At 42.2% G+C, this 57,671-nt stretch carries 34 protein-coding genes (1 of these 34 only partly in view); 12 read left to right on the top strand and 22 right to left on the bottom strand.

Translation table 11 applies throughout. From position 1 onward, the window contains the following. Window positions 1-48: 48 nt before the first annotated feature. The 4 genes from M23134_RS22710 to M23134_RS22695 form a co-directional block, all read right to left on the bottom strand. Window positions 49-750 carry a hypothetical protein gene (locus M23134_RS22710; protein ID WP_004156447.1) on the bottom strand — a complete coding sequence of 234 codons (702 nt, stop codon included), beginning with the start codon at window positions 748-750 and terminating at the stop codon, window positions 49-51. Window positions 751-861: 111 nt separating this feature from the next. Next, a complete protein-coding gene (locus M23134_RS22705) occupies window positions 862-1,611 on the bottom strand; it encodes a head GIN domain-containing protein (protein ID WP_004156446.1) in 750 nt (249 codons plus the stop codon). Between the two features lie 1,211 nt (window positions 1,612-2,822). Further along, window positions 2,823-5,027 carry a fibronectin type III domain-containing protein gene (locus M23134_RS22700; protein WP_045114128.1) on the bottom strand — a complete coding sequence of 735 codons (2,205 nt, stop codon included), beginning with the start codon at window positions 5,025-5,027 and terminating at the stop codon, window positions 2,823-2,825. A gap of 2,369 nt (window positions 5,028-7,396) precedes the next feature. After that, window positions 7,397-8,212 carry an SDR family oxidoreductase gene (locus tag M23134_RS22695; protein ID WP_004156443.1) on the bottom strand — a complete coding sequence of 272 codons (816 nt, stop codon included), beginning with the start codon at window positions 8,210-8,212 and terminating at the stop codon, window positions 7,397-7,399. A gap of 613 nt (window positions 8,213-8,825) precedes the next feature. On the opposite strand from M23134_RS22695, the gene M23134_RS22690 reads away from it, so the two are divergent. After that, window positions 8,826-10,040 carry a bifunctional alpha/beta hydrolase/OsmC family protein gene (locus M23134_RS22690; RefSeq protein ID WP_004156442.1) on the top strand — a complete coding sequence of 405 codons (1,215 nt, stop codon included), beginning with the start codon at window positions 8,826-8,828 and terminating at the stop codon, window positions 10,038-10,040. A gap of 527 nt (window positions 10,041-10,567) precedes the next feature. Beyond that, on the top strand, window positions 10,568-10,912 hold the full coding sequence (locus M23134_RS22680) for a hypothetical protein (RefSeq protein ID WP_045114126.1): 345 nt from the start codon (window positions 10,568-10,570) through the stop codon (window positions 10,910-10,912). A gap of 66 nt (window positions 10,913-10,978) precedes the next feature. On the opposite strand, the gene M23134_RS22675 is transcribed toward M23134_RS22680, so the two are convergent. The 6 genes from M23134_RS22675 to M23134_RS22650 form a co-directional block, all read right to left on the bottom strand. Further along, window positions 10,979-12,079 (bottom strand): heparan-alpha-glucosaminide N-acetyltransferase domain-containing protein, encoded by a 1,101-nt coding sequence (locus M23134_RS22675; RefSeq protein WP_004156438.1) that lies wholly within the window; start codon window positions 12,077-12,079, stop codon window positions 10,979-10,981. A 274-nt stretch (window positions 12,080-12,353) separates the two neighbouring features. After that, the gene (locus tag M23134_RS22670) at window positions 12,354-14,729 is read right to left on the bottom strand and encodes a GNAT family N-acetyltransferase (protein ID WP_004156437.1); all 2,376 of its coding nucleotides are present in this window, start codon (window positions 14,727-14,729) and stop codon (window positions 12,354-12,356) included. Between the two features lie 504 nt (window positions 14,730-15,233). Next, a complete protein-coding gene (locus M23134_RS22665) occupies window positions 15,234-17,678 on the bottom strand; it encodes a GNAT family N-acetyltransferase (RefSeq protein WP_004156436.1) in 2,445 nt (814 codons plus the stop codon). Between the two features lie 290 nt (window positions 17,679-17,968). Then, entirely contained in the window at window positions 17,969-19,174 is a 1,206-nt protein-coding gene (locus tag M23134_RS22660; RefSeq protein WP_198145079.1) for an MFS transporter, read from the bottom strand. 306 nt (window positions 19,175-19,480) lie between these two features. Next, the gene (locus tag M23134_RS22655; protein WP_004156434.1) at window positions 19,481-20,791 is read right to left on the bottom strand and encodes a lysine N(6)-hydroxylase/L-ornithine N(5)-oxygenase family protein; all 1,311 of its coding nucleotides are present in this window, start codon (window positions 20,789-20,791) and stop codon (window positions 19,481-19,483) included. 487 nt (window positions 20,792-21,278) lie between these two features. Continuing rightward, on the bottom strand, window positions 21,279-22,781 hold the full coding sequence (locus tag M23134_RS22650; RefSeq protein WP_004156433.1) for a pyridoxal phosphate-dependent decarboxylase family protein: 1,503 nt from the start codon (window positions 22,779-22,781) through the stop codon (window positions 21,279-21,281). Window positions 22,782-23,378: 597 nt separating this feature from the next. On the opposite strand from M23134_RS22650, the gene M23134_RS22645 reads away from it, so the two are divergent. Next, window positions 23,379-24,578 (top strand): PepSY-associated TM helix domain-containing protein, encoded by a 1,200-nt coding sequence (locus tag M23134_RS22645; protein WP_004156430.1) that lies wholly within the window; start codon window positions 23,379-23,381, stop codon window positions 24,576-24,578. 396 nt (window positions 24,579-24,974) lie between these two features. Here the strand turns inward: M23134_RS22645 and M23134_RS22640 are convergent, their stop codons facing one another. Then, window positions 24,975-26,102, bottom strand: coding sequence for a hypothetical protein (locus M23134_RS22640; protein ID WP_004156428.1), 1,128 nt, complete (start codon window positions 26,100-26,102; stop codon window positions 24,975-24,977). Window positions 26,103-28,403: 2,301 nt separating this feature from the next. Between M23134_RS22640 and M23134_RS22635 the strand changes: the two genes are divergently transcribed. Then, window positions 28,404-29,612, top strand: a complete 1,209-nt coding sequence (locus M23134_RS22635; protein WP_004156424.1) for a CaiB/BaiF CoA transferase family protein — start codon at window positions 28,404-28,406, stop codon at window positions 29,610-29,612. A gap of 136 nt (window positions 29,613-29,748) precedes the next feature. Here the strand turns inward: M23134_RS22635 and M23134_RS22630 are convergent, their stop codons facing one another. Continuing rightward, the gene (locus tag M23134_RS22630) at window positions 29,749-30,951 is read right to left on the bottom strand and encodes an NRAMP family divalent metal transporter (protein WP_004156418.1); all 1,203 of its coding nucleotides are present in this window, start codon (window positions 30,949-30,951) and stop codon (window positions 29,749-29,751) included. Between the two features lie 308 nt (window positions 30,952-31,259). On the opposite strand from M23134_RS22630, the gene M23134_RS22625 reads away from it, so the two are divergent. Beyond that, complete coding sequence (locus M23134_RS22625) at window positions 31,260-31,748, top strand: hypothetical protein (RefSeq protein WP_004156417.1); 489 nt, start codon at window positions 31,260-31,262, stop codon at window positions 31,746-31,748. On the opposite strand, the gene M23134_RS38700 is transcribed toward M23134_RS22625, so the two are convergent. Then, entirely contained in the window at window positions 31,745-32,902 is a 1,158-nt protein-coding gene (locus M23134_RS38700; protein ID WP_004156416.1) for an FAD-dependent monooxygenase, read from the bottom strand. The genes M23134_RS22625 and M23134_RS38700 overlap by 4 nt on opposite strands. A 401-nt stretch (window positions 32,903-33,303) precedes the next feature. Between M23134_RS38700 and M23134_RS38695 the strand changes: the two genes are divergently transcribed. From M23134_RS38695 to M23134_RS22605, 3 genes are all read left to right on the top strand, one after another. After that, window positions 33,304-33,933 (top strand): TetR/AcrR family transcriptional regulator, encoded by a 630-nt coding sequence (locus M23134_RS38695; protein WP_004156415.1) that lies wholly within the window; start codon window positions 33,304-33,306, stop codon window positions 33,931-33,933. A gap of 342 nt (window positions 33,934-34,275) precedes the next feature. Beyond that, window positions 34,276-36,141, top strand: coding sequence for an N-acetylmuramoyl-L-alanine amidase (locus tag M23134_RS22610; protein WP_004156414.1), 1,866 nt, complete (start codon window positions 34,276-34,278; stop codon window positions 36,139-36,141). Between the two features lie 200 nt (window positions 36,142-36,341). After that, complete coding sequence (locus tag M23134_RS22605; protein ID WP_004156411.1) at window positions 36,342-36,974, top strand: hypothetical protein; 633 nt, start codon at window positions 36,342-36,344, stop codon at window positions 36,972-36,974. 253 nt (window positions 36,975-37,227) lie between these two features. Here M23134_RS22605 and M23134_RS22600 read toward each other — a convergent pair whose 3' ends face one another. After that, on the bottom strand, window positions 37,228-39,198 hold the full coding sequence (locus M23134_RS22600) for a SpoIIE family protein phosphatase (RefSeq protein ID WP_045114124.1): 1,971 nt from the start codon (window positions 39,196-39,198) through the stop codon (window positions 37,228-37,230). Between the two features lie 750 nt (window positions 39,199-39,948). On the opposite strand from M23134_RS22600, the gene M23134_RS22595 reads away from it, so the two are divergent. From M23134_RS22595 to M23134_RS22575, 4 genes are all read left to right on the top strand, one after another. Then, entirely contained in the window at window positions 39,949-40,815 is an 867-nt protein-coding gene (locus M23134_RS22595; RefSeq protein ID WP_004156407.1) for a phytanoyl-CoA dioxygenase family protein, read from the top strand. Window positions 40,816-41,375: 560 nt separating this feature from the next. Next, the gene (locus M23134_RS38690) at window positions 41,376-45,452 is read left to right on the top strand and encodes a PAS domain S-box protein (RefSeq protein WP_004156405.1); all 4,077 of its coding nucleotides are present in this window, start codon (window positions 41,376-41,378) and stop codon (window positions 45,450-45,452) included. Between the two features lie 31 nt (window positions 45,453-45,483). Further along, window positions 45,484-45,897, top strand: coding sequence for a BLUF domain-containing protein (locus tag M23134_RS22580; RefSeq protein ID WP_004156404.1), 414 nt, complete (start codon window positions 45,484-45,486; stop codon window positions 45,895-45,897). A 350-nt stretch (window positions 45,898-46,247) separates the two neighbouring features. Next, window positions 46,248-48,782: a SpoIIE family protein phosphatase gene (locus M23134_RS22575; RefSeq protein WP_004156403.1), complete on the top strand. Its 2,535-nt coding sequence runs from the start codon at window positions 46,248-46,250 to the stop codon at window positions 48,780-48,782. A gap of 33 nt (window positions 48,783-48,815) precedes the next feature. Here M23134_RS22575 and M23134_RS22570 read toward each other — a convergent pair whose 3' ends face one another. From M23134_RS22570 to M23134_RS40575, 8 genes are all read right to left on the bottom strand, one after another. Then, window positions 48,816-49,166 carry a hypothetical protein gene (locus M23134_RS22570; protein ID WP_004156402.1) on the bottom strand — a complete coding sequence of 117 codons (351 nt, stop codon included), beginning with the start codon at window positions 49,164-49,166 and terminating at the stop codon, window positions 48,816-48,818. 9 nt (window positions 49,167-49,175) lie between these two features. Further along, window positions 49,176-49,622 (bottom strand): response regulator, encoded by a 447-nt coding sequence (locus M23134_RS22565; RefSeq protein ID WP_045114123.1) that lies wholly within the window; start codon window positions 49,620-49,622, stop codon window positions 49,176-49,178. A gap of 279 nt (window positions 49,623-49,901) precedes the next feature. Next, on the bottom strand, window positions 49,902-50,267 hold the full coding sequence (locus M23134_RS22560; RefSeq protein WP_004156399.1) for a heavy-metal-associated domain-containing protein: 366 nt from the start codon (window positions 50,265-50,267) through the stop codon (window positions 49,902-49,904). Window positions 50,268-50,367: 100 nt separating this feature from the next. Next, on the bottom strand, window positions 50,368-50,880 hold the full coding sequence (locus tag M23134_RS22555) for a hypothetical protein (RefSeq protein WP_004156398.1): 513 nt from the start codon (window positions 50,878-50,880) through the stop codon (window positions 50,368-50,370). A 164-nt stretch (window positions 50,881-51,044) separates the two neighbouring features. Further along, the gene (locus M23134_RS22550; protein WP_004156397.1) at window positions 51,045-53,276 is read right to left on the bottom strand and encodes a TonB-dependent receptor; all 2,232 of its coding nucleotides are present in this window, start codon (window positions 53,274-53,276) and stop codon (window positions 51,045-51,047) included. Between the two features lie 232 nt (window positions 53,277-53,508). Next, a complete protein-coding gene (locus M23134_RS22545) occupies window positions 53,509-54,027 on the bottom strand; it encodes a hypothetical protein (protein WP_004156395.1) in 519 nt (172 codons plus the stop codon). Window positions 54,028-54,352: 325 nt separating this feature from the next. Further along, window positions 54,353-57,139, bottom strand: a complete 2,787-nt coding sequence (locus M23134_RS22540; RefSeq protein ID WP_004156394.1) for a DUF3352 domain-containing protein — start codon at window positions 57,137-57,139, stop codon at window positions 54,353-54,355. Window positions 57,140-57,341: 202 nt separating this feature from the next. Then, window positions 57,342-57,671, bottom strand: the 3' portion of a protein-coding gene (locus M23134_RS40575) for a leucine-rich repeat domain-containing protein (protein ID WP_449406413.1). It continues 255 nt past the right edge of the window; the window shows 330 of its 585 coding nt (coding positions 256-585); the start codon falls outside the window, past its right edge; its stop codon occupies window positions 57,342-57,344.

Genomic DNA, 57,671 nt, shown 5'->3' with positions numbered 1-57,671 from the left:
TTGATTAGTTCAAAGAGGGCTTTTGAATTTTCATATAGCAAGCAAACACTACTTCCCTAAGGTCTTGTAGGCAACCAGCCCACCTATTAGTAAGTTGACTCCAAACAAGCCTACAAAAGCAAGCATCCAAGGGTTAGAATCGGTATTTTCGTGGTGGCGATGATGGCGGTGTTTGTACCTACTATAATACGACTTGCCACAACTGCGATAGCGCCCCGACCTTGAATCATTGTTATGAGATATCAAACGTCTGGTTCTGCGCTCTAGGTGTCTTAACTTGCGTTGCTTGGCTCGGTTAATCAACAGTCGGCTGGTGAGCATATTTATCGAGCGGTAATACTCCATGACTTTAGGTTGACTTAAGCTTTCGTCTACTTTTATGTAGCCTTCTATGTCGTGTATTTCTGCCATAAGGGCATTTTCGTGAGATTTTAACACCCGTGTAGCTTTACGTACTTGCCGCTTCAACACATGCAGCTTGTGGGTACTATTTTGTAAGGCATTTAGTTCTCGTTCTAAACGATAAATACTTGTATAACGTGGGCTTTTTCTACGCCTGAAGCAATCTACAACACGTGTATCTTTGTATATGCTTGGGTAGGCATCTGACTGTACCTGTATCTCTACCTCTATTTCAGCTGTACCCTCGGATTCGTGGTCGTACTGGGCATAAGCAGGCACCAAAAAACAAGTAAGGGCAAATAACCATAACAGCGTCAAAAACTTAGGAAGTTGGCGGTTTTTTTTCATAATGAAAAGAATTAAAAGGTGATCATGCAATATTGGTTATTCTAATATAAAAAAATACCCACAACATTCCTATTGTGGGTAAGCAATAAACAGAATAAAACCTATGTTTTCTTATCTTTTTCTAATAGAACCTCCGCTTGAGCTCTTTACATTTACCTTTTGAGGATTGCCAGCGTATATAATCGACCCACCTGAGCTTGCTCTAGCCTCAATTGTTTGGCTCACATTTACTCTTATGCTTCCACCTGAGCTCACCCTTATCTCGGCACTTTGGCTTGTAAAATCTTGTGCTTTAATTCGCCCGCTTGAACTTCCTCTGGCCACCAAAGTGTTGGTGCTGCCACCTGATAAAAGCATTTTACCTGCTGAAGAAGCATTCAGTTTCAAGTCGTTTGCCTGTACTTTTCCTTCAAAGCGTCCCGCTGAAGACACATTCAATGCCATAGAGCTACCACTGATGGTATAATTGGTCTTGACCGACCCTGCCGAACTTGCCGATACCTTGGCAATGTTTTTAAAATTGCTTTGCAGGTCGATGCGGGCGGCTGAACTTGCACTAATGGCTGTTAATGACCGACAGGTAATTTTCACCTTTACATCTACCCTACGATAGCGCCGTCCATCTTCCAGGTGTACTCTTAATCGATCTCCTTTTATCTCGGCTAACACCTCTTTGGCAGTAATGTTACCACTTACACTAATATCAATGGCTTCTGTATTTCCCTTTACCACAATGGCTTTGATACCCTCGGCCACGCTCAAGCGCGAAAATGCTTCAAGGTTACGGGTTTCGGTAGACTGTGCCTGGGCTACAAGTGTCAATAAAAGCAAGGCAAAACTCAATGCAATAGACTTCTTCATGGGTTCAATTAAATTTATGTAGTATATTGGTTTGTGAGATCATCACTCACCAACAACAGTTCTTTATTGTATTTCTTATTTGGTTCAAAGAGGTACATAATATCTAAAGAGTTGCATATAATGCCCACATTTTTTTCAGCCTCCTAACAAAATAGTGGTACTATCACAGTCACGAAATACCGCACTCATTACGAAATAACGTATAAAAACACCGGTTTTTAGCCCTACTCATTTCTGGAAAAATAAAAAAATGAAATTTTATTTCACTGACTATCAAATACTTAAAAAATAATTTTTAAGCAAAAAAACTTTTGGTATTTGGTTTGAATAAATAGTAATCAAAGATATTTAATAAGCTTTGTGGTTAGGAAAGAAAAACGAGACTCTGTTAGGGTCTCGTTTTTTACTTTAGTGCCATTATCAAATCTTCTCGTGGGGCTTTGTTCGTTAGCCTAACCAATAAGCCTGACTATTCCAGCGGCTGACGGAACACTTGCCAACTTAGAAGCCCGCACATAAGTCGTTTATAATGTTTCGAATAGCATTGCTCAGGTCACCCTGCGGTAAGACCTTCACGGAGGGGAGTATTTAGGTTGATTGCTGTACGATGGAGCAAGCATCCTGATAAACCCATTACACATGAGGGTAACCACAAACATTGCCTTTACCTACTGCCGTTTATAATGTTTCGAATGGCATTGCTCAAGTCACCCTGCGGTAAGACCTTCGCGGAGGGTGGAGCGGCCCAAAGCTTGAAGCACCAATATACTAAGGACTTCAGAGAGGCTACCAACTACCGTCTCCCAACTCCTGACTTTAACATTGCTCAGGTCGCCCTGCGGTAAGGCCTTCACGGAGGGGGAGTATTTGGGTTGGTTGCTACACAATTGAACAAGAATTCTCTGTTATACTTGAGGGCAAACACAAGAGTTGCACCTACTAACGAAATACCGAAAAAATTACGAAATATCGTATAAAATTCTTAATTTTCAATCTTCCCCATTTTCGTGAAAGTAAAAAAATAAATTTTATTTCACTGATTATCAAATACTTAAAAAAATAATTTTTAAGCAAAAACACTTTTGGTATTTGGTTTGAATATATATTAACCAAAGATATTTAATAAGCTTTGTGGTTAGGAAACAAAAAAGACTCTACAGTGTAGGGTCTTTTTTTTGTGTATTTGATACAAATGAAAATGAACAGGTTGGCTAAAAACCACAACCCTGAAAGGTATAGGCAGCAGTAAGTGATCCATTTTTAGTTATTGCCATCCCCTTGGAGTTGAGGGTATAGCCAAATATTTCAAGGCCAGTCATTTGCTCACTTTTAATATTATATAAAGGCAAAAAACCTCGGTATTCGTTGCCTTCAAAATCAGACACAGGTGCTTCATTGGTCCATTGGTCACGGTTGGTAGCAATAAAAAAGCACAAATCAGGGTTGAACAAAGCAAACGGGCTCAGAGACTTCTCATACGTATACCTTCTAAAGGGCTGATTATCTTTACTCCTTACCTGAATCACATTGCCTTTACCATCTCTTGTGTAGTCAAACTTAAACTTTACTACTGTTCCAGCTTCATCGCCATAAATTACCCAAGACTTACGCTGCCCTTTATTGTCATAAGCAAACTTCCACCATTCCAAAAAAGCTCCTGTTTGGTCTTCTTGCCTGATTGAAGCAAGCAAACCACTGCGATAGGTGTAAATATGCCTAAGTACCAACACTCCCATAATGTATTTGTCTACAGCCTTGATAGTACCATCTGACTGATAGCTCACCAACCACCTAAGTTGTACTTTATTCTGATGAGTAATTTCTACTAACCTATGTTGCCCATCATATATATAAATCTGGCTTTTCAATTTGGAGTCATTATCCTCATATACTCCAGTAAAATCTATTCGTGCAAGTTTACAGGCATTGCCAATACAGGCTGGCACCATCACAGCACTTGAGTAAGCCGAAAACTTACCACCCTGCTTGGCACGCACACGATAATAATAGTTGGTTTTAAAATCTACCCCCTGCACTGTGTGTGAACCACCCAATACAGTTTTGTTTCTATAACCTGGCAAATAATCGGTAAAAGTGGTATTGGTTGCTACCTCCAACGAATACAACTCAGACTCAGACCGCACCTGCCAGCTTGCTGTAAATCCGTTAACTGTTTGGTTAACCACCTGATTGACTACTGGTGCAGGCAATAAACCTGTGACTAGCCTAACCACGTTCGAGTAGTCAGAGGTTGCTCCAAGTCCTTGTGCTCTCACCCTATAATAATACACTCTGCTGGCGTCAAGAGCCGCTATCTCGGCAAAGTTATCAAGCACTGCCAAACTATTATAAGTAGGCAGTATTTGACTAAAATTAGGGTCAAGTGCTACATCCAACAAGTATACTGACGCATTGGGTGCAGGTTGCCAGTTTGCCTGAAAAGAGCTACTCCTGATGTTGGTGGCGCTGGTAGCTACGGGAGCCTCTAGCATTTTGGTGTTTACGACAATCACTTTAGAATAATTTGACCTGGTTTCGCTGTTGATTGCCCTTACCCTGTAATAGTACTTTTGATTGGCGTTTAATCCATTGACCAATAAACGATTGGCAGAGAGGTTCAGGTTGGTGTAGTTGGGCATGATGTTTTCAAACAATGGGTCGGTAGATACATCTATTTGATAGGAGCTGGCTTCAGTCATCTGTTTCCAATTGGCGATAAAACTGGTAAACCCTATTTGGGTAGCAGACAATGTCTCAGGGCTGGGCAACGAAGTAGTAAATACTGATAGGGCACTGGAATATTCAGACAATGAATTATCTTTTCGGATTTTCACCCGATAATAGAACTGTTTGCCTACGGCTACATTTTTGACTACCACGTGAGTGTCTGCTACAATCTCTCGCGTTTGATACCCCTCTAGTAATTGGTTGAAGTTTTCGTCAAGCGCTATATCTAGTAGGTATGCTGTCACCACTGGCATTTTTTTCCAATGTAGCCTAAAACCCGTGGCCGATACATTGCTGGCACGATATACTATTGGAACATCCAATGCTTTGGTGGTTACTTTCACCACATTGGAGTTGGCAGATATTTGGTTAGAAACATTAGCTCTTACTCGATAATAATAGGTGGTATTGGCATTAAGCCCTCTAAAAGTAAGGGAGAGATTGTTGGCTTTTTTACCCTGGTAATCATCCATAATTTGGGTAAAATTTTCGTCCAACGCCAAGTCTACTTCATAACTTCCGGCTCCTGTGACCTTTTTCCAGTTGGCTACCAAACTCACCTCTGCTACTTGGGTGGCTTGGGTGGCCACGGGTGAGGGTAAAATAAAATCTTTTTCGAACATTGAGCAGCTATAGAGCAAGGCACTGACAATGAACACCCAAAGGCTTACTTTGACTATTCGATACATGTAATTTTATAATTTAGATGTTTTGTGGTGAGTATGATCAACATAGCCTTTTGCTTTAGCCAAGCCTTACATACTACTCTTCCTCAATAAATAAATGGTATTATAATTTGTAGTGGATCACTCTTATTGATTTGCCTGATGTCATCACTTTCTTTATTTAGAGCTTGTGTAGTCACCCAATGTAAGCGTATGTTTAAAAATTAGTTTGCTGTCTTAAGTAGCAGCAAGTAATTAGCTATAAGCGACAAGTAAGGGTAACTCATTCATAATATGGTTGTTACACCTACTCATTAGGTATATTTAATTCTGCCTTGGTACTTATTTTCAATTAAGTTGCTAAAAATCAACATTATAGAAAAATAGTAGCTACCCATAGAAGGGTGCACCTAGTGCCTAGAACCTTATCGAGGTTTTTAACTCCAAAAACAGCACTTTAATCATACGCTAATTTTAGTATTCGAAAAGTGGGAAACCCTAAAAAGATGTAATATTGAGTATCAAGAAGCTTAGAAATGACAAAAAATAGGCTGTTGTGTTTTCAGATAGGTAAGGTAAAACACATTATCAACCACTCTTATACGTAAGTTGTCTCACAAAGTATAATGGAGGCATAGGCTGAAAGAAAGGAAAGTTTGATTTGAATACACTTCTTTAACAACTACACACTCAGGCATACTACTTTGGTATAATACAACCTGAGTAAGAGGGTAATTTAATGAACGATATATAAGCTTGTTGAAACAAAATTGTCCAGCCAATGGCTGTTACAACCTAAAGTCGATACGGTCAATTGTAATCAATAGTTGTCATATACAAACAGAGACTTTGAAGTATTTGCTAAACAAAAACGACGAAATACCGCTAAAAGCACGATATATCGTATAAAAAACCTGTTTTTTGCTCACCAACATTTTGTAAAAACAAAAAATATTTAAATATATGCTCCTGTATATCAATACTTTATAAATTATTTTTCAAGCAAAAAGGCTTTTGGTATTTGGTTTGAATAAATAGTAATCAAAGATATTTAATAAGCTTTGTGGTTAGGAAAGAAAAACGAGATCCTGTTAGGGTCTCGTTTTTTACTTTAGTGGCTTTTCCAAATGATCATTTCTCTATTGCACCTCTAAGGTGTTGGCTTTTATCAATGGCGTATGGAGCGAAGCAAAAACTACTGACGACCGACTCCCAACTCCTGACTTTAGCATTGCTCAGGTCACTCTGCGGTAAGACCTTCGCGGAGGATGAGGTGTATGGCGCGAAATGAAAACTACTGACGACCGTCTCCCAACTCCTGACTTTAACATTGCTCAGGTCACCCTGCGGTAAGACCTTCGCGGAGGATGAGGCGTATGGAGCGAAGCAAAAACTACTGACGACCGACTCCCAACTCCTGACTTTATCAGGTCACCCTGTGGTAAGACCTTCACGGAGGATAATATTGGGGGTTGGTTGCTACACGATGGAGTAAACACTCCGATGAATCTCATCACCACACCTGCTGTCTATACGCCAGAGCAACCACAAGGGCTGCCTTACTAACGAAATACCACACTCATTACGAAATAACGTATAAAAAACACCATTTTTTACCTCGCTCACTTTCGTGGAAAACAAAAAAATACAACTTTATTTCACTGACTATCAAATACTTAAAAATTATTTTTCAAGCAAAAACACTTTTGGTATTTGGTTTGAATAAATAGTAATCAAAGATATTTAATAAGCTTTGTGGTTAGGAAAGAAAAACGAGATTCTGTTAGGGTCTCGTTTTTTACTTTAGTGCCCTTTCCAAATGATCATTTCTCTATTGCACCTCTAAGGTGTTGGCTTTTATCAATGGTGTATGACGACCGTCTCCCAACTCCTGACTTTAACATTGCTCAGGTCACCCTGCGGTAAGACCTTCGCGGAGGATGAGGCGTATGGAGCGAAGCAAAAACTACTGACGACCGACTCCCAACTCCTGACTTTATCAGGTCACCCTGTGGTAAGACCTTCACGGAGGATAATATTGGGGGTTGGTTGCTACACGATGGAGTAAACACTCCGATGAATCTCATCACCACACCTGCTATCTATACGCCAGAGCAACCACAAGGGCTGCCTTACTAACGAAATACCACACTCATTACGAAATAACGTATAAAAAACACCATTTTTTACCTCGCTCACTTTCGTGGAAAACAAAAAAATACAACTTTATTTCACTGACTATCAAATACTTAAAAATTATTTTTCAAGCAAAAACACTTTTGGTATTTGGTTTGAATAAATAGTAATCAAAGATATTTAATAAGCTTTGTGGTTAGGAAACAAAAAAGACTCTACAGTGTAGGGTCTTTTTTTTGTGGGGTGTAGAATTTTATCTATAAGAAAAAATCGGGCGCTAACTCTGCTCCTGGTTCTACAGCATAATGGTCTAGCTCGGTAATACCTTCAGTAGCCAACACATCGTCATCTATAAAAAAATTACCTGTACACTTGCGATAGTCTTTGCTCAGAATATGGTAAGCTGCATCTGCCATAATCTCAGGCTTGCGCGATTTCTTTACTAGTTGGTCACCACCCGGCATATTGCCCACCGCAGCCGTGGCTATAGTAGTGCGTGGCCACAAGGCATTGAAAGCAATTTTACCTTTAAACTCCCCTGCCATCCCCAACACACACATACTCATTCCATACTTTGCCATTGTATATGCCACATGAGGAGCAAACCACTTGGTGTCCATGGTAAGCGGGGGCGATAAGTTGAGCACGTGAGGATTTTCGGCTTTGCGTAAATGAGGAATACAGGCTTGTGATACCATAAATGTACCCCGTGTGTTTACCTGATGCATCAGGTCAAAACGCTTCATTTGGGTCATGAGGGTGCCTGTAAGTTGAATGGCGCTGGCATTGTTTACACAAATGTCTATGCCCCCAAAAGTTTCTACAGCCTTGGCTACGGCTGCTTTTACCGATGTTTCATCACGCACATCTACTACTACTGGCAAAGCTTTGCCTCCTGCTTGTTCCATTTCGGTGGCAGCGGTAAAAATAGTCCCTTCTAGCTTGGGGTGAGGTTCGGCGGTTTTAGCAGCTATTACAATGTTGGCACCTTCGCGGGCGAGACGTAAGCCTATAGCTTTGCCAATGCCTCGGCTGGCTCCTGTAATAAAAACAGTTTTTCCTTTAAAATTCATTCGATTTATTTTTAGATTTTATAATTCAATAGTCCATAGCGCCTGCAGGGGCAAGCTTTAAGCGACAAGTCGCAAGTCCTTAGATACCGATGAATATCGGTGCTACACCCTGTTTAACTGCGTTGAGCTCATCACAGCAAATTGCTGCCCCGATAAATATAAATCGGGATTTAGAAATAGATTCGGTTCACAGGTAACTGCACTTTTTCTATCATGTTGATTTTTAGTAACTTATAAAAAGCCCCGACAGGGGGCAAGCTTTAAGCGACAAGTCCTTAGATACCGATACATATCGGTGCTTCAAGTTGCACCCTGTTCCGCAGGTAGTTAACAAACTCATAGTATGCTTGTTTTCAACGTTTTATGAATTTTTTAGTTAAAATTCGATAGCCACACAAGCACTTAACACGATGCTAGAAATCAGTCAATTTACGAGACATACAAGACACTGGGATATTGTTTCATCTATTGCTTGTTTTAAAAAAACTCTCCCAAGTTATAAAATAAATTCTGATGGAGAGTGCTCCTGCTTTGGAACTAAAGTTCAAGCTTTAATGATTTTATCAATTACTAATATTAATTTATTAACATCAACCCCAAGACAACATCATCAATGAAGACCTTTAAAGTAAACTTTGACAATGCCCAAGGCGACACATTAGATGCCCGACTGGAGCTACCTGCCGATCAACACCCCCATAACTATGTGTTGTTTGCCCACTGTTTTACTTGTGGTAAAAACCTGGTAGCCATTAAAAACATCAGTCGTTCGCTTACCCGCGATGGCTTTGCTGTGCTTCGGTTTGACTTTACCGGGCTAGGCGAAAGTGAAGGAGAGTTTGCTGATACTAATTTTTCGTCTAATATAGAAGACCTTATCCAGGCAGCTAAATTTCTGGAGCAAAACTATCAGGCGCCTACCGTGCTTGTGGGACACTCGCTGGGCGGGGCTGCTGTACTAGCCGCTAAACAAAATATTACAAGTGTGAAAGCAATTGCTACTATAGGGGCACCTTACCACCCTGCCCATGTCACACATTTGTTTCAAAACAGCCAGGAAGAAATAGAAGCTACTGGTGCTGCTGAAGTAAGCATTGGGGGCAGGCCCTTTAAAATTAAAAAACAATTTCTTGATGATGTCACTGAGTTAAGCACCAATCACCAACTTATTCATCATCTCAACGCGGCATTGATGGTGATACACGCACCCGAAGACAAAACCGTGGAATTAGACAATGCCACTCAAATTTATAAAGCTGCCCAACACCCTCGTAACTTTGTAGCACTGGATGGTGCTGACCACCTCATGAGCCGCAAAGAAGACTCATTATATGTAGGAGATGTGATTGCTACCTGGGCAAAACGCTATGTTGACATGCCTACCCAAACCCGCCTTTCCAGTGATGCCCAAACAGTAGCACGTACTGGAGAAGAGGGGTACACTACCGACATTATCACGGGCAACCACCGCCTTACTGCCGACGAACCTGCATCGGTAGGTGGCAACGATTTTGGTCCCACACCTTACGACTTGCTCAATGCAGCACTGGGGGCTTGTACTGGTATGACTCTGCGGATGTATGCCGACCGTAAAAAGTGGGATTTGCAGGGGGTAAAGGTACACATTGAACATAACAAAGTGCACGCTCAGGAATGCGCCGATTGCGAAACCGAAAAAGGCAAAGTAGATGAGTTTGTACGCACTATAGAGCTGGAAGGCAACCTGGATGATGACCAACGCAAACGCCTAATGGAGATTGCAGATAAGTGCCCGGTACATCGGACTTTGCACAATGAGGTAAAGGTGAGAACTAGTTTAAAGGGCTAGTAATCTGGCTTCTAAGTAGGTAAAGTAGAAATTTTGATGAGTTTTGGTTACTGGCGATCTTCAAAAATTGAGCATAGCCGTAGCTATGGGATATTTTTTAAGAGAAGCTAGTGAACAAAAGGCGCGAAATAGCGCTTTACTTATGTAGCGTCCAGAGTACTAGTATAGTCACAGGGCACAAGCGACCAGTTTCAGGCAATGTAGCCTTGGAGCTGGTCGTTTTTTTATTCAAAAAAATAAAATAAAAACTCAACAATTCTAAACATTTTGTTTAAAAAATATTTTCTACTATCTTGCTCTTATGATACGAGCATACAAAAACCAAGTTGGAGAAACCATTACAGAGATTTTTCCTAACTTAAGCAAAACATTTTTCCGCATAGAAATAGTCAAGAACGAACCTCTCCAAGAAGAACTCCTTAGCCCAGAGTTGGTTTTTTTTTCAAAAGGTAACGACGATTCAAGGGGAAGAACCTATTATTCATGTAGAGATTCAAAATACGCCGCAACCTGACACAACAGACCGTATGAGAGTTTACTACAGTTTGATTAATGCAAAATACGGTCTACCTATTCGTCAATTTGTGCTGTCCCTAAAAAAACATGTGTCTGAAGACAACACGCTGACATTTGTAGAACAAATATTCAAAAATTATCACGCGATAAGATACTGTCAGGTTGATTCCGAAGCCTTGCTAGAAGGGTATATTGCTGATATTTTAAGCAATGATATTTCTTATCAAAAAGAGGATTTAGAAGGAGCACAAAAAACAGAACAACAAATCATCTCAATCTTGAAAAAAAAGGGATTTTCTGCCGAAAATATTACCACAGTAACTCCCTTGATAAGGCAACAAATAGAAAAACGCTAATACCAAAAAAGCGCACAACCTCAAGTAATAAAACATGAGATTGCACGCTTTTTTAATGCAAAATAATTAAGCGGTTACCAATTCTTTTTCCTGTTTTTTAGGTGTTTTTGGTTTACCTTTTTTGGCAGCTTTCACCCGATCCCACAACCACTGTACCCCCAAACAAAGGAGCATCATGAGAGGCATCGTAAGCAATACTTCGCTGGCATTGAACCGCTGAAAACCCACGATGCACATTCCCCAGCATACCATCACCCATTGGATAATATAGAATGAAGTAACCCTGGGGCTCAGATATAAGAAAAAATCAAACACTTTGTTGGGCTTTACTACAGTTGACAACCAGTGCGCAAACCAGGTAAGTAAAAGGCTAAATCCGATAAGGTAAAGCGTGCCCCCAAAACCTAAGTGGAAGAAATCGGCAAAGTGGTACTTAAAATCATAGAGACACAGTGCACCTCCAACTACCAAAAACACCAACCCATATTGCCACATTCGCTTGAATGTAAGTCCAATGTCTCGCCCAACATCCTGGTAAAGCCTGCCAAAAAATATTCCAGCAAGAATGAAAGCCACCCACGGGAACAAAGTAAAATATACATTGTAATGTACACCCCACAACAAATCTAACACATAATCTACCCCTTGTATTCCTACCCTGGTGCCTCGTACAAACGGGGCAATAGCCGCTACAATAATGGCGAGTATCAAGGGTACATACTTATTTTTAGAGAAGTGGTTGACTACTCCCATCAAAAACAACGACAGTCCGGCAAGTTGTAAAATATCTCCGGTAGACAACATGTACAACATGTTCTCAAAAGTAGCGGGTGGTGTCCAACCATAGGCTTTGATAAAGTTATCGGGTATCACCCCTGCAACAGTAGGCACTATAAATTTCATAAAGTTCATACCATAACCGGCAGCCAGCAAAATAAGCCCTCGACGAAACGAAAGTTTCAGACTTTGGTTGCGTGAAAAGGTAAACGAAAACCCCATAGTAATGAGGAACATGCCGGTGCCCTTGCCCATTAGGTGGACAATTGACCCCAATAAAGTACTGGCTTGAGTGTGCTGGTCGCCATACATCCATAGTGTATGAATCACCACCAGCATAGAGGTACTTGCTCCTCTGGCCAAATCGATTGCTTGTATTCTTTTGTTCATTAGTTTAGTTTTTAGTCAATAGCTTCTACAGCCTAAAGCTATTAGCCTTTAGCCCTTAGTTTTAGGCTGGTTTGTAGGCATACTATCTATTTTATAATATATTGATTTTTAAACACTTATAAAATCGGTAGATGGAAGTCTAGAGAGTTAGCCAATAGTCTACAACTTTATTTGTAATACTGAATGCAACGAAATACCTGGTTGAGAAAAACACTAAAAATGCCTGCTTTAAGGCATATAAAAGGATGTTGACTCCTTATTCATTTAAAAACTTCTACTGCTTGAACGACACCGGGTTTTTAAGCACTGACACGAGCTTCAGGCTATTGATCGGGTCGGCAAGGTTGAGCATTTGCTTGTGGTTGCCCAACTGCAAACGGTTAAGACAACAACGCTTAAACTCAGGCACAAACAAGTCGTAACGTTCGTACTTGGCGGCGTGCTCAGGATGGGCACGCTGGTAGTCGCGTATACAATTGTGTACTGTTTGCCAAAACTCTTCTTCTTGATAATTTGCCTGGGTGTGTAAAATAACACTCAAAAACCTAAAGAAGCAGTCAAACACATCGGTAAACAAAGACAAGATTTGCATTTCGTCGCTGGCTTCCGTGTACAGCCTTTGTACCCTTTCGGGCAAATCGTGTGTGTTGTCGTACAATAGCACCTCTTCGGTAATGTCTTTCATCAACGCCTTTACAGGTACATTGTCTTCTAACACCAACAACAAGTTTTCGCCGTGCGGCATAAACACCAACCCATGCTCAAAAAAGCAATGCAACAAGGGCGTAAAATAACACTTAAGGTATGCTTTGAGCCACGCCTCTACTGTTACCCCTGCGTCTTGGATCAATAGTGGCAACAATGCTTGCCCGTGAGTATCTACATGCAGCAAAGCCGCCATCGTCATTACCTTTTGGTGCGCTTCCATTTTTTGCGCCGGGCTTTGTCGCCAGAGCGCCGCCAACATTTTGTTTTGTGGATACGCCCTGCCCAATGCCTCGAAGTGCTTGTGACGATAGCCTACTGTAGCCACCTCGTCGAGCATCTCAAACCCGCATTGTTGCAAAAAGGCATCACTGCCCAACAAGCCCCTTACCCAATCGGTAATGGCAGGCGTGCTTTGCATATAATAAGGCGACAACCCCCGCATAAAACCCATATTGGTAATGCCCATCGAGGTTTTGGTGTAGTGCTTTTCGGGGTCGCTGGCGTTAAAAAGCGTTCGGACCGATTGCTGTGCCGAATACAAATCGGTGCTCTCGCCCACACACACAAGGCGACGCTGAGCAATATCGGCAGCATACAAATACACCAACTTGTTTGCCCACTGCCAGGGGTGCACTGGCATGAGCACATAGTCATCGGGCGAAAGCCCCACGTTGGTCAATTGTTGATGAAAGTGCGCTACCTGCGCCGTGCCCAACTCTTGCTCTAACAATTGCTCATAAGGTAATCCCTCTATGCCAGTATACTGGGCGTAGTCTTTGTGCCCGGCAAGCCACACCAACCTAAAAGGAACATCGGCTTCGGGGGTATAGCGCTCAAAGTCTTGGGGGCTGAGCCCCATCTTGCCATTGTTTGCCAAAAAACAAGGGTGTCCTTCGCGCATGGCGTGCTCTACCTCCTGAAAATCAGCCTTTACCAATGCCTTGGCGTCGAAACGCTCATTGCGCCACTTATAAGCCGCCGCATACAAAGTCCCTCCTATTTCTTCTAAATAAGTAGCCCGAAACTCTTCGGGTATTTCAAGCTGTTCTTGAAACTCAGCAATAAAATGTAACAAATCCAAAGAGGCTACCTCTTCGCCTTGGTATTTACAAATGCTTTCGTGGGCAATGTGCCAGTGGTCGAGCGCAAACCTTTGAGCCACAAACTCATAACGGATCTGAGGGTCATCGGCATGTACCACATATTGGTTGGCGTTGCCCTCTGCCTTGGTAGGTTTTAGCAATAACTCATGCGCAAATTCGCTCAACGCCTTGCCCACCAAAGCACGGTTTACCTCTTCCCACGGAAGTGGTGCCAAATGATCTATCGCCGCCTTTTTTTCGCTTATGCGCAAAGCTTTGCGAGCGGCGGTATACTGAGCATGGGTACAAAAAGCCAGGTGCGCCGTTTTATGAGGCAATGTCAACACTTTGTTGTATACAAAACCTGCTCGTTTGTTCAGTGCGTGTATTTTGTCATTGCGCAAATCGGGCTCTACCACTACCCTTTTTACTCCCTCATTGGCAAACAAAAAATCCATAACGGTAGTAAATACTGCCCAGGTAAAACCTTTGATTTTTTGATCGGGCGGCGCCACCAATACGTGCATGCCCCGGTCGCCTGGCTGTACCTCATAGTAGTTTGCCAGCAAGTCGTGGGTAGGGTCATAACATTCCGTCATAAAAACAGGCTTGCCCTGCCAAAACGCCACGTAAATTTCGTAACCGGGCGTAGCAAGCAAATCGCGGTAAGCCTCGTGCACTTCTTGCACGCTGCTATTGAGCATGCCCCAGTATTGCGCATAGGGTTGATTGACCCATTCGTGCAAAAAAGCCGTATCTTTTTCCAGCGAAAAGGGACGCAAATCGAAGCGTCCCAGTGATGGTATGTCTCTGGAGAATACTACTTCGGTGTTTGGTTGTTCTATATAATTGACAGACATTTTTTTTCTTTTTTTAGTCGGGAGTTAGGAGTTTTTACAGCCTAAAGCTATTAGCCTTTAGCCATTAGCTTTAGGCTGTTTTACAAGCATGCTACCTGCTTTATACAATAGTCCATAGTATTTAGTCGATAGTCCATAGCTGATTCGAGTAAATGTTCACCTTGTTAAATGCTGTAAACCAGTATTTTATGTTAAGATTGCTTACTCACTTTATTTTTAAAAGTGTTTCGGTTTTATGCCTAAACACCCAATTAAATAGTTTTTAAATTCATCAATGACTGATAACCGAGCCTTTGGCGAGTCCTTAGATACCGATGTATATCGGTGCTCAACGAAGTTAATCAGCAAACAACTTTGACTAAAACCACTGCGGAGTATTGTTATAATAACATTGATTTTTAGCTATTTATAAATTAACGAACCATTACACAGGTAATAAGCCTATAAACCAGTCTCAAATTTTTAGATACTAATCTTGTCGCTGAAACCTTGAGGCTGTAGAAGCTACCGACTACCAACTACCGACTCCTGACTATTGGCTAAGGTAAACTCTGCCACTGGGTTCTCAAGCGTGCCTATAAACTGCAACAGTATAGTAGGATCATCTAAGTCAATCATTTGCTTGTGGTTGTTGAGCTGCAAACGATTGAGGCAAGAGAGTTTAAATTCCGGAGCAAACAAATCGTATTGAGCAAACTTCTCTTTCAACTCAGGAAAACGTTGCTGATAATCGTGGATATTTTCTGCTACCAACTCCCAAAAACGCTTCTCTGAGAACTGGGCGTGCGCCACCAAAATGGTAGACAAATACCTAAAGAAACCGTCAAACACATCTATAAATATCGACAACAGTTTTACATCTTCTGCCACTGGTGCATACATGCGTTTGAGGTTTTCGGGCAGCTCAAAATCGGGGTTCAAAATCACCGCTTCTTCGGTAATGTCTTTCATCAGCGCCTTTACGGGCACGTGGTCTTCCAATACCAAAATTAGGTTTTCGCCGTGTGGCATAAACACCAAATCGTACTGATAAAAACAATGCAACAAAGGACTAAGGTATGCCTTTAGGTAAGCCCGCAACCAATCATCAGTGCTTAAGCCCGAAGCCTTGATCAGCTCTGGCACCAAAGCATTGTCTTCTTGGTCTATGTGTAACAAAGCCGCCATAGTGGTCAGGCGCTGGCGTTCGTTGATTTTACTCATAGGGCTTTCTCGCCACAGCGACGCCAACATTTTGTTGTAATCATTATGAGGGCCTAGCTCTTCATAATAAGGATTGACGTAGCTTACCGAAGCAATTTCGCCCAACATCTCAAAACCAGTTTCTTTGATGTAGCTGTCTTTCATCAACAAGTCTTCTAACCAAACTGCCATCTCTGGAGCGGTGCCCAGGTAATACAAAGGCAAACCACGCATAAAACCCATGTTGAGGATAGAAAGCGACGACTTGGTGTAAAATTTATGCGGATTGGTCACATTAAACAGCGTGCGTACCGACTGTTGTGCCATGTATTGGTCGGGACCATAGCCCAAACAAATCAACTTTCCGGTGGCTATTTCGGGGGAGAAAATATTCGCTAATTTGTTAAACCATTGCCACGGATGGATAGGAATAAACACATAGTCTGCCGGATCAAAGCCTTGATGCTCTATGGTTTGATTAAACGAAGTGAGGGTTGCCTCGTCCAGTTCGTGGGCAATGAGGGTGTTGTAGGGTAAATCGGCAGTACCTGCATACACTGCGCGGTCTTTGTGCCCCGCCAACCACAACAAAGCAAACGAATTGCCCGCTTCGGGTGCATAGGCTCGGTAGTCGCCACTATCAAACCCAATGCGTCCGTTGTTTGCCACAAAGCCAGGGTGTCCTTCCATCATAGACTGCTCTATAGTCTGAAAATCAGCCACGGCAAGCTCTTTAGACACGGGGTTATTTTTGATGTGTTTGTAGGCACTGCCATACAAAGTACTGGTGATTTCTTCGAGGTATACCGGCATTTGCTCAGGTATAATACCCAATTGCTCCCTAAACTCTTTGATAAACCATAGGGCATCCAGGGCTTCGGGCGCATCGTTGCGGTATTTTTCAACCGAATCAGCATCTATCAACAAATGATTGAGCGCCAACGGTTGCGCTTTAAAAGTATAGTATACTTCTTCGGCATCGCTTGCCAGCGAATACAAATGCCACATACACCCATCTTCTAACACACCGGGGCTTATTATTTTAGGGGTAATCAAACGTTCGTGGGCAAACTCGGTGATTGCCTTGCGTACCAATAAACGGTTTGCTTTTGCCCAAATACTGGGGTTGATGTGGGCAATTGCCTGTTGAGGCGATACAGTATTGTTGATATTATTCATAGCACTTCTTTTGATAACTTCGCGCAGATTTTTGTTTTTCAAATAATTTTGTTTGGTATAAAAAGCCAATTGGGCGGTTTTGTGGGGCAAACTCACGATGGCATCCAGCACAAAACCGATGCGTTCGCAAATCGCAAACATTTTTTTGTTCCTGATGTCAGGTTCTACCAAAATGCGCTGCACAGCAGCATCATCAAACACAAAATCGGTAATTGCCCGAAACACATGCCAGGTAAAGTTTGCCTTGGGGCGATTGGGCGGAGCCATCAAAATATGAATACCACAATCGCCAGGGCGTACCTGGTAATGTTTGCCTATTTCATCGGTTTGGGGGGCGTAACGTTCCAGCAAAAAAGCCATGTCACCATTGTACTCTCCTACCAATACCTCGTAGTTTTCACGTGCCAGTAATTGCTCATATTCAGCTTTTACCGTTGCCACGGAAGAATTTTGCAAGCCCCAAAACACTGCATACTCCAGGTTTACCCATTGGTGCAGGCGTTCGATGTCTTGCTCAATGTCCAGTTTTCTAAACCCAATCGTTCCGAAGCCTTCCACCGTTTTTTTATATAATATTTTTTGTTTCATGATTCTAGTTAATTAGTAGATAGTCCAATGCTGTTTCCTTAACAAAGCCTTTAGCCATTAGCTTCTCCGTGCTGCGGAGTGGAGCAAAGCTCTCATTAGCTTTAGCTGGTCGCAGATGGCTCACGCGTCTGTTTTTTTTAATGCTCAATCCTTAAGGAACCGAACATAGTGAGCTCAGCGGAGCTACGCCAGCATTGGTCGATAGGCGATAATTTGTTTAGCTTAGTCCCTGGTTAGCTAAAAGTCTTGGGTACGCTTTTGTCCACAGATCACACCTTGAAGCTTGTCGCTTAAAGCTTTCCCCTGTGAATGCTATGAACTGTTGACTGTGGTCTGTAAATGAAAAATAGCACAAAAGCTACTAACGACACGCCAAAACCAGCCAAAGCTATCCAAAATGGCATTTGCAGCCCTTGCGTATCTACCACAATACCCACCGAAAACGAAGCGAGTAATACACCCAGGTTTTGAAAAAAGTGGATTTTGCTATAGTCTACAGCATAAGATTCGGGGTTGCTCAACTGGAACAATAAGGCATCAAAACGTACCATTCCCTGAAAAATAGCCCAACCATACAGTATACGACCTATCACTACTACAGGCACCCAAGGGGTTACTTGCAAAAAGAGACCTGCCATGCCCAACACTAAAGCTATTGCAATGCGCTGGTAATCATTGCCTTGGTCACTTGCGTGCTTGCGGCTCCACCATAGGGCAAACACTGCCACAAAGCCTGGAATAGCATACATAAACCCTGAAACCAATTGGCTGCCAGTGCCTGATATGGCTTCCCAGTAACGGGCAAAAAAGGGACGAATGATAAAGTCGCCAAAGTACAACACCAAAGTAATGAGCCCAATTTTGAGTACAAATCCTTTGGGTACCAATGAGTTGCTGTTTTTTGGCGTATCGTCGTCACCATCAGGAGTGGGCAGCTCTATGTTAAAGCGAGGGCTTTTGAGCAAATAGATGCTCATCCCCATTTGAATAAAATCGCCCGCAGCCATTACCAAAAATATATAAGCAGGGTTGACCAGGTCTACTACCAGCCCACCTATGACTGCCCCCAAAATACCCCCCAAGTGCACTACTACCGACAAAATGCCGATGGTCCGGGTGTGGGCTTCGGGTTTGATAATACGCAAAATAAAAGGGTATACCAGCAAATAACTGCCCTTGAAGCAAACCATGGTGAGCGAGGCAATCCAAAACACCTGCAATGAGGTGGTGTAAAAACAATACAAGGCAAGTATGCCTGCCACCAATTGGGTGTATACCAATATGCGCAACTCGGCTACCCGCTTAGACACATATGCCCAAAACGGAAAAGCCAACATGACCATAAAGCAGATGGCAGCAAAATAGTAGCCTACCATCTTGGGGTTGGTGACCCCAAACCTTGCCTCAAAAAACTGAGGGTAAAATGGGTGCAGTAGATAATCGCTCACCACTGCTACCATAGTCATCCCTATGAGAAAATTTCTTAAACTTTTCATAATTTTAGAATGTTAGTCGGGAGTAGCTGACGCAAACTACAACAACTTGAGATTGTAGAAGCTACTAACTACTGACTCCCGACTCTTGACTACTTATTGTCAAATTTGCGAATAAGCAAACTACAATGACTTGAGGTTGTAGAAGCTACTAACTACTGACCCCCGACTCTTGACTTTCATCTGCCGACTTCATAAAACACTAAAAATCAACAACTTAATAGATAGGTTGGTTACCTGTAGATTAGTATCAAGCTTGTCGCTAGAAGCTTGAGGCTGTGGGGGCTACTGACTCCCGACTCCCGACTATTAACTAACAACTACCTCCTCTTCGGCTGATACTCCAAACTGTTGAAAAGCAATTTTTTGCTCTACTGGATAGTGATCTTTGCCCGTAAGTTCGCGAATGATGTAAGCATTGCGGTAGCACCCCATGCCCAAATCCGGAGTTACAAAACCGTGGGTATGCAACTCGGCATTTTGTACAAATACTTCGCTGCTGTTGGTGTCAATACTGTAGTTGCGGTGTACATCGTAGCGCCCTTGTTCGTCCCAACGAATGCGCTGACGAATGCCTTCTATAAAACCAGGCTGTTGGTAGCCATACCCCGTGGCCATTACCAAACCTTCGGTGCGGTGTTGGTAGTGTTTGTCTTCTTCGCGTTGATGCAAGGTAAGTTCAAACTGCTCGCCTTCTTTTTTCAAATCTTTGAGTTCGGCATGGGTACGCAGGCTTTTCACCGTTTTTACCTCCGATATTTGCTGAATGTACAATAAGTCATAAATCTCATTGATCAGGTCGGCATTGATTCCCTTGTACAAATGCTTTTGACTACCAATGATATGGTCGCGCTGGCGGGCAGGCAAAGCATGAAAATAATCTACATACTCAGGCGAGGTCATTTCAAGCGTTAGCTTGCTGTATTCCAATGGAAAGAAACGCGGCGAACGGGTAATCCAGTGCAACTCATACCCTTTGTCTTCGATGTCTTGCAACAAGTCATAGTAAATCTCAGCGGCGCTTTGTCCACTGCCCAACACCGTGATACTTTTCTTGTTTTGTAAAGCTTTTTTATTGGGCAAATAATTTGCTGAATGCACTAAATCGTCGCGGTGAGCCTCGGCGCAAGTGGGTACTATAGGGCTTGTACCTGTGCCCAATACCAACTTACGGGTTTTGTACACTTCGGTAGTGTTGGTTTCCTGATTGGTTACCGTAAGGTAATATAAGCCCTCAGCCTCTTTATAATGTACCTCATCTACTCCACGGTTAAAACACACATTAGACAATTGCCCAATCACCCATTGGCAATACTGGTTGTACTCGTTGCGCAACAGCAAGAAGTTTTCGCGGATATAAAAAGAGTAAATACGCCCTTGTTGCTTGATATAGTTCAAAAAACTATAGGGGCTGGTCGGGTCGGCAAGGGTTACCAAGTCGGCCATAAAAGGAATTTGTAACGTAGTAGTAGGCATAAGCATGCCAGGGTGCCAATCAAAGTCAGCTTTCTTTTCCAGAAATAACCCATCCAACCCTTCGATGGGTTCGGTCAAACAAGCCAGGCTTAGATTAAAAGGTCCAAGACCAATCGCAATAAAATCGTATATTTTAGTTGTCATGTTTTCTCTTTTAGTTTTTTAGTTGAGAGAGCCTACAGCCTTTAGCTTTAGGCTGTTCTGCAAGCATACCACCTATTTATAATGTATTGACTTTTAAATACTTATAAAGCTGATAGATGAAAATCAGTAGCTTCTAAAGGCTACAAATCCTTAGATGCCAATGCATGTCGGTGCTATTAGTCTTTAGTTTTACTTCAACATTCAAGTTTCTTATTTTTTATAAGAAGCCCTCCTACTCTATTCTCTTATTTGCAAATTTGACAAATCATTAATTTAGGTTATGCTATCAGCTACTGATCAATGCTGTTTACTTAACATTAAAAAACAAATGTGTAAGCCATCTGCGACAGGCTAAAAGCTTGAGCCTGTAGAGACTTCTATCTACCGATTTCATAAACCGCTAATAATCAACGATATATAAAATCACAAAAACTTGAAGAGCAGCTTCAACTTGGAGCTTGTCGCTTGTTCCTTGAACCTTTAGTAGCTACCGACTACGGACTATCAACTCCTGACTATTCGCATACTCTGCTGCCTTTGTCACTACTAGTTCAATAATGTGCTGCAAATGAGTAACAGTAGTATTAGGATTGAGTAAAGTAAATTTGAGGTAAATATTTCCGTTGAGGCGGGTACTGGCAATAGAGGCAAGCCCCGAATTGAACAAAGTATTTTTGATATACAAATTGGCTTCGTCCAGCTGAGCATTGGTAGCCTCATTGGGCAATTGGTAGCGAAAAACTACCGTGCTTAGCTCAGGTTCGTGTACCAGTTCAAAGCAACCTTGTGCCTGTAGCAGCTCATAAGCATCTATAGCACGGCGGTGCACCGTTTCGAGGTAATAAATTAAGTCGGTCTCGTCTACCATACGCAAAGTAAACCAAAGCTTGAGGGCATCAAAGCGGCGGGTGGTTTGTACCGATTTTACGATCAGGTTCTGAAAATCAGCCTCTTTGGTTTCTATCGGGTTCAAGTAGTCGGCATAATGCGACACATACCTAAAGTTTTGCTGGTTGGCCACCAAAAAAGCACTTGAGCATACCGGCTGAAACAAGGTTTTGTGAAAATCTATAGTAATAGAATCGGCATACTGTGCCCCATCGAACAAGTGTTTGTGGGTATGCGTAAGCGCAAAACAACCTCCATACGCCCCATCTACATGAAACCACATATCGTTGGCTTTGGCTACCGCGCATATCTCGTTGAGCGGATCAAAGCTGCCAAAATCGGTTGTACCCGCAGTAGCAAATACAGCTATAGGCAAGTTGCCTTGTTGTTTTTCTTTGCGAATGGCTGCCTGCAATGCCTCAGGCTTCATCTTAAAGCGTTCATCGGTTTCTACTACCACCACCGAGTTGTAGCCCATCCCCAACAATGCCGCGTTTTTCTTTACACTAAAATGAGCTTTGTCTGAGCAAAACACCCTAAACCTGCTCACATCAGGTGTCAAGCCCTCCTGCTTAATGTTTACACCCAGGTGTTTAAACGCATAATCGTCTCTTGCCATAAGCAAGCCCATAAAGTTAGACTGAGTACCCCCACTGGTAAACACCCCATCGGCGGTTTGGGGTAAACCAAACAAACGACAAGTCCAGTTGATCATTTCTTGCTCTATGAGCGTAGCCGAAGTGCTCTGATCCCAGGTTTCTACGGCAGTGTTTAACGACGAAGCAATAAAATCGCCCACCAACGCCGGAATCAACACTGGACAATTGAGGTGTGCTATATAGTCAGGGTGATGAAAAGCAATGGCATGGTCGAGGTACAATTCCTTGAGTTCACTCAGGGTATCTTCCAAATTAAGCGGTTGGTCGAGCTTGCCCACAATGGTTTGCATCTGCTGCTTTAGTTGGCTTACACTAGCCCCACTATAGAATTGGTCTTTATCGAAAAACCGGGAAATCTCAGTCAAGGCTTGCCCTATACTCTCGGCAAACTTATCTTTCGATGTACTATCCAAAAAAGCAGGTGATAGTGTTGATATATTCATTATGGATGGATGAACTTTCATTGAACTAGTTCTTTATTTTTAATTAGTCTAAATAAGAATAATAGCGCAACAAAAGTATGGAGAGGTAAAACTATTCGCAAGTGCTTTCTGAAAATATTCTAAAAAAAGAATTCAATAATATCCTAACTAACTGATAATCAGAGCTAAAAAATTAAATATAACTTATTCATATTTAATTATTAATATTTTTAGCCCCCAAAGTGTACAGTAAAAAATCGAGCACAAATAGAAATGCAAAGATCGTATTTATTTAGACTTATTATCAATAATAGTTTGATTAGAATTATTCTAAATAATATATTTGCCCAATTAGTTGATAGTTTTTAGTCGGGAGTTGGGAGCTTTAGTCGATAGTTGGGAGTCAGGAGTCGGTAGTTTTTAGCTTCGCGCCAACAACTAAAAGCTTACAGGGGCTACCGACCAATGCTATTTCCTTAACGATTTTTTATAGTGTGCGTCAGCCACTGTAGACTGTGGACAAAAACGCACCCACAACTTTCAGCCAATTAGAGCTTAAGGAAACGGCTATCGTCTATGGACTAATGACATATACTGCTACAGCAAAGAAGAAAAACAATGAACGAAACGCAAAAGGTACACACTCAAAAGGCTAAAAAAAAGAAGAGCATTAAAGACAAGGCACGTAAAATACACTTATGGACAGGGTTAAGCACTGGTCTAATCGTATTTATCATGGCCATCACGGGCTGTTGCTGGGTGTTCAAAGACGAGATCAAAAGTTTTAGTCACCACTACACCACAGTAAAGGTGCAAAACAAACCCTTTATTACTGCTACCCAGGCAAAAGTTGCTGCCCAAAAAGCCTTGCCCGGCAAAAAAATACACGGCGCCGTGTATGGCAACAAAGACCAGGCTATAGAAGTCACGTTTTACGAAGAAAAGCCCAAGTTTTACCAAAGTGTTTTCTTAAATCCTTATACAGGTAAAGTACTGCATGTAGAGGATCATCTATCGGGCTTTTTTGCCTTTGTGTTGCGAGGGCACATGTATTTGTGGTTGCCTGAGGCTATAGGCTCACGGCTTACCAGCTACGCTACATTGTTGTTTTTGGCAATGGTGATCACAGGGTTGATTTTGTGGTATCCAAGAAACAAAAAGAACCGCAAACAACGCTTCAGGTTCATCTGGAAACCCACCACAGGCTGGAAACGCAAAAACTTTGATTTGCATACTGTAGTAGGATTTTATATTTCAATATTTGCCTTTATTTTTGCCTTTACAGGATGTGTCATGGCATTCAATTGGTTTTATTTCATTGCATTTAAGGCAACTGGTGGCACCAAAGCTCCTCAATTTATCATACCCAACAGTACAGTACTTAAGCAAGCCCCCAAAGCCCAACCAATGGATGAGCTTTTGCCCCGCCTACAGGCCAGTTACCCCAATGCTGAGCGCTTTGAACTGCACTACCCCGCCGCCGATACGGCAAGTATTTATGTAGAGATTTTTAAGACTACAGGGGTTTACTATAACATAGATTATAGATTTTACGACCAATACACCCTCAAAGAACTGAGCACTCCCAGTATTTATGGCACCTACAAAGATGCGGTGTTTGCCGACAAGTTGATTCGCATGAATTATGATATTCATGTGGGAAGCATTGGTGGTTTGCCGGGCAAAATCATTGCTTTTCTGGCCAGTTTGGTCACCGCTTCGTTGCCTGTGACGGGTTTTCTGATGTGGTGGGGCAGACGCAAGAAAAAAGCCTTGCCCAAAGATGCTCAAGAAAAACCCGATGTAGTGGCTGTGTAGTTTCAGAGGCACAAGCCTATAAAGTAGCAAGCTGATAGCGACAAGCCACAAGTAGTAAGCCTAGAGTAATAAGCTGATAGCGACAAGCCACAAGTAGTAAACTCGTACTTGTTGCTTGTCGCTTGTGGCTCAGCAAAACCTAGTGCATTAGGGATTAAATAAGTTGCTTATTAATTTGGATGAATTAACTACGTTGAGCTCGCGAAAAGCTCGGTTTTGTTTTCTGACGAGTCGTGAAAATGGCGGATAGTTCGCTTTCTGAATTCCGATGCATATCGGAACCTTAGCTATCTAACTTTTTTACGAGGAAGTCAGGGGACAAAAGCTCACAGTCCCGAACTTGATTCGGGGACGCCAAATAATATGTGAGTAACTTAGTCCCTGATGCACTAGTACCTACTTTATCACCGAGTTGGTCACTTTTACTGGAGTATCGTCGTGCATAGAAATGCCCGGATGCACAGGGTACCAGGTGCCCCCTACGTTGTTTTGAATAGTAGAACCGTCAATCACAATGTCACCCGTGCGATTGTTGCTTACAAAAAATATGGCTGACCCGTGGGTGTTTACTTCATTTTGTTCAATTTTGGTTCCCAAAAGGGTAAGCGTCATGGTATTGCCATCATTGTAAATAGCACCACCACTCCCCCCTCCTGGCGTACCAGCTTTTGCGGGGTTGCCCCCATTGCCCAACGCCTGGTTATGGGTAAACAAGCTATTTACTATAGTCCAAGATACACCAATGCTACTCAATGCACCTCCATTTGCTCCTTTGTTGCCATAGCCTTCGGCTCCACCAAAAGTACTGTTGACAATATATACTGGCAAGTTGTTGTATTGGCTAAATACCCTCATAGCTCCTCCGCCCACATCGGGTCCGGTGCCTGCGCAGATGTTGTTAAAGAAACGGGTATTTACTACCTTAAACCTTCCTCCGCGTACCCATATTGCACCACCACCATCGTATTGGGTTTCGGCAGTAGAGTTACCATTGGCAAAAGTAATATTTTGCACCGTGAGCCTGGGGTGATCTTGGTTTTGGCAGTTCGGCGTTGTCCATACAAGGTCTTGGTCGCAAGTGTTCATGTACAAAATGCGATTTTTACCTCTGCCACTTAGGGTAATCAACCCTCCACCATCAATCACCACATCAGGAGTGGCATTGTTAAACACTTTGGCGGGTTCGGTCATCTCAATGGTATGAGGGTCAGTACCGCAATTAAAGGTGATTTTACCCCCTTTTTTTACCGCAGCCAGTACTGCCTCACAAGTACAACTTGCGGGAGTCCCATCTCCTATGACTACGTCGGGGTTGGTTACATCCTCTAACCCAGCACCAGCAGGTATTGCCGCTTTTCCTTCGGGGTTGCCTGCGGCCGGTCCATCATTGGGGTTTGCCAAAGGGTTTTGATCAACAGTAGTGGTAGGCTCGGTATTGTCTTTTTTGGCGCAAGCCGAAAAACCCCATAATAGGGTATAACATAGTAATAATCTTAGGGCAATAAATGTAGTTGTGTATTTCATTGTTTTTGATGTGTTTGGTATGTGTTGTATACCTTAAGTAGCCAAAAGGTAAATTAGTGATAAATTTACCCTCAAAAGCCTTAAGACCAACACGGAGAAGTTATTTTTTGGGCTTGAATTGTCTTTGAAAACCTGCCCGTTTTTTTTAGCGTGTCATCAAATCCTGGCAGATTGGACGCTGATTTTTAACAAAGTAAATTCTATTCAAACTATTTCCTCTCGCGAAGGTCTTACCGAAGGGTGACCTGAGCAATGCTCACCGATTAATTGAAAAACAACTTATTTTTGAAAAAACTCAGGTGTTGGATTAGCAAATGTATTGGTCTGGCTAAAGCCTTAAGACCAATACAGGGAAGTTATTTTTTGGGCTTGAATTGTCTTCGAAAACCTGCCAGTTTTTTTTAGCGTGTCATCAAATCCTGGCAGGTTAGACGCTGATTTTTAACAAAGCAAATTCTATTCAAACTATTTCCTCTCGCGAAGGTCTTACCGAAGGGTGACCTGAGCAATGCTCACCGATTAATTGAAAAACAACTTATTTTTGAAAAAACTCAGGTGTTGGATTAGCAAATGTATTGGTCTGGCTAAAGCCTTAAGACCAATACAGGGAAGTTATTTTTTGGGCTTGAATTGTCTTCGAAAACCTGCCCGTTTTTTTTAGCGTGTCATCAAATCCTGGCAGGTTAGACGCTGATTTTTAACAAAGTAAATTCTATTCAAACTATTTCTTCTCGCGAAGGTCTTACCGAAGGGCGACCTGAGCAATGCGCGCCAATTAATTGAAAAACAACTTATTTTTGAAAAAACTCAGGTGTTGGATTAGCAAATGTATTGGTCTGGCTAAAGCCTTAAGACCAATACAGGGAAGTTATTTTTTGGGCTTGAATTGTCTTTGAAAACCTGCCCGTTTTTTTTAGCATCGTCATAAAATCCTCATACATTTGACAATGTTTTGTGAAGGCAAATAAAATTTGTTTTTTTATAAAAAGGAAGTAGTACACTTCTCGCGAAGGTCTTACCGAAGGGCGACCTGAGCAATGCGTGCCAATTAATTGAACAACAACTTATTTTTGAAAAAACTCAGGTGTTGGATTAGCAAATGTATTGGTCTGGCTAAAGCCTTAAGACCAATAAGGAGAAGTTATTTTTTGGGCTTGAATTGTCTTCGAAAACCTGCCCGTTTTTTTTAGCGTGTCATCAAATCCTGGCAGGTTAGACGCTGATTTTTAACAAAGTAAATTCTATTCAAACTATTTCTTCTCGCGAAGGTCTTACCGAAGGGTGACCTGAGCAATGCTCACCGATTAATTGAACAACAACTTATTTTTGAAAAAACTCAGGTGTTGGATTAGCAAATGTATTGGTCTGGCTAAAGCCTTAAGACCAATAAGGAGAAGTTATTTTTTGGGCTTGAATTGTCTTCGAAAACCTGCCCGTTTTTTTTTAGCGTGTCATCAAATCCTGGCAGGTTAGACGCTGATTTTTAACAAAGTAAATTCTATTCAAACTATTTCCTCTCGCGAAGGTCTTACCGAAGAGCGACCTGAGCAATGCGCGCCAATTAATTGAAAAACAACTTATTTTTGAAAAAACTCAGGTGTTGGATTAGCAAATGTATTGATCTGGCTAAAGCCTTAAGACCAATAAGGAGAAGTTATTTTTTGGGCTTGAATTGTCTTCGAAAACCTGCCCGTTTTTTTTAGCGTGTCATCAAATCCTGGCAGGTTAGACGCTGATTTTTAACAAAGCAAATTCTATTCAAACTATTTCCTCTCGCGAAGGTCTTACCGAAGAGCGACCTGAGCAATGCGTGCTAATTAATTGAAAAACAACTTATTTTTGAAAAACCCCCAGCTTTTGGGTGAGCAAATGTATTTCGTCATTCGTCGGAATGGTTGGGCTCATTGGTCTGGCTAAAGACCAACACGGAGAGGAGACTTGTCGCTTAAACCTTGAAACTCAACAAACTCCACTCTCCAGTACTAAGAACCCGGTTCCTACTTGCCACTTCCCTCACAAATGCGTACTTTCGGTTTTTTGACACAAGGTATAATTATTCAATCATCCACAGCAGAGTAAGTTTTCAACACATCTAAAAATCTGATAATCAATATATTATAACTATATATATCTACCGATTCGCTAAAAATCAGCGTTCTATAAAATCGGTAATAGGCTTGAAGAGCGGCCCAAAGCTTGAAGCACCGATATGCATCGGCATCTAAGGACTTGTCGCTAAAAGCTTGAGGCTGTAGAGACTACCGACTAAATGCTATGGATTAATATTAAAAAACAACACGCATGCAAGCAACACGTAAACCAAGCGCCGGACCATTACAAGGCATTAAAATATTAGATTTAACCCGTTTGTTACCAGGGCCTTTGGGGGCAATGATGATGGCAGACATGGGCGCAGAAGTAATCAAAATAGAATCGCCTACATTTAAAGATTACGCCCGAAACTTCCCTCCTTTTCTCGATAAGGAAGCCGCTATTTATTTGGCATTTAACCGCTCAAAGCGCAGTTTGGTGCTCGACTATAAGGCAGACGAGGGCAAAGCCATTTTGCTGGAGTTGGTAAAAACGGCTGACATTGTCATGGAACAGTTTCGCCCTGGGGTGATGGACAGAATGGGATTAGGTTATGAGGATTTGAAAAAGGTAAATCCTAAAATTATTTATGTGTCTATTACGGGCTATGGGCAAACGGGTCCTTACCGCGACAAAGCGGGGCACGACCTTAACTATATCAGCTATGCCGGAGCACTGGGCATTACGGGTGAGCAAGGCAAGGCTCCCGTCATTCCAGGCGTACAAACTGCCGACATTGCGGGTGGTTCTTATATGTCGGTCATTGCTTGTTTGGCGGCTTTGCAGGCGCGTCATACTACGGGTGTAGGGCAATTTGTAGATGTGGCCATGATGGATAGTGTAATGCCACTTACAGTAACTGCCCACGCAGCTTTTGCGGCTACCAATCAGCCTCAACCCAGGGGCAGTTTGTTTTTGTCGGGAGGGCTTGCCAACTACAATGTATACCCTTGCCAAGATGGTAAGTATGTTGCATTGGGCACGCTTGAGCCGCAGTTTTGGATGAAGTTTTGCCAAGTGACAGGCAAAGGTGAATGGATGAACAAGATAGCTCCTACCAGCAACAAAGCGGTACAAGCTTTGTATGAAGAGGTAAAGGCATTTTTTGAAACCCAACCCCAACAGTATTGGGTTGACTTGAGCGACCAACACGACTTGCTCATTAGCCCGGTGTATGACATACACGAGGTAGAAAATGACCCACAAGTACAAGCCCGCGAAATGATTGTAGAACAAGCCCACCCTACGGCAGGCAAAGTAAAAACGATTGGGGTACCGCTTAAATTTTCGGAAACGAAGGCACAACCTGCCTGGGCTGCTCCGGTTTTTGGGGCTGACACCAAGGCTATTTTGCGAGAAGCGGGTTATTCTGAAGCACAAATCGAAGCGTGGGTAGCTCAAAAATTAATTGTGGGCTAAGAAAAGGTGGGATGGCTTTGTTGGTGCCTCATAAAACAGCGCTTGTTTAAAACTCATCGAAAATCACGCTAAAAACGACCGTTTTAAACAAGTTCACAAGTGGAAAACTTGAAGCCATGGGGTTTCCACTTAAAAACTATTTAGGTACATATTTGCGCAGTTTGTATATTTTTACCCAAGCCCACACACTAATCAGCGTAGATACTGATACAATGATCAACCACCAATAAGTAGCTGAGGGAGTTCCCCAACCCAAGGCTTTGTATACCGACTTAAGCACATTAAACAAACCCAAATTGAGCGACACCCACACCACAGCTCCCATCAATAGGTTGTTCCAATGTTTGTTTAAAGTGCCATTACGCATCAGAGCAGGGTTGTTGATCACAAATACCAGAAATATACTGATCAAGGGCAATACCAACCCATTGAGTGCTTGTGCCAAAATAATGGCAGGAACTGGTTTGACATCGGCCAGACCAAAAGCAAGCCCGGTAAACAACACTCCTAGCCAGATAAGGCGGTAGTTGCGGCTGGTGCGTGACCATTTCTTAGCGTTTTGCCCCCCAAAAAGGCTTTGTGCCGTGATAGAAGAGGCAAGTGGAGCTGTGATAGCCGAAGAAAAACCAGCCGCAAACATGCCAAAACCAAACAAGTATACCGCCCAACCACCCAACTGGGCAGAAAGTGCCTGAGCAAGCGCCTGAAACGAAAAATGACCTTGAATAGTGGTACCCACAATAAGGACTGCCATAGAAATAATACAACCCAAGACAACCGCTACAAACAACCCAAAGCGCATGTCTTTGAGCGTGTGGGTTTTGTCTGATACGCCAGAACCCAGAAAGAGGTTGTAAGGGACTACTGTAGTGCCTATTAAGCCCAAAATGAGCAGGTTGGCTCCGTTTTCTTGGGGCAAAGAGGGAATAAATAGCCCCTGAATCAAGTCAACCGCAGGCAACGAATCGGCCACAAAAACAGCGGTAGTAAGAAAAACCAATCCCATAAAAACTACCAAAAAACCCATGAAACGCGCCACTATTTGCAAGGAAGGCAAACTGAGTACCACCACCACCAATACTCCCACAATACTTACCAACAACTTGGCGGGGAGGTTAAACATGAGCTTAAGCCCTACCACTGCCCCCAAAATATTGCCTGTTTGGTAAGCCGCTGACCCCAAAATAATGGCCCCTACTACTAATATCAACACGGGTATTTTGGCTACGCTGTTATCAAAGCTTTTGGCGATGGCTTGCCCTAAGTTGAGCCCGGAAATGATGCTTACCCTGGCGGCAGCTTCTTGCAACAAAAAACAAGCAACCGTAGAAAAACCCAACGCCCATAATAAATCTAACCGGAATGTAGCGCCTGCCTTAGAAGCTGTCGTAATGGTACCAGGTCCAATAAATGCAGCAGAGATAATTGACCAAAAAAGAATATTTAGGATTTTTGACCTGATGGCGTTTAATTTTTATTGTTAAATTCTCACTATAGAGGTTACAAACGGCTTAAAATAGTGATTAACTAGCAGAAAAGACCGTAATTTGTGTAGTGTGTGAGTTAAAATTGAAAATCGTTACACATTTAACAAAATTAGATATTAAATTTGGATAATCAAGAGTTTTAATAATATAGATCAAGTTCATGAATGATCGTACAAATTATATTCTCACCGAAGATGGTGTGATTAATAAAATAGATTCTTATTGGGAAGAATTAAATGAATTGTCTGACAAGCAAGAGCGACTCGGAAGAGATTTACTGAAGAAGTTGTTTGGACATTTCTCGTTGGGTTTAGTGGCTGTTATCTCGGTGCTTTGGGCCAATGTTCCGCACTCGTATGGTGTCATTGCCCTTGCCATTGTGTCGCTTGCTACCCTTGCCTCTGCCATTACCCAAATCAATACTTATGTGGCTTTTGTAAGAAACAAAAAACACGGGATGATTCTTTACCAGGAGCTAAGCCAACAAATTGTGCACAACTACGAAAACTCGCTGGAAAGAAGGGTTACACTCAGCAAGTTTTTGCTTTCGTGTACCCTACCCTTACACCCTTACCTTTATATGTTTTTGTTGATTTCGTTTTTTTTGGTCATCACGGGTTCTACCGTATTTTATAATTTTTACCTTTAGAAATCATACTCCAACGCGTATACTTTTTCCATGTTCGCCTCGGCAAGTCGGGGCGGCATATATTGCATCGCCAGATTGCGTACTCCTCTGGCAATGCCACTTTTTAAGTTTACCAACCGCGATATACGCCAGGAGTCTTTTACCACCTTATGCGCTTTTTTAAGTCGTTGTTGTTGGTATTGGGCAAAACCTGTAGTTAGCCGTTGTGGTTGTTGTACCACCTTTGCCATACACTCTGCCAACACCCAGGCACTTTCCAAAGCTTGATTTCCCCCTTGCCCCATATTAGGTGTAGTAGCGTGGGCAGCATCGCCTACCAGTGCCACCCTGCCTCGATGCCATTGGCTGCCGGGATTTAAATCATAAATATCATTTCTGAGAATATTAGCTACCTGGGCGGTTTTGATAAAATCGAGTACCAGCGGAGGAAAATCTTTATAAATACTCAATAAATCTTGCTTGAGACTTTTGGGGTCATCTTTGCCGCCAGCACTGGTAAAATAAGTAGCAAAGAAATAGATGTGTTCGTCGTCTATAGCACCAAACCCTACCCTGAGCCCTGGTTCATTTCCCCACATTTCGGTAAAAGTATGTTGGTAGCCTTGGGGCAACTTAAAAGGCACAATGGCACGCCAACAGGTTTGTTGGGCATAGCGGTAAGGCAGTTTGCCCAAGAGTTGCCCCCTTACCCTGGAGTGAATGCCGTCGGTTGCTACCAAAAAATCGCCTGAAGCCTGACTACCATCTTCAAAGCTTACTTTGATGCCAGAAGAACCCTCAGTAAACTTCTCGAAACGTTTGTGGGTGTGCAATGCCTCAGGGGGCAATTGCTCAGCCAATGCTCCAATCAATGCTGCCCGGTGAATGGCGTAGCACAAATTGCCTGTTTTGAAATCAGCACCTGCCAACTTTTTATGGGTATGAGTGACTACCTGCAAACGTGTAATTTGGTTGCCCAACTGTTGTACCCGGTGAAACAAATCCAGGTTTGTTCTTTTGAGTACTTCCATGCCGTTGGGGGCAAGTAAAATACCTGCTCCGGCAGGAGTAAACGCTGGGGCTGCTTCGTATACTGCAGTGTCAAAACCTTTGTTATGTAAACCAATGGCAGTAGCAAGTCCGGCAATACCGCCACCTACAATGATGCTTTTCATGATTATAGTATGTTTTTATATGCTTATTGAAATGTCTTAAACAGGTTTAGAACAAATGTTCTATAGTATGTATAACGCGAATATAGAACAAATGTTCTAATTTTATATATTTTTGTGATTGACATGATGGTATTTTGCAATGATTTCAGTCAATGTTTATCTATCTACTATTTATATGTAATACTCCACAGTGATTTTAGTCAACTTTGGTTGCCGGTGATCAGTTATTGATGAATTTAAAAACTATTTATATTGGGTGTTTAGGCATAAAACCGAAACACTTTTAAAAATAAAGTGAGTACGCAATCTTAATATAAAATACTGGTTTACAGCATTTAACAAGGTGAACATTTACTCGAATCAGCTATGGACTATCGACTAAATACTATGGACTATTGTATATGAAAACCAAAGAGAAAATACTGGCAAAAGCGCTGGAGCTTTTTAACCAACACGGCAGCGAAAAAGTAAGTACTCGCCACGTGGCCGATGCCTTGGGCATAAGTGTGGGCAATTTGTATTACCATTACAAAGACAAACAAGCGTTGATTGAACAATTGTATGAACAGTTGGTGACAACACTAAATGGTGAGTTTGATACCTTTGAAGCAGCAGATACAGGTCTTACCTCGCTTATGCACTCGGTCAGGTTTACTTTTGATACTTTGCACAAGTACCGTTTTTTGATGCTGGATTTTGTGCAAATCATGCGGGGGAGCTCTGGTATTAAGGCGCACTATCAGCAACTGGTACAATTGCGCAAGGAGCAATTCAGGTTTGCCGTAAAATTGTTGATTGGGCAAAAAATGCTGAGCGAAAGTATACAAGAGGTGCCCTTTGACTATTTGCAAATGCAATTTACTATTATGGGGGACTTTTGGATTTCGGAGGCGGAGATTTTGTATCAGGGGGCAGCAGCCGACAAAATCAAATATTTTACTGAGGCAATGCTGTATTGGTTTTATCCATATTTGACTACGGCCGGCAAAAAAGTGTTTCATGAAGTGTTGCCCACACTTTTTGAGAAGTAAGTAACGGCACATATTGATGTAATGAGCAGCTAAAGACAAGTGTGTTTAACAGTAGGAGTAAGCCTCAAGCGACAAGTCGCAAGTATAGTAGGGCTTTCTTATAAAAAATGAGCAACCTCTCTAAAGCTTGCAAAGAACAAGGTTTAGATCAGGCGTGGAGACACTGCCCTCCGAGGACAAGCTCGGAGCAAGCGAGGCGGAGGAAGAGCCTGTGGTAACAAGAGAGACGGTTGGTTTTTTAGCTTTACGCAATTAACCCCTTATATTTGTACCATCAATGGTTTATCAAATTGAGCTTGTCTAAGTTTTTGGCGCAAGCTCGTTAAAGTCAGCTTTTAACTCATGAAGATTATAAAAAATACCTGCGCTTTGATTGTATGTCTGTGGGCTTGCGCTCAGGTGAGTGCCCAAACGCTTACCCAAAAAGTAGGCAACTCGGTAAGTATATACAGTCTGCAAGTGCAACCTAACACCTCATACAAGCTCAACTTTGCCCAAAGCAGCCAAAGTCTTAGTATAGTATATGCCCCAGGACAACACATTGGCGAAAGCTACCTGAGCAGTGGTGAGCAGCGTTTTAAACTATACGCTAACTTGCACAGCACCAGCAACACCCAGCAGTACAGTCACCCGATATTGCTAAAAGCGGGGGTTCAACAATGTACTTTTTATTCGGGCAAGCTCAAGGGGGAGCTTGAGTTGCATGTATACCATTTGGGCAACACCCAGGCAGTAAAGCAAAAGGTAAGGGCGCATAAGGCGCGTTTTCGCACCCGAGAGGCTTGCGGCAAACCTGGCTCGGTACCTCAATCAGTTTGGCGGGCAGGGCTCACTCCTGAACCTATTCCTGACCCAGTGGTTACTGATGTCAAACATTTGATTGTGCACCACTCGGTGTCGTCAAACGATGCTGCCGATCAGGTGGCTATTTTGCGGGGCATTTACCTTTATCACCGGGTAACCCTGGGCTGGAACGATATTGCTTACAATTACCTGATTGCCCCGGATGGCACTATTTACGAAGGACGAGACCCACAGGGTAAAGAAGCAGAGGGAGACAATATTAGAGGGGGACACTTTTGCACCGGGCGACAAGATGGCACCATGGGGGTTTGTCTGTTGGGTACTTTTACCGATTATGAGCCACCAGTAGTAATGTTGAGTTCATTGGTTGATTTGCTGGTATGGAAGGTAAAAAAAGATGGAATGGATCCTTTTGGTGCTTTTGCCCACCCAATTAACAACCCAGTAGTAGCCGCTTTGCCGGTGGTGGCCCCCCACAGGGCAGGCTGTAGCACCCAGTGCCCTGGCGATAAGGTGTTTGAAAGAATGGAGGCTTTGCGGGAAAAAATAAATGCCGATGTGCAAGTGTGTGCGGGCAAAACTGATGAGTGTGCACCTTTGCGCCTCACGGGTGAGCTATATAACGGGGTAGACCAATTGGTAGCAGATGTAGATGCTGCCATTAATCAATGCCAAAACTCTAATACGGGTTGCGAGCAGTTTTGTACTGGCAAGGTGTTTACCGATCGTCTCAGCGAGTTGAGAAGTAAGATTCAAGCCATTGAACAAATTTGCAATACCCAACCACAAAACTGTGTAACTCCTTGTAGTTCGGCTGCTTTACTCAACAAGCTGACTACTGTAGAGCAAACCCTCAACGCCCAAATACAGTTTTGGTTTGCGGCTTCCAGTCTTGTGCCTCAACAGGTGGCACAATTGCAAACCGAAGTAAATAATGCCCTGAAACAGTGCCAACTCAATGTAGATTCGTGCCAGCAGTTTTACCCAACCAATGCGTTTGAGGCTCGTATCAAGGCGCTCAACCTTCGCATCGATAGTTTGCAGGGTTTGTGCAATGCTGACGCGGCTACTGACGCCCAAAAAGCCGAGGCTTTGCGCAGTACGTTGCAATCGCTGGAGCAAGCCATTGCCACCCAAGTAGCGCAACTCAGCGAAGATGAGGCCATAGGTGTTTACCCCAATCCAGTGGCAAGCAACGGGGTGTTGGTGATCAAAAGTCTGCACTACCAAAAGATTCGTAATATACGCCTAGTAAATATTTTGGGCAAGGCGGTAGACTTGCCCCGTAACATTATCGACCAACGCGGGTTGTTGGTGTTATTGCCCAAAATACCGTCGGGTTGGTATATGCTAGAGTTTCAGTTAGAAGGAAAAATAGTTCGAAGACGTTTGCTAATTTTGTAAGAAATAAGGCAGTCAGTGGCAGGCAAAGTGGGAATAAACACAAAATTTTTGGGGTAGTTATTCCTGCGCATTGCCCATAATTTAGCAACTTTGCCTGAGTTTTATCCCGAAATGCTGACAACAACAGGTAAGCACAAACAAAACTATTGCTTCGTTGCGTGGTTGTATGATTGGCAAAAATTTAAAATTAAACACCTATAATGATGATAGAATTGGAGAATTTGATTGGCATAATTGTAAAAAACAATGACTTACACGCCCGCTGGCTCAATAGTTTGTCTATGATGGAAAACACAGGTGCCCGCAAGATTTCGGCGTCTGAACACCCCACCCAGGTAAACCTTACCATACTAAAACACGCGGCTGAAGAAGCACGTCACGCATTTTTGCTTAAGCGCCAAATGAGTAAGTTGGTACCCCTTGAGCAGTACCCAACCTACGAAGCTCCTTATTTGTTGGCTCCGGTCAAAAGCTACCAATACTTACAGGCTTTAGACGTAGCCGCCAGTCGGTATGTAAAAAAACATTTTCAGTTGGCAGATTATGACCTAAAATACGCGGCTTATCTGTTGGTAACTTATGCTATAGAAGTACGCGCCGATGAACTTTACCCGATATACCAAAAGGTATTGACTAGAGAAAAGAGTAAGATTCAGGTAAAGGCAATCATTGTAGAGGAAGAAGGTCATTTGCAGGAAATGGTGGCGCAACTCAAAGATTTTTCGCCGGAATGGGAACAACATGCTGAGGCCATTTGTGCTATAGAAGGCAAGCTGTTTACTCAGTGGATTGCCCAGGTAGGCAAAGAGGTAGAACAAACTGCGTTGGTATAATTGCTTGCCATTATTTTATTGGGTTATTGTGCCAGGTTACCGAGGGTGGCTTGGCACCATCAAAACAAGTAAGCCTTGTGGCTGAGCCCGTCTACACTTGTCCTGCCTTATTAATTGCTAAATGATCTGATCGAACCTCTTCAAACACTGATGACAAATATGCACTTAACTGAGAAGCCCAAAACCTGAATCCTCCGATAGGGTAAAATACTCTAATGGGTTTCATCCTTATTGCACTACCAATCATCAATTATTAAGTGCTTTTCCCTGGCCACCTTGCCCCCATTACCAAAATATCGTCTACCTGATCGTGACCCAACATCCAGGCATTCAACACCTTATCGAGGGTGGCTTTTTGTTCTTTCATAGGTTGACGCGATATTGTATGCAACAACTCCCGAAAACGTTTTTTCATAAACTTACGCCCTTTTTTGCCCCCAAACTGGTCTTGGAAGCCGTCAGAATACATATAAAAAGTGCTTGGTATAGAAATGTCTATGGTATGGGTTTCGTACCCTGCATCTACCTCTACAGGGCGATGCCCATTGATGCTGTACATGCTCCCTTTGATCTCTTGCACCTCTTGGTTTTGCACCAAAATCAACGAGTTTTTAGCTCCCGAGTATTGCATCTCATGTTTTTGTGGGTCAATCACTATAATGGCTATGTCCATGCCATCGCGAATCATCGTATCTTTGCTCTTGAGGGTGCGTCGCAAAATCATATCTAAATGCAACAGCACTTGTGCAGGGTCGTACACCTTGTTTTGAATCATGATGTTGCTCAATGCCTGCGACCCTAACATAGTCATGAAAGCCCCTGGCACCCCGTGCCCGGTACAGTCGGCAGCCACCATAAATATTTTGCCTTTTGCCTTTTCAACCCAATAAAAGTCGCCCGAAACAATGTCTCGGGGGCGAAACAACACAAAATAGTCGGGCATAAAACTATTGGCGTCTTCGAGGTATAGCAAAGCTTGTTGAATGCGCTGGGCGTAGGTAATGCTTGCCGTAATGTCTTGGTTTTTACTGTCAATCTGGTCGTTCTTGATTTGCAACAACATATTGGCTTTTTGCTTTGCCTGGTTGTTGTAGACCAATACCGACAACAACCCCAACAATAACAGCACACTGCCAATGAGGGCGTATACAAAGTTGCGTCGCAAAATCACTTCTCTTTGTTCTTTTTTCAAAAGCTCCAGCTCCGACTGCTTTTGCTCTAGTTGATGAATAGACTCCAGTACATTTATTTTGTACCTGTTTTGGGTGTTTACAAACTCTTGGGTGATTTGGATGTACTGTTGCTGGTACTCGTAGGCTTTGGTATGTTCGTTTTTGAGGGCATACGCTTCTGACAATAGCTTGAGGCTGGTTGCCATCAAAGGTTTTGACGGAATTTCCTGGGCTTTTTTATAGGTGTTTTGGGCAATTAAAATTGCCTTGTCGAGTTGGTTTTGCTCGATGTATAGTTTGGCAAAGCTTACCTCAACGCTATAAATACCCGTGCCACGTACATTATTGCGGATGTTGGCTTCTTTGGCTTTGGTGAGGTAGACAAATGTCTGGTCATAGTTTTTTTGCTCAAGAAACAAATTCCCAATTCGGTTATAAACTACGTCCAACCGAGGCTGTTTGGGCATATTTTCTCTAATTTTTGCTGCTTCACTGTAGGCGTTATATGCCTCTTCAACCCTGCCTTGTTTTTGTAGTATTTCGCCCAGGCGCAAGTGTGCATAAGCCTCCCCTCCTTTGTTGTTCAACTTTTTGAACATATCAATGGCTTTTTGAGTGTTTTGCCCGGCATCTTTCAGGCGATTCTGAAACTTAAAAATCTCGCCGATATTGTTATAAGCATATGCTATCTGAATGGGTTGATTGTTGGTTTGGGCGGCCTTAAGTGCCCGGTAATAATAAGTAATGGCGTTGCTGTATTGGTTAAGGTTGCGATAGATCACCCCTACATAATTGTTGGTTTGGGCGGCGGCTTTGTGATGCTTAAACTGGGCGATTAATTTAAGGCTTCTAATGCCATAGTTTAGGGCTTTTTTGAGGTCTGAATCGCGCAGTTTCCACGAGAGTTTACTCAATATTTTAATTTGGCGTACATCAGGCGGAGTATTGGCAAGCTTGCTCTCCAGGCTGTCTATTTCTGGAGTTTGTGCTTGTGTGTCCAGCCCACCAAACATATACACTAAAAAAAATAAAATGAATAACCTGCAATGCATGAGGAGACTTAGTTAAGTTAATTTTGGGAAATGGTGCGGGATGAAGAAACTACAAAAAACATTCCTTGTATCAACCATAAGTAAAATGCAAGAAATAAAGTGTCTCTAAGGCACCAAATGTCTGGTGGATGTACAGTCGAAAAACAGAACAATTTATTTGGGTATTTTTATCAAAAACAACTGGATGATTGATTCAGTCTTTTAAATTAAACATATTTTTGCCTTTAGCCACATAACTCCATATAAAATTTGCCTGCGCTTTATTTACTGGTTTTTAACAGGTGTGTTAAATCTACTTAAAATGCTAAAATATTTCGATAGATATGCTAATTTTGCCCCGCGAAATACAAGACGGGGGTTCTTGGCTAATTAAATCATAGCTAAAAATCCCTATTAAAACCATACAAAGCGAATTTTCTTACACAAACAATGCTGTTAACGAACTATGATTACTGGTATATGGGTTTACACAAATTGTCCTATTTCTGCTTTGGCAAAAATATTCCTTTGCCCTGCCACTATAGGAAGACAGAAAAGAGGATTCAGGCATACTACTTCTCCTCATTTGTCATTACAAAAGTTAAACCTATGCTTTATATAACCACACAACTTTGGCTGCACTTTTTGTCTTGCCAAAAGCTCACCAAATATAAGGTGATGACCGTACTTTACATTCAAAAACCAAACATCCCACAGGTTGGGTATACCAAATACTATTTAAACAAAGCTTATTAAATATCTAACAAAACAATGACGTTTAAAGAACATTTTGAACAGCAAGGCTTTTTGCACTTGAGCAATTTTGTAGATCGATCAATGATCCGGCACATCAAACAACAGTACCTGCAAACAGTCAAGCCTTTTGACCAGCCCTTGCTCAGGCAAAGCACTGATCAATACGAAACCCATCTTTTTTCGGAAGATGGGTTCATGACCAACCCCTTGCTCAATATACACGAGAGTTTGCCCGAAGCATTGATTGGGTTCAGGTCTTCGGTAGTAGACCTGTTAGGACACGATGCATTACAACAGCTGTTGAAAAAGCTCATGGGAGAACGTCCGGTACTGGTACAAAGCATGTATGCTGAAAGCAGCCAAGGTAGCCCTGACCACATAGACAGTCACTTGATAGACTCTGCCCGCACAGGCAGCATGATAGGTTGCTGGGTGGCTCTGGAAGATATAGACGCAAACGGAGGACGATTTACGCTTTTTCCGAAAAGTCATTTACTAGACAACACCCAGGTATTTTCAGAGGAAGTGACTCATTTGTACCAACAATACAACGCATTGGCTATACAGGCGATCAATGCCTACCCAGGTGGGCAACCCCAGGTAGCCACCCAAGCTCAGCAGGTGTTAGAAAAACTGCTCAAGGCCAGTAACCTGAGTCGCTACAATCAGGATATTCAGGCAGGCGATGTTTTTCTGTTTTCGTCAAAGCTGATTCAAGGCAACGAAAAACCAACACATCGTCAGTCACACCATTCGGTGGTGGCTCACTTTGTGCCCGCTGTCTATCCGTTGCGTCACCACAGCACCCACAATGTAGACCTGCGCATTGCCCAAGGGGGTAACCTTGCCATTCACATAGCTCCCGAAGCAGTCATGGCATAAACAAACACCTAATCTACAAGTTGAAAGCGTGGCAGGTTTGTCACGCTTTTTTTTGTTTTGGTATTTTACCTGTTCAGGGCAATGTCTACCCAACAGACAAGGAAGCATGCCCTCCAAGACATTTGATAAGGCTAAAGGTTTGTTTCATTGTTTGTTAAAGGGCTGTTTTGATAAAAAATATCAAGTATCTCAGACTATGCACGTTGCGCGGCTGCTTCGTTATTTTTTTTAGCAATAGCCTTAACCATACCAGCCAAGGCTTTTGAAACCTTGGCTAGTATAAAAAAAACTTGCCCTAATGATCAAATTACAAATGAGCTAAAACAGCCCACCCAAGCCCCAGGCATTGTGCTATGTATAGGGCTTGGTTATTTTTACACCCACCCACAAAATTTCCTTTGTATAAATACCAGTATTCAAAAACATTTATTAAGTTTATACAAAACGGCTTAAGCTTTGTTGTTTGATTAGTTAATCAATCATTTCTATTACCCCATACCTTCAAAACTATCTTTTAAATCAGTAATGAATTCAACCATCGTACTTAACAAGACTTTATTATGAAAAATGGACAAACAGGTGATCATAAGGAGGTCACGCACAGTATTGATCATTATGTAGAACTGGTACAAAAACTAGAGCAAGAAAATGAGCAGATGAAGGCTCGCTTGTGGGTAGACTCTAACCTTACCAAATTTGACGATGTACTAAGGAGCAATTATGACAAATCACTGATAGAGTTTGCCGATGCGGTAATTTTTCACCTGGCCAAACTGACCCACTCGCTCAGGGGCACTTTTTTTACCCTCAACCAAGACACCCAACAAGTAGAAGCTACGGCTGGCTATGCCTGTACTGTAGAAACGCTTGCCAAGAGTACATTTAAGATTGGCGAAGGGCTTATAGGGCAAGCCGTTAAAGGGCAAGAAACGATCATACTAGACAATATTCCAGCCAATAATATGGTACTGGAGGCCTCTATGGGGCAACTCAGTGGCAATTGTGTAGTAGTGATTCCGCTTATTTTTAATCAAGAAGTATACGGAGCAGTAGAGTTGTTGTATTTACAAGAGGTAGCCCCCCGCTACCTGCACTTGCTCGAGAGACTGGGAGGAAACATTGCTTCCATGCTTAACAGTATTCAAAACAACATCAAAACCCGCGACCTGCTTACCGAAGCAAAAGAACTGGAAAAAGAACTGCTGACCCAGGAAGAAGAGCTCCGCCAAAATATGGAGGAGTTGACGGCAACGCAGGAAAAAATGTATAAAAAAGAAAAAGAGTTGTCGAGCAATATCAATGCAATCAATCAAACCATTAGCACTATAGAGTTTGACATGAAAGGGATGGTGTTGAATGCAAACCAACTTTTTTTACAATTGACAGGATACGAGTTTGACGATATCATTGGCAAACACCACCGAATGTTTGTAGACCATGAATATGCACAAACTACTGCCTATCAAGATTTTTGGGATAGTTTACGCAAAGGCAAAACCCATAGTGCCGAATTTAAAAGTATTGGCAACCAAGGCAAAGAAGTATGGCTGAGGGCGTCTTATACTCCAGTAAAAGGAGGAGACGGCACCCCTTACAAAATAATGCAGTTTGCTCTGGACATTACCTCAGAAAAAAAGTTAAGGCAAGACCTTGCCAACCAACTGGAAGCAATTGACCGCTCGTCAGCGGTGATTGAGTTTGACCTAAGCGGTCACATTCTAACAGCCAATGATACCTTTCTGCAAGCATTTGGCTATACCCTGCACGATTTGAAAGGCAAGCACCACCAGGTATTTGTAGACCCCGAATACCAACGCTCGGAAGAGTACCGCCAGTTTTGGCAAAAGCTGCAAAACGGGCAGTTTATAGAAGGAGAGTTTAAACAATACACCCAAAGTGAGGAAGAAATATGGATCAAGGGCAACTATAACCCTATACTAGACATCAACGGCAAACCTTACAAAGTTATTCAATTTGCCTCTGACATTACCCAAGAGAAAAAGCTCAGCCAAGACCTGGACAATCAAATGGCTGCGATCAACAAGTCGAACGCAGTGGTAGAGTTTGACTTAAATGGTCACATCACTGGTGCCAATGAGCTATTTTCTCAACTCACGGGGTATCAGCTCGAAGAGGTACGAGGCAAACACCACCAGATTTTTATAGATGCACAAGAGGCTCAATCTGACGAATACAGTCAGTTTTGGCACAAGCTACAAAACGGGCAGTTTATAGAAGGAGAGTTTAAACGATTGACAAAAGAAGGAGAAAAAGTATGGATCAAAGGCAGCTATAATCCCATCATAGGTTTAGATGGTGAGCCATACAAAATAGTAAAATATGCGGTAGACATTACCGAACAACGCGTGCTGCAAATGCAAAATGCGCAGCAACTGGAAGAGATAAAGGCAGTAGAAGAAGAAATGCGCCAAAATATGGAAGAGTTGGTGGCTACTCAGGATGAGCTCAACCGACAAGCTAAAGAGATTAGTCGTAGCAAACAGCTCAACGATGCGATACTCAATACTGCTGTAGATGTGATTATCACAATGAACTATAGGGGCATTATCCAAAGTATTAATCCTGCAGTTACTTCATTGTTTGGCTATGAGCCAGAAGAGGTAATAGGGCAAAATGTAAAAATACTCATGCCTCATAAATATGCTTCAGAACACGATGGCTACCTGAAAAATTATGCTGAAACAGGACACAGAAAGATCATTGGGATAGGCCGTAAGGTGGAGGCTCAGAAAAAAGACGGAACCGTGTTTGACGCTTATATTTCGGTGTCGGAGTTTAAAATGGATGAAGAGGTGGTATATACTGGGTTTATACGCGACATCAACGACTTAGCCAAAACCCAAAGGGAACTACAGGAACAACTTGAACAAGTACGCACCACTGAGGAAGAGCTTCGCCAAAACCTGGAAGAAATGGCAGCTACCCAAGATGAAGTACACCGACAAGCCACTGAGCTGGAAAAAAGTAAAAAACAGGCAGAAGCAGTACTTAATACGGCGATAGATGTAATTATTACCATGAACCGACAAGGCATTGTGCAAACTGCCAACCCTGCGGTTACTTCATTGTTTGGCTACGAACCTGAGGAAGTCATAGGGCAAAATATAAAAATGCTGATGCCTCATAAATACGCTTCGGAACACGATGGTTACTTACAACATTATGCCAATACAGGCGAAAAGAAAATAATTGGCATAGGCCGCAAGGTGGAAGCTCAAAAAAAGGACGGAACTGTGTTTGACGCTTATATTTCGGTATCGGAGTTTAAAATGGATGAAGAGGTGGTATATACTGGGTTTATACGTGATATAAGTGACTTAGCCAACACCCAAAGAGAACTACAGGAACAGCTTGAACAAGTGCGCACTACCCAAGATGAAATACGCCGACAAGCCACTGAGCTGGAAAAAAGCAAAAAACAGTCAGAAGCAGTACTTAACACGGCGATAGATGTAATTATTACCATGAACCGACAAGGCATTGTGCAAACTGCCAACCCTGCGGTTACGTCATTGTTTGGCTATGAACCTCAGGAAATCATAGGGCAAAATATAAAAATATTGATGCCTCATAAGTACGCTTCGGAACACGATGGTTACTTACAACATTATGCCAATACAGGCGAAAAGAAAATAATTGGCATAGGCCGCAAGGTGGAGGCTCAAAAAAAGGACGGAACTGTGTTTGACGCTTATATTTCGGTGTCGGAGTTTAAAATGGATGAAGAGGTGGTATATACTGGGTTTATACGTGATATAAGTGACTTAGCCAACACCCAAAGAGAACTGCAGGAACAGCTTGGACAAGTGCGCACTACCCAAGATGAAATACGCCGACAAGCCACTGAGCTGGAAAAAAGCAAAAAACAGGCAGAAGCAGTACTTAATACAGCGATAGATGTAATTATTACCATGAACCGACAAGGCATTGTGCAAACTGCCAACCCTGCGGTTACTTCATTGTTTGGCTACGAACCTGAGGAAGTAATAGGGCAAAACATAAAAATGCTGATGCCTCATAAGTATGCCTCAGAACACGATGGTTACTTACAGCATTATGCCAATACAGGCGAAAAGAAAATAATTGGCATAGGCCGCAAGGTGGAGGCTCAAAAAAAGGACGGAACTGTGTTTGACGCTCATATTTCGGTGTCGGAGTTTAAGGTAAACCAAGAGGTATTTTATGCTGGGTTTATTCGTGATATCAGCCAAGCTACCTCTACACAAAAAGTGCTCGAAAAGCAAGCAAAAATATCGGAGATGAATCAGGAAAAAATGCAGGCTATTTTAAATACAGCCATTGATGTAATCATCACCATGAATCGTCAGGGCATTGTACAGTCGGTCAACCCTGCCGTAACCAACTTATTGGGCTATGAACCTGAGGAAGTAATAGGGCAAAATATAAAAATGTTGATGCCCCAGCATTATGCCAGTCAACACGATGCTCACCTGAAAAACTATGCCGATACTGGCAAAAAAACCATCATAGGTGTAGGGCGCCAGGTAGAGGCTCAGCACAAAGACGGAACCGTGTTTGATGCACACATTTCGGTATCGGAATTTACACTAGGTGGTGAAGTAATGTACGCCGGTTTTATTCATAAACTTAACTAAACTTTTATCAAACCAAACCTTATCAAAAATTATGTTATCAGAACTATTGTACATCAGTTTTAGAAACTCTTCCTGTACCAGTGAAGAGGTAGAAAAAATACTTAAGCAAAGTATACAAAACAACGGCAAAAAAAATATTACAGGAGTGCTCTTGTACTCGAAAGTTCAATTTTTGCAAGTACTGGAAGGAGATAATGAACAGATTGTGACCTTGTACGACAAGATTAAAACTGATTCACGCCACGACAAAGCCCTAATGCTGTCGCTCAAGCCAATCAAAGAGCGTTTTTTTCCAAGTTGGCAAATGGCTGGTAAAGAGATGGACTCTGGGTATCAATTTTTGAGTACGCTGCAAGAGGAGGAAAAAAAAGAGTTTCAGCAAATATTAGAGGGAGAAACCAACAGCAATGCAGTAAAGATTATATCAAGGCTTTTTAATGACTGACTTCAACTATACAAGTAAGCATTCTATATCATACCACCCCTTGCCGTTTATCATCGGCAAGGTTTTTTGTTGCCTTTCTTCAAATAAGACACAATGATTTAAGGATGAACCTTTTTCAGCTACAACTGCCACTCGCCTAGGCTTAGTAAAACTCCAAAAATAACCAACTAAACCTGACCCCGTCCAATACGGCCTCCATATATGGCTGTATTTTTAGTCAAAAAAGCAAAGACAAACCCTATAAAGGATAAAATAGTAATATTTTCGGTTAAATTATTGTTATCTATCTATAGGAAAAATCATCTCAATAGGCTAAAAGGCTTAGCTTTGCAAAATAAATTTATATAAGAATGGACAACAACAATATGCTTAGGTCTGCTTTATTCATTTGTTTATCCATCCTTCTATCAACCACTACCAGTATTTATGCACAATCACCTACCGATGAATTATTACAAAAAGCCAGAAATAGCAAACAAAAAAAACAATATGCCACCGCACTAGATTTTTACCTGCAGGCTTCGCAGGCTTATGCCAGAAAAAACAACCCTCAAAAACTCTCATTGGTACACTACGAAACAGGTTTATTGTATGAGCAATGGGGGGTGAACGAGAAAGCCCTGGAGTACTACCTATTGGCATACAAGACCAACCCTGACATTACCATTACCAACCGCATAGGCAACGCTTATACACAACTGGGCAATTACGACAAAGCATTGGTCTATCACCAGCGGTCGCTGGCTATATACGAACAAAAAAATGATTTGCCAGGTCAAATAGCTTCGCTCAAACGCCTCATTGACATTTACAATGTGAAGTCGCAGTTTGCAAAAGCGCTGGAATATAGTCAGAAAATGCGCCAACTTCAGGAAAAAACAGGGAACAAAAAAGGGGTAGCCGAAGCAGTAAACAGAATTGGCTATTTTTATAAATACACCAATCAACTCCCTCAATCGCTACAGGCATTTACAGAGGCACTTCAATTATACAAGGAGTTAAACGACCTTGAGCAAATGTGTACCATTCTTACCAACAAAGGGGTGATTTATCAGTTACTGGGCGATAATAAGAACTCTTTGCTGTCTTTTTTTGAGGCGGCCAAAATTAGAGAAAGCCAAAAAAAAGAAGTCCAGATTGCCGAATTGTGTAACTATATAGCGGCAGTGTATGTGGTGATGGGTGACGACGAAAACGCACAATTATACACTGAGCGGGCAATTAAATTTGGTAAAAATGCCAACAGCAAGGCAACACTCATGAGAAGTTACGAAACGCTTTCTACGATTTACCAACACCGGGGCAGCAACCGCCGAGCCTTGAAGTATTACAAACTACACGCTAAAATTAAAGATGAACTAGCCACTCAAGCCAATCAAAAGCAAAAGGCTTTGCAACAAAAACAGGCCATTGTAGACAAAAAAGAAAAAGAGCTGCGCTTGTTGTTGGTAGACAAAGAGGTACAAGGGCTGGCGCTAAACAAAGCAAAACTGGAAGCAGAAAAAAAAGCTAAAGAAAATGAGCTATTGAGACGCGACAAAGAGCTATTGCGCCAAACTCAGGCGCTACAACAAGCCAAACTACAACAACAAGCGCTGGAACAACAAAAAGCTAAACAAAGTCTGCTGCTTACTCAACAACAACTTAATAAAGAAAAACAAGCCAAGAAAATAGCCTTGCTACAGCAACAGGGTAAATTGCAAAAACTTGCCATTGAGCAAAAAGAGCTCAAGGAAAAGGAGATTCAAAAAGAAAATGAACTGCTACAAAAAAGCAAAGAGGTTCAAGCACTAAAGCTGCAAAGTGAAAAGAACAAAAGGAAAGAACGAGAAAAATTTTACATTGGTGTTGGTATATTGCTCTCTATTATTATTGTATTGGTGCTGGGTAGTTTTATCATGGCAAGACGCGCCAACAAAAAACTGGAAACAAAAAATAATGTGATAGAAAGCAAAAATTCCTTGTTGGAAACCAAGCAAGAGGAGATTGAGACTCAAAATAATGAGTTGCAGAAAAAACAACAAGAGATTGCTACCCAAAATGAGGAGTTGATGCAAAATCAGGAAGAAATTATTGCTCAACGTGATTTTATTGAATCGAGTAACCAGCAGTTGCTCCGCCAAAACGATAAAATTATGGCAAGTATCAACTATGCCCAAAACATTCAGCAGGCAATTTTGCCTTTCAATGAAAGAATGAGCGAAACACTTGAGGATCATTTTGTGATGTATAAGCCCAAAGACGTGGTTTCGGGAGATTTTTATTGGATGAATAAAATTGAAAATCAAATATTTATTGCTGCGGTTGATTGCACCGGACACGGGGTGCCAGGGGCGTTTATGAGTATGATCGGGTTTTCATTGCTCAACGAAATAGTAAACGAGAAACGGGTAAAAAGCCCGGCAAGTATTCTAGAGCAATTGCACTTGGGAGTAAGGTTTGCGCTCAAGCAGGCAAAATCAGACAATACAGATGGCATGGATGTTTGCTTTTGCAGAATAGACGAAGCTAAGGAAGGCAAGGTATTGGTTACATTTGCGGGTGCCAAACGTTCGTTGTATTATGTAAATGATGGCAACATTGGCCAGCTCAAAGGCGATCGCACCAGTATTGGAGGGTGGCAACACGAAGAAAAACGTGAGTTTACTAATGAAGAAATAACGCTGAACAAAGGTGACCTTATTTATTTGACTACAGATGGGTACGTAGACATGCCTAGCCCCAAACGACGCAGTTTTACCGAAAAGGGGCTACTAAAAGTAATAGAAGAAGCCAAATTGTTGCCTATGAAAGAACAAATAACGGCATTTGAGCAAGCCCTTGCCAACCACCAAAAAAACGCTGAACAACGTGATGATATTACCATGATAGGGATACAAGTGTAGCTTACCTATCAGCGCATCACCCCACGCCTTACCTTAAGGTGACAACCTCTGCGCAATTTTATGCCGATGCAGCATGCAAAGGGTATTTACCTCGTCCAGACATTGGGCCAATTGCTGAGGGGTGTAAACAGTGCTTGCCACGAGTTGTCGACCTTGCTCTGCGGCTTTGTACATATCTTCTATGGCATACATTTTTACCGCAAACTTTATTTTATGAATAGCAAAACTCAGTTGTTCCGGGCTGGCTTGTTGTATTCCCTTCTTGTAAGCTTCCAAAAACTCGTCAAGGGTTTCTATAAACAGGGCATCCATTTCTTTGCGAAACTCAGGGTCATCTTGCCCCATTTCTGCCAACGATTCTATCAGTGATTTATCTCTAGACATTGGTATTATTTAGTTCGTATTTATTTTTCTGTCATTTAGTCTTTGTTGAATATAGTACCCTACTGTTTGATGAAAAGTAGTTGGTTTTAGAGGTTTCAACAACACATCATCCATTCCTGCCTCCATCATACTTGTTCTGGTACCTTTCATAGCATCAGCGGTAAGCGCAATTATTGGCACAGTCAACGCATACTGCTGCCTTAAAAGCTGAGTGGCTTCTATTCCGCTTATATTGGGTAGGTGTATATCCATCAACACCAGGTCAATGCTTTGTGGGGCTTGGGATATTTTTTCGATAGCTTCTTCGGCAGAGTTTACAAATACAGTGTGTAACGACCAATTTTTCAGCAACTCATTAATAATCATACAGTTGATGTCATCATCATCTATCACCATCATGTAAAACTCTTCCTCTTCGAGTAGCTTTGAGGTTAACTCCGCTGAATACTGTACCATAGTTATTCTATTTATTAAGTTGGAGGTAAAATACAGAAGATCAGCCAAAAACCAACTAATTGAGTAGCTCCTTTGACATAAGTTATTACAAAATACTCAAATTTATTAAAATAACCAGCCAAAAACTCAGGTGTTTTCTAATGTTAAGCACTTAAGAAGTGGACAGACCACTACTTCTACTATAATTTGGCTTGCATATAAACAAGGACAAAAATAAAGCGGCACTCGTTGCTACACGGGTGCCGCTTCTGCTCTAAAAAACAGGGGTAAATTTAATAATTAGTTGTCGTGTCCTCCTTTTTGACAACAAGCGGGTAGTTTGTTATAAGCTTTTTGCTCAGCAATTACTTTGTCAGCATCATACCCCACGTTAGACACTGCCTTGCGTAGTTTGTCGGGATTAGTTTTGCGGGTTTTATAAGTAACCGTCAACATTTTTGACTCTACATCTAACACCGCTTTTTTCACGCCTCTTTCATAAGCCATTGCCTTCTCGATACGATCTTTGCACATGCCACATTGCGCCGAAGTTTTGATGGAAAGAGTAGCTACTTTTTTACGTTTTTTTGTTTTTTGTGCTTGTGCCTGTACAACAAAGCCCAACACAAAAATAAAACTTAACCAAATCAGTTTATTATTTTTCATAAGTATGTGTGTTTGTTAAGTAGCAGCAAGCCTTTCGATACCCATATGCCTGGCTACTTTTATATTAAAAATATGTTATTTACTAAAATTAACGTTGCTTTTACAAGTTGAACCTTACCCCGAGGGCAGCATCAATCCAAGCCCAGCCCGCAGCTGGTGCAAGTTCAATGTATGGACCAAAATCAAGGAAAATAGACACAGGACTAGCGGAAATAAAATATTCCAGACCAAACACTCCAGTGACTCCTACCCCCAAGGCATTTTCTTCGCGGTTAATGTCTCTGTCCCAATAGCGACGAGAGCTCAACTGCCCCCCAAAACCAAAGTACAAGTCCAGCCCTTGGGTATTGCCAGCGCTTAGCTGCCAAAGATAGTTGGCTCCTATTACCAAACTACGGCGAAACTCTCCTTTCCAGTATCTACGCCCGCGAGAATAACCCCAGCCATTCGAACCAATATTAAACTCCAGGGCGTTTTTACCACCTAAGTATTTTTTAATATTCAAGCCCGTAGGTTCGCCCACACGCAACCCCAATGCCCAATCTTTCTTTTGTGCCTGGCTCAACTGAATCATTCCAAATAACATAAATGCTATGCACAGTATTTTTTTCATATTTGCTCTATTTTGGTTGGTTAATTAAAAATCAGTTATTCTTATTTTCAACAGCTTCTTCATCTATTTTGAAGCCTGAAGGTATATTTTAAACATTGTTCTCTATTGCCTTGTCCCATACTGTAACAAGTATTGTTAAAAAACAAACTATAATTATCGCCTATTTATTTGATAAAAAACCGTAAACCTGCATACACCATTCTGCCCAATACAGGTGCCCAAACCAGCCCGGCATCAAACTGACTCCCGAAAGGGTTAGAAGGATCTATAATGGGAGTGTCCTGACGAAAGTTGGTCAGGTTTTCACTGCCTACATACAAAGACCAATTTCTGAAATTACGGGTAACCTGGGCGTTCAACAAGAAAAAACTTGGGGTGTTCTGCGCCAATCTAAACGCTTCGGGTTTGCCCGTGGTATTGGGCAAACGTTTGGCGCCAAACCATTGAGTGGTAAAATCAAACGACCACTTTTCGAACCTTGTGGCATACGCCAAATTCAAAAAGAAACGGTTTTGGGCAATAAAAGGCTGTTGTTGCAAGGTATTGTTAGTGGTAGACTGTACATCATAATATTTGTAAGCCACACTTACATCAAACCTTTTGAAAGGCTCATACTCTAGCCCCAACTGAAAACTATTGGCAAAAGCTCTGCCCTCCAGGTTATAAAAAGAAATGGCACTGGCACTGGCATCCAGGTCGGCTACTATTTGATTTTCGAAATCGGTACGGTAAAAGTCTGCCGTAATCTTACCTTTGGTTTTGCCTAGTTGCACCTCTTGCGTCCAGCTAATGCCATAGTTCCAGGCTACTTCGGGCTGTAGGTCATTGGCTACCTGCAGGTTGCGTGAACTTATCATGTACCCAAAGTTTTCGGGGATGATGTTTGCTACCCGAAACCCTCTGCCCCCCGAAACCCTTATTATAGAGGTAGGGGTCATACTGTATTTGAGGTGCATACGCGGAGTAAATACGTTGCCATACAAATTATGAAAATCGTTTCGTACTCCGGTCACTAGCGCCCATTGATCGTTGGGTTCAAAGGTATACTCGGCAAATATGCCAGGTACCGACTCGGTTCGGTTCCAAACAAAGGTTTGGCTGGTAGGGTGTTGCTGCTCGTAGTTTTGGTCGTAACGATCAAACAAGTAGCTTGCTCCCAGGCTAAACCTGTTTTGAGGGTTGACTTGGGTTTGGAAAATTGCATTGACTGATAAGTTGTCCTGAACAGCATTAAAATCATTGACTCCCCAAAAAGAATTATCTTCATGGTGAATGCCTGATACTATAATGCCTAAACTCTGGTTGGGGTGGTTAGGCGGTAATATGCCAAACTTAGCGAACCCTTCCAAACGACGGGTATTAAAACCAATGCCATAGGGCAAAGCGGTGGTGCGCTCCTGAGACTGATTAAAAGTAGCTTGCCCGGTAAACTTATCTACATACACTGCTTTGACGCCAAACTGAGCCCTCAACACGTCTCCTTTATACTTCCAACGGTTCATCACTGTCATCATATTTCCTTGCGGGATGTCAAAAAAACCGTCATTGTTACGGTCTACGCCTTGGCTGGTATTATGCCCATGCAACAACAGAGCAGTGCTCCAGCGGCTGTCTTTACCAAGTGTATGGGCAGTGTTTATATTTGCCTCTACCCTGCCGGCTCCATTGCCGTATAGGTTTACCAATAAAGGCTCGCTGTTGTTGGGCTGGGCAAGGGTTACATTGATTTGCCCGGTAACCGACTCATAACCATTGACTACCGAGCCTGCTCCTTTATTAATCGCAATAGACTTGATCCAGGTACCAGGGATAAATTTGAGCCCGGTACGAGATGCCAACCCACGAACTGAGGGCATATTTTCAACCAATATCTGAGAGTACACCCCGTCTAGCCCTAACATTCGGATGCGCCGGGTACCTGTGACAGCATCGGTATTGGTTACATCTATCGATGGGTTGGTTTCAAAGCTTTCGGACAAGTTGCAACAAGCCGCCTTGCGCAAGTCTTTGGCAGTGATCAACTCCGATTTGATGGGGTTGAAATCGATGTCCTTTTCTGACTTTACAACTACTGTTTCCAGTTCGTTGAGGGTTTGCAACACTACTTTTATTTCATTGCGGTTGGCTACCTCAATGGTATCGTTGCGATAACCGGTGTAGCTCACTACCAATTGTTGAGTAGTGCTTACTTTTGCCAATGTAAAAGTGCCCTGGGCGTTGGTGCTGACCCCTGTAGTAGTATTTGCCCAATATACACTGGCGCCTACCAAGGCTTGCTCTTTGCCCTGAGCTTTTTCTACTACTTTGCCCTTTATACTGCCTTGTTGTGCCTGAACAAGACCCAGGCCTGTTCCAAGGCTCATTATAAATAATGCAATGCTTTTTTTTATATTCATTGTTTCAATGTCTTTTCTATAAGAATATGCTCACACCTGCCTTTTACTCCCTCCATTTGTTTTTGTCTTGAAACGACAATTGATGGGGTAGCCAAGGGCTGATATGAAATGGTATATTGATGATGAGAAAACCCAGACAACTTGGTGGTATATAGCATACTATAAACCACGCAAAATTGATAAATGGGTATCAACAGAAGGGAATGTGCTGACGGTGTGCCGCACAAAAAACTTATAGAAGAAAACTTTGTTTTTGAATAATTAAGTGTTTGCCAGGCAATGGCGGGGAAGTATCGGTATAATAGTATTTGGCAGGTGTATATAACACTGGCTGCCACTGTAGGTAGTCTAAAGTGTAGGGAAATAAAACGGCCGAAAGATTGACCTTGAGAGAAATGGTTTGCCAGGTGCCACTTTGCATGTCTGCCTTGATAAAATCTACGCTCAAGTCGCAACACTCAATGTTTGAGTTGCAGCATTGAGAGGGTTTAACGTGTAGCAGTTTGGTTTGTAACGCCACTTTTGCCTGGTTTGCGGCTTTTTGGTGGCAATGCTTAGTGACCTTAGGCGTAGGTTTGGGGCAACTATGGGCTGGTTGGAACAAAGTGAGTATTTCGGCACCATCCATCATCAAACAGGTTTGCTTGTAAAGGGGCACCCCAGCCGAGCTTGTCAACACCAAAATAGCCAGTAAGCAAGCTACCGACTTTTTAATAAATCGTTTGGCGATATGTTTTTGGCGTTTATTCACACTACGAAATAAGCTAAAAATGAGCAAATACCCAATACTTTGTTCAGGTTTAACGCCACATTAACAATATAGCTGAAGCAATGTTTTGTTAATATTTTATTAATTTTTTGAAAGATACTATTTTATCTATTACTTTTGCAGCCGGAAATTAGATGAAGACACTTAGTTTCCAACTAACAAGGGACTTCCGTTCTGTTTTAAAACACAGAGCGGATTTTTTTTGCGTTTTACCCAACACCGACATGGAGTATCTACTATAAAAAAAGTGGACATTTAGCCCACTTTTTAATTCAACTCAATAAAAATTCATCTGTATGTCTTTCCCTTACTCCAGGTCTAAAGCATAGCTTCCTGCAAACTGACTGTAGCAACGATAGATAATCAATCGATTGGCATTAGGGTCAAGCTTTAACACTACATCTTTGGTACTGTTGAGGGGCTCTGCCAAACTTTTTCCACCATAATCTAATATATGGGTTTTTGCTTCCATTTTGCTGGTGACTGCTATGTAGCGTTTGTCAGTATCTAAATTGAAGTACCGAAAAGAAAAACTTTTCCGATCTTTAAAGTCTTTTTCAAATAGTTTTCTTCCCTCTTTGTCGAGAGCAATAATTTTACTTCCGCCATCTACCATGATAATCCAGTCGTTGGTTTTTTTGTCGACACATAGCTTAAACTTGGCATTGGGGTAAGGCTTAGGCAAGTTTTTCTTGCTTACAATGTCGCCGTTTATGTCAAACGAGATAAGTTGACCAATGTCTGACAAACACGTAAAAGTCAGTGTTTTTTTGTCTACCACCATTGGGTTGCTGGTCTTGATCTGAAGGCTCAGCGGAAACCCTGGTTTCTTTTTACCACGACGATCGTAAGCATAGACAAAACCATTTTCGAGCAAAAACATGAGGTAGCTTTTGCCTGCTTTTACCTGTTGGGCAGGTGCCGCCAGTTTACTTCCCAGGTTTTTCGACTTCCAACCATAAATCAACTGTCCTTCATGGTTATAAATACGGGCTTTGCCGTGTATGTCTGTCACCAAAAAACGGTAATTGCGTCGCCCAAACTCCAGTACCGACATGGTATGCAAACGGATAGAGTCCCGGATACGAATCGGGAATTTTTTTACCGGACGTCCTACCCGGTCTATCAAGTTGATATGACGATTGGTAATAAATGCATATTGAAGTTTCTTATTACGGTAACGGTCTATTTGTACGGGTACACTTCGCAAAGGTGAATACATTCGCAGTTGCCACAAGGATTTGCCTGTTTCTGAGATCAGGTGCAACCTGTTTTCATAGTCTTGCACCAGTATTTCGGTGACGCCTTTCTTCCGGTGATTTTTCATTAAGTAAGGCGGCGTATAAATACCCGTTCTTAAAGTAGCACTTACCAGTGGGTGGTAACTCTTGTCTACTTTTTCATCCATTTGCCCTCCCGTAAACTTGAGCCTCAACTGTGACTGAAACTGTTCGCCTTCGTAATGAAACTGTGCAGTAAGCCACTGAAAATACTTGATTTGGGCTTCGTACTGGCTCATGAGTTTTTTCCAATTAGGCGAGGCGTTTTTGTACATAATTTTCCACGCCTTGGGGATGTTTACCAAAAAGGTAAGGTTCGACGTTTGCTTTATTTTTGACAGCATGAGTTTATAACGGGTAGTTTTGCCCCACACATCGTTGCGTTGAACGTCGTCTAACAAGTTACGTATAATGGCTATGTCATTGGCCAGCACTACTGCATTGCCTACATAACTAAAGTAGCAACGCTCAAACCCTTGAAAGGTATTGCCCAACATGGCAGCTGGAAACTCGCTCAAAGGAATTTCGCCTATTTCGGCTTTGCCGTACTTTTGAATTTGCAGAGTTTGCCCCATTTTATCCGCTACTTTTTTACCCATCTGCTTGAGCACATTCAACGCCCCTACCAAACCATTGGTACGCATAAACAACAATTTGTGGGTTTCGCGCTGTTCTTCGCCCATTTCCAACACAGCAAAACCTATTTCTTTGTCCAGAAACTTATAAAAATCTGCAAATTTTATCCCGTTTTTACTTTCTATATCGCGTTGCTTCTGCACAAAAGCCTCGTCTTGTTTTTCCCAATATTCTTTTACGTTTTTCACAAACTTTTCGCGGTCGGCAAAAGTAAGGTGATACATAATGGCGGTATTGTTGGGGATGTAGTTTTTCAACTGAAAAGGGTGTGCTTTTTGTTTGGCAAACACATTCATAAACTCCCCTTCTTCGCCGGGATTGGTAAGGGTGAGTCCGGTAAAAGCCATCTGGCTGTTGTCAAGGTGGGTACCATACAACGCCGACTCAGCAAATTTTTTCAGAGGTTTAAAGAAAGGCACCAGGTTTTCGTTACTGGTTGACGCCACAAATTGAGGCAACTGCTCAGGGTTTACGTGCATGCGCAGGTGGCTGTTTTTCCAAAAAGCAAGGTCTTTCCAGTCTCGTTTTACTTCGGTTACCCGGTATGCGCTTTCGCCCGATGACGCATGCCGCACTACGTCATCTATAAGAATGGAGCTGTAGCTCCCCATGAAGAATCCTTTGTATATCACAAAAGAAAAAATACTGGTGGTGCCTTTTTGCTTGGCTTCGTAAATCTTAAAATCTTTGAAAGTACGCTCAGAAAACTGGAATTCAGATTTGGCACGAAAGTAAGACAGTACCTCACTTAAGTATTGGGTGTCCATAGAGGTGGGCACTGGCACAAAAAACAAAGTGCCAAAATCTTCTTTGGAGGTTACGTGTACGCTGGCGGTGATTGTACGATTTGCCAACAACGAAACTCCTTTGGGGTTTTTAGATAGAATTTCGATAAAGTATTGGGTACGAGACGCTACCGTGTTGAAATAATCGGTTTGCACCAGGTTGCTCCACATGGGGTTTGCCTCTACCTCTTTGAAAAGGTTCAACACGTTGTTGGTTTCAAACACAAATACCGGATTGTTGGGCATCATAGTCAAAGCACTTGGCTTGCGTCGTCCACTGCTCAACCATACCAATATCAAAACAATCAGCAAAATGGCTAACCCTGCTCCTGCTCCATATACTACCCTTTTGGGGTATTTATCCAAAATCTTCTCTTTCAAAAACTTCTTCATACCTTAGTTTTCAGCGATAATTCAGCATCAAATTTAACAACTATCTCCAGTATCTTGCTTTAGTTCGCCTGTTTTTTTGTATCGTTCAGGTAATCTAAAGAGAGAGTTGCAGGTAAAGACATCAAAATAGTAAATAATTGGTACTGGTCAAAGCCTTACAAGCTTCACAATCAGGATGTAACGTCGGCTTGTACTAAGGTACTCAAAACTGGATTTTGCAATTGGGTAATGATTGTTTTATTTTTTGCCGGGTATTTCGAGAAATAGGGTTGCTCGTAAGGTGCAACCTAGTCAACTTACTCAATTGGGTAATGTTGGAGGGTAGTTCCTTCAGTTGGTTTCTGTCTAAAGACAGGTAGCGCAACTCTTTGAGTCGAACAATGGTAGCAGATAACCGGGTAAGTTGGTTACCGCTCAAATCTAATTTTTGTAGTTTTTTTAATTGGGTCAACTCAGGAGGAAAGCTTTTAAAATAGTTCCTATCCAGCGCCAACCTTGTCAACTTGGAGAGTTGAACAAATGAAGTAGGCAA

Source organism: Microscilla marina ATCC 23134, from assembly GCF_000169175.1.
Classification (GTDB): Bacteria; Bacteroidota; Bacteroidia; order Cytophagales; family Microscillaceae; genus Microscilla; species Microscilla marina.
The sequence above is the reverse complement of the archived record's forward strand: the minus strand, read 5'-3'. Positions and strand labels throughout refer to the sequence as shown.

What these genes read in the sequence shown, in the direction of transcription:
- M23134_RS22710 (WP_004156447.1), bottom strand. Translation starts at nt 750, where the DNA reads ATGAAAAAAAACCGCCAACTTCCTAAGTTTTTGACGCTGTTATGGTTA.
- M23134_RS22705 (WP_004156446.1), bottom strand. Translation starts at nt 1,611, where the DNA reads ATGAAGAAGTCTATTGCATTGAGTTTTGCCTTGCTTTTATTGACACTT.
- M23134_RS22700 (WP_045114128.1), bottom strand. Translation starts at nt 5,027, where the DNA reads ATGTATCGAATAGTCAAAGTAAGCCTTTGGGTGTTCATTGTCAGTGCC.
- M23134_RS22695 (WP_004156443.1), bottom strand. Translation starts at nt 8,212, where the DNA reads ATGAATTTTAAAGGAAAAACTGTTTTTATTACAGGAGCCAGCCGAGGC.
- M23134_RS22690 (WP_004156442.1), top strand. Translation starts at nt 8,826, where the DNA reads ATGAAGACCTTTAAAGTAAACTTTGACAATGCCCAAGGCGACACATTA.
- M23134_RS22680 (WP_045114126.1), top strand. Translation starts at nt 10,568, where the DNA reads ATGAGAGTTTACTACAGTTTGATTAATGCAAAATACGGTCTACCTATT.
- M23134_RS22675 (WP_004156438.1), bottom strand. Translation starts at nt 12,079, where the DNA reads ATGAACAAAAGAATACAAGCAATCGATTTGGCCAGAGGAGCAAGTACC.
- M23134_RS22670 (WP_004156437.1), bottom strand. Translation starts at nt 14,729, where the DNA reads ATGTCTGTCAATTATATAGAACAACCAAACACCGAAGTAGTATTCTCC.
- M23134_RS22665 (WP_004156436.1), bottom strand. Translation starts at nt 17,678, where the DNA reads ATGAAACAAAAAATATTATATAAAAAAACGGTGGAAGGCTTCGGAACG.
- M23134_RS22660 (WP_198145079.1), bottom strand. Translation starts at nt 19,174, where the DNA reads ATGAAAAGTTTAAGAAATTTTCTCATAGGGATGACTATGGTAGCAGTG.
- M23134_RS22655 (WP_004156434.1), bottom strand. Translation starts at nt 20,791, where the DNA reads ATGACAACTAAAATATACGATTTTATTGCGATTGGTCTTGGACCTTTT.
- M23134_RS22650 (WP_004156433.1), bottom strand. Translation starts at nt 22,781, where the DNA reads ATGAATATATCAACACTATCACCTGCTTTTTTGGATAGTACATCGAAA.
- M23134_RS22645 (WP_004156430.1), top strand. Translation starts at nt 23,379, where the DNA reads ATGAACGAAACGCAAAAGGTACACACTCAAAAGGCTAAAAAAAAGAAG.
- M23134_RS22640 (WP_004156428.1), bottom strand. Translation starts at nt 26,102, where the DNA reads ATGAAATACACAACTACATTTATTGCCCTAAGATTATTACTATGTTAT.
- M23134_RS22635 (WP_004156424.1), top strand. Translation starts at nt 28,404, where the DNA reads ATGCAAGCAACACGTAAACCAAGCGCCGGACCATTACAAGGCATTAAA.
- M23134_RS22625 (WP_004156417.1), top strand. Translation starts at nt 31,260, where the DNA reads ATGAATGATCGTACAAATTATATTCTCACCGAAGATGGTGTGATTAAT.
- M23134_RS38700 (WP_004156416.1), bottom strand. Translation starts at nt 32,902, where the DNA reads ATGAAAAGCATCATTGTAGGTGGCGGTATTGCCGGACTTGCTACTGCC.
- M23134_RS38695 (WP_004156415.1), top strand. Translation starts at nt 33,304, where the DNA reads ATGAAAACCAAAGAGAAAATACTGGCAAAAGCGCTGGAGCTTTTTAAC.
- M23134_RS22610 (WP_004156414.1), top strand. Translation starts at nt 34,276, where the DNA reads ATGAAGATTATAAAAAATACCTGCGCTTTGATTGTATGTCTGTGGGCT.
- M23134_RS22605 (WP_004156411.1), top strand. Translation starts at nt 36,342, where the DNA reads ATGATGATAGAATTGGAGAATTTGATTGGCATAATTGTAAAAAACAAT.
- M23134_RS22600 (WP_045114124.1), bottom strand. Translation starts at nt 39,198, where the DNA reads ATGCATTGCAGGTTATTCATTTTATTTTTTTTAGTGTATATGTTTGGT.
- M23134_RS22595 (WP_004156407.1), top strand. Translation starts at nt 39,949, where the DNA reads ATGACGTTTAAAGAACATTTTGAACAGCAAGGCTTTTTGCACTTGAGC.
- M23134_RS38690 (WP_004156405.1), top strand. Translation starts at nt 41,376, where the DNA reads ATGAAAAATGGACAAACAGGTGATCATAAGGAGGTCACGCACAGTATT.
- M23134_RS22580 (WP_004156404.1), top strand. Translation starts at nt 45,484, where the DNA reads ATGTTATCAGAACTATTGTACATCAGTTTTAGAAACTCTTCCTGTACC.
- M23134_RS22575 (WP_004156403.1), top strand. Translation starts at nt 46,248, where the DNA reads ATGGACAACAACAATATGCTTAGGTCTGCTTTATTCATTTGTTTATCC.
- M23134_RS22570 (WP_004156402.1), bottom strand. Translation starts at nt 49,166, where the DNA reads ATGTCTAGAGATAAATCACTGATAGAATCGTTGGCAGAAATGGGGCAA.
- M23134_RS22565 (WP_045114123.1), bottom strand. Translation starts at nt 49,622, where the DNA reads ATGGTACAGTATTCAGCGGAGTTAACCTCAAAGCTACTCGAAGAGGAA.
- M23134_RS22560 (WP_004156399.1), bottom strand. Translation starts at nt 50,267, where the DNA reads ATGAAAAATAATAAACTGATTTGGTTAAGTTTTATTTTTGTGTTGGGC.
- M23134_RS22555 (WP_004156398.1), bottom strand. Translation starts at nt 50,880, where the DNA reads ATGAAAAAAATACTGTGCATAGCATTTATGTTATTTGGAATGATTCAG.
- M23134_RS22550 (WP_004156397.1), bottom strand. Translation starts at nt 53,276, where the DNA reads ATGAATATAAAAAAAAGCATTGCATTATTTATAATGAGCCTTGGAACA.
- M23134_RS22540 (WP_004156394.1), bottom strand. Translation starts at nt 57,139, where the DNA reads ATGAAGAAGTTTTTGAAAGAGAAGATTTTGGATAAATACCCCAAAAGG.